56 protein-coding genes (1 of these 56 running past the window's edge) are annotated in these 57,671 nt (G+C 29.0%); 27 read left to right on the top strand and 29 right to left on the bottom strand.

From position 1 onward, the window contains the following. Positions 1 to 2,219, top strand: partial view of a PD-(D/E)XK nuclease family protein gene (locus L8U00_RS04130; protein ID WP_263708604.1) — the 3' portion only. It extends 172 nt beyond the left edge of the window; the window shows 2,219 of its 2,391 coding nt (coding positions 173-2,391); its start codon lies beyond the left edge, outside the window; it ends in the stop codon at positions 2,217 to 2,219. Next, positions 2,216 to 4,963 (top strand): RecB-like helicase, encoded by a 2,748-nt coding sequence (locus tag L8U00_RS04125; protein WP_263708602.1) that lies wholly within the window; start codon positions 2,216 to 2,218, stop codon positions 4,961 to 4,963. The genes L8U00_RS04130 and L8U00_RS04125 overlap by 4 nt, the downstream gene beginning before the upstream one ends. A 19-nt stretch (positions 4,964 to 4,982) precedes the next feature. Here the strand turns inward: L8U00_RS04125 and L8U00_RS04120 are convergent, their stop codons facing one another. The 3 genes from L8U00_RS04120 to L8U00_RS04110 are packed head-to-tail and all read right to left on the bottom strand — an operon-like array spanning position 4,983 to position 7,386. Next, positions 4,983 to 5,504: a WG repeat-containing protein gene (locus L8U00_RS04120; RefSeq protein WP_263708600.1), complete on the bottom strand. Its 522-nt coding sequence runs from the start codon at positions 5,502 to 5,504 to the stop codon at positions 4,983 to 4,985. Positions 5,505 to 5,536: 32 nt separating this feature from the next. Next, positions 5,537 to 6,583 carry a WG repeat-containing protein gene (locus tag L8U00_RS04115; RefSeq protein ID WP_263708599.1) on the bottom strand — a complete coding sequence of 349 codons (1,047 nt, stop codon included), beginning with the start codon at positions 6,581 to 6,583 and terminating at the stop codon, positions 5,537 to 5,539. Continuing rightward, positions 6,583 to 7,386 carry a DnaJ domain-containing protein gene (locus tag L8U00_RS04110; RefSeq protein ID WP_263708598.1) on the bottom strand — a complete coding sequence of 268 codons (804 nt, stop codon included), beginning with the start codon at positions 7,384 to 7,386 and terminating at the stop codon, positions 6,583 to 6,585. The genes L8U00_RS04115 and L8U00_RS04110 overlap by 1 nt, the downstream gene beginning before the upstream one ends. Before the next feature lie 188 nt (positions 7,387 to 7,574). Here L8U00_RS04110 and rplM point away from each other — a divergent pair, with 188 nt between their 5' ends. The 10 genes from rplM to L8U00_RS04060 all read left to right on the top strand — a co-directional run bounded on the left by rplM (position 7,575) and on the right by L8U00_RS04060 (position 18,605). Then, the gene (gene rplM, locus L8U00_RS04105; protein ID WP_039617653.1) at positions 7,575 to 8,000 is read left to right on the top strand and encodes a 50S ribosomal protein L13; all 426 of its coding nucleotides are present in this window, start codon (positions 7,575 to 7,577) and stop codon (positions 7,998 to 8,000) included. 2 nt (positions 8,001 to 8,002) lie between these two features. Then, a complete protein-coding gene (gene rpsI / locus L8U00_RS04100; protein ID WP_263708597.1) occupies positions 8,003 to 8,392 on the top strand; it encodes a 30S ribosomal protein S9 in 390 nt (129 codons plus the stop codon). Positions 8,393 to 8,643: 251 nt separating this feature from the next. Continuing rightward, entirely contained in the window at positions 8,644 to 9,630 is a 987-nt protein-coding gene (locus L8U00_RS04095; RefSeq protein ID WP_263708596.1) for an OmpA family protein, read from the top strand. 3 nt (positions 9,631 to 9,633) lie between these two features. Then, positions 9,634 to 10,278: an HAD family hydrolase gene (locus tag L8U00_RS04090; protein WP_263708595.1), complete on the top strand. Its 645-nt coding sequence runs from the start codon at positions 9,634 to 9,636 to the stop codon at positions 10,276 to 10,278. A gap of 117 nt (positions 10,279 to 10,395) precedes the next feature. Continuing rightward, positions 10,396 to 13,950: a pyruvate:ferredoxin (flavodoxin) oxidoreductase gene (gene nifJ, locus L8U00_RS04085; protein ID WP_263708594.1), complete on the top strand. Its 3,555-nt coding sequence runs from the start codon at positions 10,396 to 10,398 to the stop codon at positions 13,948 to 13,950. Positions 13,951 to 14,016: 66 nt separating this feature from the next. After that, positions 14,017 to 14,277 carry a hypothetical protein gene (locus L8U00_RS04080; RefSeq protein WP_263663819.1) on the top strand — a complete coding sequence of 87 codons (261 nt, stop codon included), beginning with the start codon at positions 14,017 to 14,019 and terminating at the stop codon, positions 14,275 to 14,277. Continuing rightward, the gene (gene mshL, locus L8U00_RS04075; protein ID WP_263708593.1) at positions 14,249 to 15,640 is read left to right on the top strand and encodes a pilus (MSHA type) biogenesis protein MshL; all 1,392 of its coding nucleotides are present in this window, start codon (positions 14,249 to 14,251) and stop codon (positions 15,638 to 15,640) included. Before L8U00_RS04080 ends, mshL begins: the two co-directional genes overlap by 29 nt. Next, positions 15,621 to 15,851: a hypothetical protein gene (locus L8U00_RS04070; protein WP_263708592.1), complete on the top strand. Its 231-nt coding sequence runs from the start codon at positions 15,621 to 15,623 to the stop codon at positions 15,849 to 15,851. The genes mshL and L8U00_RS04070 overlap by 20 nt, the downstream gene beginning before the upstream one ends. 91 nt (positions 15,852 to 15,942) lie before the next feature. Then, on the top strand, positions 15,943 to 17,448 hold the full coding sequence (locus L8U00_RS04065) for a GspE/PulE family protein (RefSeq protein WP_263708591.1): 1,506 nt from the start codon (positions 15,943 to 15,945) through the stop codon (positions 17,446 to 17,448). Then, on the top strand, positions 17,445 to 18,605 hold the full coding sequence (locus L8U00_RS04060) for a type II secretion system F family protein (RefSeq protein WP_263708590.1): 1,161 nt from the start codon (positions 17,445 to 17,447) through the stop codon (positions 18,603 to 18,605). Before L8U00_RS04065 ends, L8U00_RS04060 begins: the two co-directional genes overlap by 4 nt. Here L8U00_RS04060 and L8U00_RS04055 read toward each other — a convergent pair. From L8U00_RS04055 to L8U00_RS04005, 11 genes are read right to left on the bottom strand one after another with little or no spacing between them, the layout of a single operon-like run. After that, on the bottom strand, positions 18,602 to 19,354 hold the full coding sequence (locus L8U00_RS04055) for a TSUP family transporter (RefSeq protein ID WP_263708589.1): 753 nt from the start codon (positions 19,352 to 19,354) through the stop codon (positions 18,602 to 18,604). The genes L8U00_RS04060 and L8U00_RS04055 overlap by 4 nt on opposite strands. Continuing rightward, on the bottom strand, positions 19,339 to 20,088 hold the full coding sequence (locus L8U00_RS04050; RefSeq protein WP_263708588.1) for a TIGR02757 family protein: 750 nt from the start codon (positions 20,086 to 20,088) through the stop codon (positions 19,339 to 19,341). Before L8U00_RS04050 ends, L8U00_RS04055 begins: the two co-directional genes overlap by 16 nt. Further along, positions 20,088 to 21,917, bottom strand: coding sequence for a flagellar hook-associated protein FlgK (gene flgK / locus L8U00_RS04045; protein ID WP_263706630.1), 1,830 nt, complete (start codon positions 21,915 to 21,917; stop codon positions 20,088 to 20,090). Before flgK ends, L8U00_RS04050 begins: the two co-directional genes overlap by 1 nt. Positions 21,918 to 21,927: 10 nt before the next feature. Next, a complete protein-coding gene (locus L8U00_RS04040) occupies positions 21,928 to 22,362 on the bottom strand; it encodes a flagellar protein FlgN (protein ID WP_263663826.1) in 435 nt (144 codons plus the stop codon). Positions 22,363 to 22,404: 42 nt separating this feature from the next. Beyond that, on the bottom strand, positions 22,405 to 22,611 hold the full coding sequence (locus L8U00_RS04035) for a hypothetical protein (protein WP_012661139.1): 207 nt from the start codon (positions 22,609 to 22,611) through the stop codon (positions 22,405 to 22,407). Between the two features lie 60 nt (positions 22,612 to 22,671). Continuing rightward, positions 22,672 to 23,037: a rod-binding protein gene (locus L8U00_RS04030; RefSeq protein ID WP_039617679.1), complete on the bottom strand. Its 366-nt coding sequence runs from the start codon at positions 23,035 to 23,037 to the stop codon at positions 22,672 to 22,674. Further along, positions 23,037 to 24,083, bottom strand: a complete 1,047-nt coding sequence (locus tag L8U00_RS04025; RefSeq protein ID WP_039617681.1) for a flagellar basal body P-ring protein FlgI — start codon at positions 24,081 to 24,083, stop codon at positions 23,037 to 23,039. Before L8U00_RS04025 ends, L8U00_RS04030 begins: the two co-directional genes overlap by 1 nt. 57 nt (positions 24,084 to 24,140) lie before the next feature. Beyond that, positions 24,141 to 24,797, bottom strand: a complete 657-nt coding sequence (locus L8U00_RS04020; RefSeq protein WP_263708587.1) for an RsmD family RNA methyltransferase — start codon at positions 24,795 to 24,797, stop codon at positions 24,141 to 24,143. Next, entirely contained in the window at positions 24,790 to 25,185 is a 396-nt protein-coding gene (locus L8U00_RS04015; protein WP_263663828.1) for a hypothetical protein, read from the bottom strand. Before L8U00_RS04015 ends, L8U00_RS04020 begins: the two co-directional genes overlap by 8 nt. Next, positions 25,169 to 25,873: a hypothetical protein gene (locus L8U00_RS04010; RefSeq protein WP_263678575.1), complete on the bottom strand. Its 705-nt coding sequence runs from the start codon at positions 25,871 to 25,873 to the stop codon at positions 25,169 to 25,171. The genes L8U00_RS04015 and L8U00_RS04010 overlap by 17 nt, the downstream gene beginning before the upstream one ends. Next, complete coding sequence (locus tag L8U00_RS04005; protein WP_263708586.1) at positions 25,873 to 26,523, bottom strand: DUF5644 domain-containing protein; 651 nt, start codon at positions 26,521 to 26,523, stop codon at positions 25,873 to 25,875. The genes L8U00_RS04010 and L8U00_RS04005 overlap by 1 nt, the downstream gene beginning before the upstream one ends. A gap of 97 nt (positions 26,524 to 26,620) precedes the next feature. Here L8U00_RS04005 and L8U00_RS04000 point away from each other — a divergent pair, with 97 nt between their 5' ends. The 5 genes from L8U00_RS04000 to fldA all read left to right on the top strand — a co-directional run bounded on the left by L8U00_RS04000 (position 26,621) and on the right by fldA (position 30,137). After that, the gene (locus tag L8U00_RS04000; RefSeq protein ID WP_263682771.1) at positions 26,621 to 27,442 is read left to right on the top strand and encodes a thiamine-phosphate kinase; all 822 of its coding nucleotides are present in this window, start codon (positions 26,621 to 26,623) and stop codon (positions 27,440 to 27,442) included. Then, entirely contained in the window at positions 27,411 to 28,544 is a 1,134-nt protein-coding gene (gene truD, locus L8U00_RS03995) for a tRNA pseudouridine(13) synthase TruD (RefSeq protein WP_263708643.1), read from the top strand. The genes L8U00_RS04000 and truD overlap by 32 nt, the downstream gene beginning before the upstream one ends. 87 nt (positions 28,545 to 28,631) lie before the next feature. After that, positions 28,632 to 28,949, top strand: coding sequence for a DUF2325 domain-containing protein (locus L8U00_RS03990; RefSeq protein WP_012661148.1), 318 nt, complete (start codon positions 28,632 to 28,634; stop codon positions 28,947 to 28,949). Between the two features lie 3 nt (positions 28,950 to 28,952). Continuing rightward, positions 28,953 to 29,645 carry a hypothetical protein gene (locus L8U00_RS03985; protein ID WP_263708585.1) on the top strand — a complete coding sequence of 231 codons (693 nt, stop codon included), beginning with the start codon at positions 28,953 to 28,955 and terminating at the stop codon, positions 29,643 to 29,645. Beyond that, the gene (gene fldA / locus L8U00_RS03980; protein ID WP_240388293.1) at positions 29,646 to 30,137 is read left to right on the top strand and encodes a flavodoxin FldA; all 492 of its coding nucleotides are present in this window, start codon (positions 29,646 to 29,648) and stop codon (positions 30,135 to 30,137) included. Positions 30,138 to 30,167: 30 nt separating this feature from the next. Here fldA and L8U00_RS07825 read toward each other — a convergent pair whose 3' ends face one another. The 10 genes from L8U00_RS07825 to gap form a co-directional block, all read right to left on the bottom strand. Next, positions 30,168 to 30,692 (bottom strand): methyl-accepting chemotaxis protein, encoded by a 525-nt coding sequence (locus L8U00_RS07825; protein WP_263708642.1) that lies wholly within the window; start codon positions 30,690 to 30,692, stop codon positions 30,168 to 30,170. Positions 30,693 to 31,153: 461 nt separating this feature from the next. After that, complete coding sequence (locus L8U00_RS03970; protein ID WP_263708584.1) at positions 31,154 to 32,032, bottom strand: cache domain-containing protein; 879 nt, start codon at positions 32,030 to 32,032, stop codon at positions 31,154 to 31,156. A gap of 133 nt (positions 32,033 to 32,165) precedes the next feature. Then, positions 32,166 to 32,573 (bottom strand): pyridoxamine 5'-phosphate oxidase family protein, encoded by a 408-nt coding sequence (locus tag L8U00_RS03965; RefSeq protein ID WP_263708582.1) that lies wholly within the window; start codon positions 32,571 to 32,573, stop codon positions 32,166 to 32,168. After that, positions 32,566 to 33,276, bottom strand: a complete 711-nt coding sequence (locus L8U00_RS03960) for an EI24 domain-containing protein (RefSeq protein WP_220524011.1) — start codon at positions 33,274 to 33,276, stop codon at positions 32,566 to 32,568. Before L8U00_RS03960 ends, L8U00_RS03965 begins: the two co-directional genes overlap by 8 nt. Continuing rightward, positions 33,273 to 33,965, bottom strand: coding sequence for a dUTP diphosphatase (locus L8U00_RS03955; protein WP_240390174.1), 693 nt, complete (start codon positions 33,963 to 33,965; stop codon positions 33,273 to 33,275). The genes L8U00_RS03960 and L8U00_RS03955 overlap by 4 nt, the downstream gene beginning before the upstream one ends. A gap of 14 nt (positions 33,966 to 33,979) precedes the next feature. After that, on the bottom strand, positions 33,980 to 34,525 hold the full coding sequence (locus L8U00_RS03950) for an ATP-binding protein (protein ID WP_263708581.1): 546 nt from the start codon (positions 34,523 to 34,525) through the stop codon (positions 33,980 to 33,982). A 127-nt stretch (positions 34,526 to 34,652) separates the two neighbouring features. Continuing rightward, positions 34,653 to 36,287: a hydrogenase small subunit gene (locus L8U00_RS03945; RefSeq protein WP_263708580.1), complete on the bottom strand. Its 1,635-nt coding sequence runs from the start codon at positions 36,285 to 36,287 to the stop codon at positions 34,653 to 34,655. Positions 36,288 to 36,290: 3 nt separating this feature from the next. Continuing rightward, positions 36,291 to 36,971, bottom strand: coding sequence for a triose-phosphate isomerase (locus tag L8U00_RS03940; RefSeq protein WP_263708579.1), 681 nt, complete (start codon positions 36,969 to 36,971; stop codon positions 36,291 to 36,293). Then, positions 36,968 to 38,170, bottom strand: a complete 1,203-nt coding sequence (locus L8U00_RS03935; RefSeq protein WP_263663838.1) for a phosphoglycerate kinase — start codon at positions 38,168 to 38,170, stop codon at positions 36,968 to 36,970. The genes L8U00_RS03940 and L8U00_RS03935 overlap by 4 nt, the downstream gene beginning before the upstream one ends. Before the next feature lies 1 nt (position 38,171). Beyond that, positions 38,172 to 39,167, bottom strand: a complete 996-nt coding sequence (gene gap, locus L8U00_RS03930) for a type I glyceraldehyde-3-phosphate dehydrogenase (RefSeq protein WP_039628046.1) — start codon at positions 39,165 to 39,167, stop codon at positions 38,172 to 38,174. A 59-nt stretch (positions 39,168 to 39,226) separates the two neighbouring features. On the opposite strand from gap, the gene nadD reads away from it, so the two are divergent. Genes nadD through L8U00_RS03915 form a run of 3 tightly spaced genes read left to right on the top strand, consistent with a single transcriptional unit; the run spans position 39,227 to position 42,092 of the window. Beyond that, entirely contained in the window at positions 39,227 to 39,772 is a 546-nt protein-coding gene (nadD, locus tag L8U00_RS03925; RefSeq protein WP_263674810.1) for a nicotinate (nicotinamide) nucleotide adenylyltransferase, read from the top strand. Positions 39,773 to 39,785: 13 nt separating this feature from the next. Then, positions 39,786 to 40,115: a ribosome silencing factor gene (gene rsfS, locus L8U00_RS03920; RefSeq protein WP_012661160.1), complete on the top strand. Its 330-nt coding sequence runs from the start codon at positions 39,786 to 39,788 to the stop codon at positions 40,113 to 40,115. Between the two features lie 9 nt (positions 40,116 to 40,124). Next, positions 40,125 to 42,092: a tetratricopeptide repeat protein gene (locus tag L8U00_RS03915; RefSeq protein WP_263708578.1), complete on the top strand. Its 1,968-nt coding sequence runs from the start codon at positions 40,125 to 40,127 to the stop codon at positions 42,090 to 42,092. 52 nt (positions 42,093 to 42,144) lie between these two features. Here the strand turns inward: L8U00_RS03915 and L8U00_RS03910 are convergent, their stop codons facing one another. From L8U00_RS03910 to L8U00_RS03890, 5 genes are all read right to left on the bottom strand, one after another. After that, the gene (locus tag L8U00_RS03910; protein WP_263708577.1) at positions 42,145 to 43,497 is read right to left on the bottom strand and encodes a hypothetical protein; all 1,353 of its coding nucleotides are present in this window, start codon (positions 43,495 to 43,497) and stop codon (positions 42,145 to 42,147) included. 196 nt (positions 43,498 to 43,693) lie between these two features. Beyond that, the gene (locus L8U00_RS03905) at positions 43,694 to 44,068 is read right to left on the bottom strand and encodes an HIT family protein (RefSeq protein WP_263708576.1); all 375 of its coding nucleotides are present in this window, start codon (positions 44,066 to 44,068) and stop codon (positions 43,694 to 43,696) included. Positions 44,069 to 44,111: 43 nt separating this feature from the next. Continuing rightward, positions 44,112 to 45,503: a class II fumarate hydratase gene (gene fumC / locus L8U00_RS03900; RefSeq protein ID WP_263663843.1), complete on the bottom strand. Its 1,392-nt coding sequence runs from the start codon at positions 45,501 to 45,503 to the stop codon at positions 44,112 to 44,114. 128 nt (positions 45,504 to 45,631) lie between these two features. Beyond that, positions 45,632 to 47,431, bottom strand: coding sequence for a glutamine--fructose-6-phosphate transaminase (isomerizing) (gene glmS / locus L8U00_RS03895; protein WP_263702465.1), 1,800 nt, complete (start codon positions 47,429 to 47,431; stop codon positions 45,632 to 45,634). 3 nt (positions 47,432 to 47,434) lie between these two features. Then, positions 47,435 to 49,789 carry a nucleotidyltransferase gene (locus tag L8U00_RS03890; RefSeq protein ID WP_263708641.1) on the bottom strand — a complete coding sequence of 785 codons (2,355 nt, stop codon included), beginning with the start codon at positions 49,787 to 49,789 and terminating at the stop codon, positions 47,435 to 47,437. A 115-nt stretch (positions 49,790 to 49,904) separates the two neighbouring features. On the opposite strand from L8U00_RS03890, the gene mqnE reads away from it, so the two are divergent. The 7 genes from mqnE (at position 49,905) to L8U00_RS03855 (ending at position 57,644) form a co-directional block, all read left to right on the top strand. After that, positions 49,905 to 50,969 carry an aminofutalosine synthase MqnE gene (mqnE, locus tag L8U00_RS03885; RefSeq protein WP_263708575.1) on the top strand — a complete coding sequence of 355 codons (1,065 nt, stop codon included), beginning with the start codon at positions 49,905 to 49,907 and terminating at the stop codon, positions 50,967 to 50,969. Between the two features lie 8 nt (positions 50,970 to 50,977). After that, positions 50,978 to 52,294, top strand: coding sequence for an NCS2 family permease (locus L8U00_RS03880; protein WP_263708574.1), 1,317 nt, complete (start codon positions 50,978 to 50,980; stop codon positions 52,292 to 52,294). 9 nt (positions 52,295 to 52,303) lie between these two features. Further along, positions 52,304 to 52,744 carry a phosphoribosyltransferase gene (locus L8U00_RS03875; protein WP_263708573.1) on the top strand — a complete coding sequence of 147 codons (441 nt, stop codon included), beginning with the start codon at positions 52,304 to 52,306 and terminating at the stop codon, positions 52,742 to 52,744. A 63-nt stretch (positions 52,745 to 52,807) separates the two neighbouring features. Further along, on the top strand, positions 52,808 to 55,207 hold the full coding sequence (locus L8U00_RS03870; RefSeq protein ID WP_263708572.1) for a molybdopterin-dependent oxidoreductase: 2,400 nt from the start codon (positions 52,808 to 52,810) through the stop codon (positions 55,205 to 55,207). Positions 55,208 to 55,209: 2 nt separating this feature from the next. After that, entirely contained in the window at positions 55,210 to 55,743 is a 534-nt protein-coding gene (locus L8U00_RS03865; protein ID WP_263708571.1) for a hypothetical protein, read from the top strand. A gap of 6 nt (positions 55,744 to 55,749) precedes the next feature. After that, entirely contained in the window at positions 55,750 to 56,907 is a 1,158-nt protein-coding gene (locus L8U00_RS03860) for a hypothetical protein (RefSeq protein ID WP_263708570.1), read from the top strand. Beyond that, the gene (locus L8U00_RS03855; RefSeq protein WP_263706653.1) at positions 56,904 to 57,644 is read left to right on the top strand and encodes a Tfp pilus assembly protein FimT/FimU; all 741 of its coding nucleotides are present in this window, start codon (positions 56,904 to 56,906) and stop codon (positions 57,642 to 57,644) included. Before L8U00_RS03860 ends, L8U00_RS03855 begins: the two co-directional genes overlap by 4 nt. Positions 57,645 to 57,671: the final 27 nt, after the last annotated feature.

Below are 57,671 nucleotides of genomic sequence, written 5' to 3'. Positions count from 1 at the left end.
AGGCTTGTGAACAAACTAAAAATTTAGAACAAAGTTTGAAAATACCGAGTAATTTTTTTGCATTTTTAAAAAACAATGCTTATTTATTTAGTTTTTTTAAAGAACTTAGCTTGGAGAAAAAGGATATTAGTGCTTTAAAAAATTATGACGCTTATGCTCAGTATGATGAACATTTACAAATTTTAGAAGAGCTTTTTAAAAATTATCTTACCCTATTACATGAACAAAATTTATATGATGATATTTCTTTAGCGTTAGATTATGAAATTAATAATGATTTTTTAAAAAATTATGATGAGATTATTTTTGATTTTCAAGGTTTTTTGAATGCTTTTGAAGTAGAGCTTTTGTTAAAAGTTAAGGAAATACTTCCTCTTAAAGTGCAATTTAATTGTACTAAATTTAATAAAGATTTTTTAAGTTCTCTTAGCTTTTTACAAGGGCTTTCTCTTAAGGAAAATCATGCGTATTTATATGATGTAAACCAAGCGCAAATATTACAAGAGTGTCCTTTTGTACAAGAAAATAAAATCACTTATAAAAGTTTTAATTTACGGTCTTTGCAAGCTGCTTTTGTTTTTGAAAAAATTAACAGCTTTTTAAAAGCTGGTATTAGTGCAAAAGATATTGTAGTGATTACCCCTGATGAGAACTTTGTAGATATTTTAAGACTTTATGATAAAAACAATGTATTAAACTATGCCAATGGGGAAAGTATCAAACATACGCTTTTTTATCATAGATTAAAGACTTTATATGAAAGTGCTAAAGATGATGAGTTTGAGTATGAGCTTAGTGAAGATTTTTTTGATAGGCAAAAGTTAAACAAGCACTTATGTAATTTGCATTTTTATCCTTCTGGCATTGATTTTATAGAGTTTAAAAAGCTTTTTGATGAAAATATCTCTTTTGATTTTTTTGAAAACTTCATCCATAATTTGCTAGAAGATATTAACAATCAAGAATTGCAAGATTATATCTATCAAGAGCTTGCTTTTATCAAAGAACTTATAAAAACACATACTTTAAGTTTTAAGCAAATTTTAGAGTTATTTTTCATGCAAATTGACAGTAAAAAACTAAGTAGTGTTGGCGGTGGTGAAGTTACTGTAATGGGTCTTTTAGAAAGTAGGGGGCTCAGCTTTGATGGGGTGGTTATAGTTGATTTTAATGATGAGTTTATCCCTAAAAGAGTTTCAAGTGAGTTATTTTTAAATAATGAAATTCGAAAAAAAGCAGGACTTATTACTCATGCTCAAAGAGAAAATTTACAAAGACATTATTATTACACTTTAATAGCCAAGGCAAAATTAGTAGGAATTTCTTATGTAGAAAATGAAGAAAAAATCAAGTCAAGATTTTTAAGTGAGCTTGATTTTTCACTCATAGAAGATAAAAGATACAGTGACAATGCCTATATCAAATACTTTCAAACACACAAGTGTGATTTTAACCTTGAGCCAATTGCACATATAATGGCTAAGCATGATTATTTTAGTAAAGAGCTTACTTTTACGAGATTTCACCTTTTGATAAATTATGGCTTAGATTATTATTATAAATATGTCTTAGGACTAAAAGAACCAAAAGAATTAGAAGATACTCTTAGAGCGAATGAGCTAGGAAGTTTTATTCATAAAGCTTTGGAAAAATACTATAAACAAAACAAAAAAGCAAAATATTTTGACTATGAAAAATTTATGGATATTGTAAAAAATTTGAAAGATTACAAAATCGATGCTTTAAATTTAGCTTTAATACAAGCAATGTTTAAAGAATTTCAAGTGCTTGAAAATGAGCATTTTAAACAAGGTTTTATGGTAAGAGATTGTGAATTTTCACAAAAAAAAGATTTTATCGCTGAAAATGGAGTTAAAATTACTATTTTTGGACGTTTAGATAGATTAGATGAAAATGAAAATGAAAAATTAGTCATAGATTATAAAACTGGGAAAATAGATGAAAAAACTTACCAGCTTGCTTTTTATAAGTTTTTATTAGAGGGTGTATACCCTTTAGAAAATATAAATGCTTGTTTTTATGATTTAAAAAATATGAAAATCGTTTATGAAAATACTGAAAGTGAAAAGGTGCAAGAGCTTAAAGACATGCTTAATGAGCTTGCAAAAGAGCCTTTAGAAAAAGAATTTACTAATCAAAGAAATGATAATACCTATAGTCCTTATACCATGCTTTATAAAAAGGAGTTTAAGCTTTGAGTTGTAATTTTGAGCCTTTTTTAGCTTTAGAAGCTAGTGCAGGAAGTGGAAAAACCTTTGCATTAAGCGTGCGTTTTGTAGCCTTGGTGTTAATGGGAGCTAAGATTAATGAAATTTTAGCTCTTACTTTTACCAATAAAACCACAAGTGAGATGAAAGAAAGGATTTTTAAAACCTTTTTAGAATTTGATGTGCTTGAAAATGGAGAAAATAAAGCAGAATGCAATGAGCTTATGAGAATGCTGGGCAAAAGCAAAGAAGAGCTTGTAGATTTAAGACAAAAGCGTAAAAACGAATTTTTAAGATCTAAACTCAATATCTATACCTTTGATAGTTTTTTTTCGCAAATCATTCGTTCTTTTGCTTTAAATTTAGGTTTTATGAGTGATTTTGAGATCATAGAAAGTCAAGATAGTTATAAAAATTTCATTGCTAAATTAAACGAAGAAGAGCTAAAAAGTCTAGCGTATTACATTATCCAAACAAAAAGCAAAAGTGATTTTTTAAAAAACCTTGAAAATTTATATATAAAGCATTGTGATGTTAAGCCAAATCCAAAAGCTTACTTTCCAAGTAAGGCTGCTTTAGAAAAAAATATTGATGAGTTTATAGCTTATGCAAAAAATTTAAGCACAAATAAAAATTATCTTTCAAATTTTAATTTTGAAAGAATGGAAGATTTTTTCGCTAAGCCTATTATTAGTAATTTAGATAAAAATTATTTTACTAAAGTCATTGATAATGAATTTTCACAAAAAAGAGCAGAGCTTATACAAAATGCAAAAGAATATTTTAATCAAATGGAAAATTACCGCATAAGTATGCTTGCAAAGCTTTTGGTGCATTTTAAAGAAGCAAGAAATGAAAATAATACCAAGCAAAATGCATTAACTTTTTCAGATATAGCCTTAAAAACTTATGAATTAATTAGTGATGAGGCTAATAAAGATTTGATTTATTTTAGACTTGATGGTTATATTTCTCATTTATTAATCGATGAATTTCAAGATACTAATGTCTTGCAGTATCAAATTTTAAAGCCTATTATCGCTGAGCTTGTTTCAGGTGAGGGTGTGAAAAAAAACAGAAGTTTTTTTTATGTAGGCGATAAAAAACAGAGTATATATGGTTTTAGAGGGGGTAAAAAAGAACTTTTTGATAAGCTTTTAAAAGACTTTCCACAAATTAAGCTAGAGCATTTGGATACTAATTATCGTAGTAAAAAGATCATTGTTGATTATGTCAATGACACCTTTAAAGATAAATTTTTTGATAGCTTTTTAAATCCTAGCTTTACTTTGCAAAAAAGCGTTAAAGAAGGTGGGTATGTAGAAATTTTGCAAAATCACATCCCTAGTAAAGATAGTTCTGTTTATGAAGCAAGTGCTAAAGAAGCTTTAAAAATCATCCATAGACTTTTAGAAAAAGGCATTAAGCTTGATGATATTTGCATTTTAGTATGGGTCAATAAAGACGCCACTTTGATTCAAGAATTTCTTGAAGAAAATGGCGTTAAAGCTTATACGCAAAGCAATGTTCCTTTGTTAGATTGTATTAGCGTAAGAGTGCTTTTTGAGTATGCAAAGGCTTGTGTGCTTAAAGATGAGTTTAGTTTGTATTTTGTAAATGATATTTCAAAAAAAGAACTTAGTTATCTTGAGCTTGATCTAAACCGCAGTGTAGGTGAAATTTTAAAATACTTGATTGATTATTTAAAGCTTGATCTAAGTGATGTTAATCTTATCGCTTATTTAGAGCATGCAAGTACTTTTGATAATTTTTTTGATTTTTTATTTAGTCCTTGTAAATTAAGTTCTTTACAAGCGCAAAATGATGGAGTTAGCATTATGACCGTGCATAAGTCTAAGGGGCTTGAATTTGAAAATTTAATCGTGCTTGATAGACTTAGTAAAAAAGCTCCAGACACTGATACTTTAATGTTTGAGTATGATTTAGAGCAAGGTTGGGAAATAAAATACAGACATAGTGCTAGAGAATACCTTGAAGATGATAGCTATAATACCTTTTTAGACAAAAGAAAAAAACTCCAAACAGAAGATGAGATAAATTGTCTATATGTAGCACTTACTAGAGCTAAAAATTCTCTTTTTGTTATAAAAAATGATGAAAATTATAAGGGTTTTAAAGGATATTTTAAAGATTATGAAGAAAAGCAAATAGGTATTTTAGAAGAACAACTTTCAAAAACAAATGAGCCTTTGGAAAATTTAGAGCAAATAGAAAGCTTTGAAGAATTTCAAAAGGTAAATTTGCAAGAAGTTAAAGTTAAAAACTATTTTACAAGTGAGCAAATACATTTTGGCTTGGCTTTGCATGAATTTTTACAATATTTTGATTTTAACGCTAAAAATAATTTTGAATTTTGTAAGCAAATGGTGTATAAAAAATATCGTTTTTACTTAGATGATGAAGCTTTTGATGAGCTTTTTAAAAGACTTACTATGCTTTTAAAAGATGAGAGTTTTAACGCACTTTTAGTGGGTAAAAAGTTACTTAAAGAGCAAATCATCACTTATAAAGGCGAGCAAAAACAGCTTGATATGCTTGCATTTGATGATAATGAAGCCATCATTATAGATTATAAAACAGGTTTAAATTTAAACGAGCATAAAAAGCAAGTTTTACTTTACAAAGAAGCCATAGAAAAAATCTTAACCAAGACTTCCACTAAGGCTTTTTTGGTGTATGTTTTAAAGGATAGAGTGGAGATAGTGGAGGTTTAATAATCTATTTTATTAAATATTAGGTTCTATTAGAAAAATTTCCATTTCTATCTAAAAGCCCATATTCTCCATTTAGTTTAACTTCAGCTAAACCTTTGTTAAAACTCCAAGCATAATCAAATTTAGGCTCTACTAATCGATTTCCATTTTCATCTATAAAGCCATACTTTTCATTTAGTATGATTATTGCAAGCCCCTCACTAAAGTCATCAATCCAATCATAGATTAATTTTACAACAACTTCATCATTAGTGTTTATTAAACCACATTTGTTATTTAATACAACTCTTGATAAACCTCGATTAAAATTGCTGACTACATCATATTTTGCTTCTATTAATTGATTTCCGTTTTTATCTATAAAACCCCATCTTCCATTTAGTTTAAAACCAGCAAGATTTTCACTAAATTCTAAAACTTCTTCATATATAGGTTTTATTACAATCTCTTCATTTTCATTCATAAAACCATAATTATTTCCCGTTCTAATTATTATCAAACCTTCCTTAAAATCACCTAGCTTAATAATTTCAGGGTTCATTATTTATCCTTTCAATAAATCTATAAAGTTATTTAATCTTTAGATACAATATTACCTTTTTTGTCAATATATACCCATTTTCCGTTTAGCTTAACTCTTGCTTTTCCACCACTAAAATACCATACATCATCAAATTTAGGTTTTATTACAAATTCCCCATTTGTATTTATAAATCCCCAAGTATTATATAGCTTAACAGCTGCCATTTTTTCATAAAAATTTCCGATAAAATCAAATTTAGGCTCTAAAACTATCTCTCCCTCTTTATTTATTAAGCCAACTTTTTCGTTTGATTTGATTATTGCAAAATTTTCTTTAAAATTACCAATATCATCAAGAGTAGGTTTTATTGTGATTTTTCCATTGTTATTGACAAGCCCTAATTTTCTGTTTAAGACAATAAATATTAGATCTTCATTAAAATATATATAGTTAAATTTTGGTTCGATTATAACGCTTCCATTTTTGTCTATTATTCCCCATTTATGATTAAATTTAACCAACGTAAATTCTTTCTTAAAATAAAAATCATCAAATACATTTTCAACTAAAATTTTATTATTTTCATCGACCAAATTCCATTGATCATTATCTTTGATAGCTCTTAGATCCTTATGTTTGTGTATATAAGCACTTATGCAAGCTTTACTATCTCCCTTGTCACATTTTTCTTTGTAGATAGCTTGGAGTATTTTACAACTTGCTTCATCATTGAGGCATTTGCTTTCAAGTTCGCTTATGTAAATTCGGCTATATTTTCCACCGTAAAAATACTGATACACGCTAACTAAAGCTATCAAAAACAAAATCATCACACTAGCTATGATTTTACTTTTGTGTTTTACGATGAATTCTTTTCTATGTTTGAGTTTCTTTTCTCTTTCTTCTTGGGCTGTTTTTATCTCTTCTTCGATTTTTCTTTTTCTTTCTTCTTCTAATCTTTTTAATTCTTCTTGTCTTTGTCTTTCTTTTTCTAGTTTTTCTTTTGCTTGTGGATCGTATAGTTCATTACTTCCACATTCTTTACAAAATTTAGCTACATCTAAATTTTTCATATTGCAACGTTTGCAAATAAGCATCATTCACCCCTTGCTTGTTTTATGATTTCATAGGCTAGATTGATCTTTTTCATCATCTCTTGGGCTATCTTTAAAAGTTCAGGTGGAAGCTCTTTAGAATGAAGATTATCATAGTGGTATTCTTTAGCTAGTTTTCTATAATTTTTCTTAACACTTTCAAAATCATCATTTGGATGAGAATTTAAAATTTCATAGGCTTGTTCTAGGGTGATTTTTATTTCATCTTGGTGTTTTTCTTGTTTTTGCTGAGTGTTTTCATGTGTGAAATTATAAATTTGCTCATATCTTATTTTTATTTCCCTAAAGCTTATGAGGTTTAATCCAAGTCCTATGATGATATTTTCCATTAAGGTGTTTTCATTTATACTCATTTGTTTATCATAATATATTAGATCAAGCAATAAACATATAAGAAAATCTGCTTCTTTCTTGCTTATGCGTATGTTAGAGCAAAGCTCACTAATGCTTCTATCTTGACTTTTCTCATACTCAAAAATACTTGCATAAGTATTTCTAAAGCCACTATACTCTTTAGTATAAAACATTTCTATCTTATCAAGTAAAGAAGATATAAATTTAGATAAATCTTGAGTAATGATTTTATTATCTACTTTGGCAACTTTTGCTAAAAAAGCAACCATGATAGCAGGATTTTTACTATAAATATAATCAAATTTTTGTCTTGCAACATGGTATAATTCTTTTCCGCAAAATATACAAAATTTAGCGTCTTTATCAGGATTAAATTCTGAGCAATGCTTACAAATTCTATATTCTTGAGTTTTAAATTTTAAAGAAAACAAAATAAAACCTTATTTTTAATATAATAAAAAGTTATTTTATAAAGAACTTACTTAAAATGTGCTATTTTACTTTTATCTTCAAAAATTAATCAAAATATTTAAGCTTTAAATATTCTTAAATTAAGTATTAATTAAGCTAAAATAATTATAATCTCATTTTTAAAAAAATTTTTGGCAAAGGTAAGATGATGACAAAGATAACAAAGCCAAACGAAGTAAAACGCGAATGGATCGTTTTAGACGCTGAAGGAAAGCGTTTTGGTCGTCTTTTAACAGAAGTAGCGACTATTTTAAGAGGTAAAAATAAACCTTGCTATACTCCAAATGTTGATTGTGGAGATTATGTAATCATTATCAATGCTTCTAAAGCAGTTTTCACAGGTGCAAATAAAGCAGAAGATAAACTATACCACAGACATTCAGGGTATTTTGGAAGTGTAAAAAGTGAAAAATTTGGTGATTTATTAGAAAAAAATCCAGTTAAATTATATAAATTAGCAGTTCGTGGTATGCTACCTAAAACAAACCTAGGTAGAGCTATGCTAAAAAAATTAAAAATTTATGCAGGTAGCGAACATCCTCATACTGCTCAAATTGCTAATAAAGGAAAATAATCATGGCAACAACATACGCAACAGGTAAAAGAAAAACCGCTGTAGCTAAAGTTTGGGTAAAAGCTGGTAGTGGTAAAATCATCGTTAATGGTATGGATTTAAACACTTGGCTTGGCGGACATGAAGCTATAAAATTAAAAGTAGTTCAGCCTTTATTAGTAACTAAGCAAGAAACTTCTATAGATATTAAAGCAACAACTTTAGGCGGTGGATACAGCGCTCAAGCTGAAGCTTTAAGACATGGTATTTCAAGAGCTTTAGCTGCTATGGATGCAGATTTTAGAGCATTATTAAAACCAAAAGGACTTCTTACTAGAGATAGTAGAACTGTTGAGCGTAAAAAATACGGTCGCAGAAAAGCAAGAAGAAGCCCACAATTCTCTAAACGTTAATCTTTTTTGGATCCATTTTTGGATCCATTTTTTCTTTCATTTTTTTAAAAAAATCATATTTTTTCATATATTTTAGTTTTGTTTAAAATTATAGGATTTTTTATTTATAATAAACTTTTATAATTTCAAAGTCCGATCAGGGAAACCTCCTTTTTGTAGTAAATTTAAGCCCCTTACCCAAAAGGGGCTTATTTTATTTTAATCTTCATTTTATATAATACCCCATTTATTTTCATTTTTAAGGATAGACGATGAAAAAAATCATAGGATTGGTTAGTTTAGTTAGTGCTTTGTTTGCTTTTGATACTAGCAAAATAGAAATCACTCCAACCTTTAACTACACAACTCCAGAAGGAAATTTAGATCTTAAAAATTATGGTGGAGTGGGATTGAGATTTGGTTATCATTATGATGGTTTATGGCTAGATCAGGCTGAACTTGGCTTAGAGTATTATGACAATGCAAAATATAATAATCCAAACGATAATACACATACAGATACTAGTGTTTCAAGATTTTATGTAAATGCTATTAAGGGAATTGATCTGGCTAATCATGTATATTTATATGGTTTGTTGGGAACAGGTTATGAGTATTTGAGTCATGGAGCTTATGAAAATAAAAGTGGTATGTTTGCTCAATATGGTGCAGGTTTTAAATTTGCACTTGGAGAAGATTTGGCTTTAAGACTTGAAGCAAGAGATCAAATTAAATTCAATAATGGTGAACATAATTTGATTTCTAGTGTTGGCTTGAGTTTTTATTTTGGTAATAAAGCTCCAAAAACTCCTCAGCCTACAACTAAGCAAATCGAAGAAAAACCGCAAACAAAACAAATTGATAAATCATGTCCAGAACCAAGAAAAGGTGCTTTACTTGATCATATAGGTTGTGAAAAGACAATAGCACTTGAAGGACATTTTGGTTTTGATCAAATCATTATAAACCCTGAGTTTGCACAAAAAATCCAAGAAGTAGGTAAGGTTTTAGAAGAAAACCCACAATATTATACTATTTTAGAAGGTCACACAGATAGTACAGGAACTAAAGCTTATAATCAAAAATTATCATTAGAGCGTGCTAAGGCAGTTGCGAAAGAACTTGAAAAATCAGGTGTTGCTAAAGAAAAAATTGCAACTAAGGGCTATGGTTTTGATAGGCCAAAAGTAAGCAATGATACTAAAGAAGGCCGTGCGCAAAATAGACGCGTGGAAGCAAAATTTTTCATTAAAGAATAAACTTTGTTAAAAAAGACAATTTTGTTTGACTTAGATGGCACTTTGATAGACTCTACAAGTGCCATTTTAGATGGTTTTGATGCTGCTTTTAAAGCTTTTAGTGTGCCTTTAAGAGATCATGAGGCCATTAAAGCTTTAATAGGCTTTCCTTTAGATGTAGCTTTTGAAAAACTTGGAGTGCCAAAGGAAAAAACAAGTGAGTATATTAATGCTTATAGAAGCGTATATCAAAAAATCTATATAGAGCAAACTTCTTTGCTCTCTTTGGCAAAAGAAAGTGTATATGAGGCTAGTTTGTTTGCTGATTTAGCTGTTGTAACGACTAAAAGTTCTAAATTTTCTAAACCTTTACTTGATCATTTAGGTATAGGAGAATACTTTAAAGTTATCATAGGTAGAGATGATGTAACTCACCCAAAACCAAATGCTGAGCCTATTTTATTAGCTTTAGAAAAATTATCTAAAGGTAAAGAAAATGCATTTATGATTGGAGATACTCATTTAGATATCCAAGCAGCTTGTAATGCTGGCGTTAAACCCATAGCAGTGAGTAGTGGTTATGAAAGCAAGGAAAGTTTAGCTAAATTTAAAATTCCACTTTTTAAAAATACTTATGAGGCAATAGAGTATATAAAAAATATCCGATAATTTCACACTCAAACTCCATACTTATAAATAATAAAAATTTTTTATCATTGTTTAAGACAATTCAAGATAAAGTAGCTATTGATTTTAAGTAATTATTTTAATTATAAGGATAATTAGATGAGTAAAATAATGAAAACAATGGATGGTAATGAAGCAGCAGCTTATGCAGCTTATGCATTTACAGAAGTTGCTGGAATTTATCCTATTACCCCAAGTTCACCAATGGCAGATTATACTGATATATGGGCTTCTCAAGGTAAAAAAAACCTTTTTGGAGTACCGGTTAAAGTTGTAGAGATGCAAAGTGAAGCAGGAGCGGCAGGGACGGTTCATGGTTCTTTGCAAGCTGGCGCTTTAACTACTACTTATACTGCCTCTCAAGGACTTTTGCTAAAAATACCAAATATGTATAAAATCGCAGGTCAGCTTTTACCTGGGGTTATTCATGTGGCAGCTAGAGCTTTGGCTTCTCAAGCACTATCTATCTTTGGCGATCATCAAGATATTTATGCAGCAAGACAAACAGGTTTTGCTATGCTTTGCTCACATTCTGTGCAAGAAAGTATGGATTTAGCAGGTGTTGCGCATCTAGCAGCTATTAAAGGTAGAGTGCCTTTTATGCATTTTTTTGATGGTTTTAGAACAAGCCATGAAATTCAAAAAATCGAAGTGATGGATTATGCACATTTTGATCGTTTGCTTGACCGTGAAGCTTTATTAGAATTTAGAAATTCCTGTCTAAATCCAGAAAATCCAAAAACAAGAGGTACAGCTCAAAATGATGATATTTATTTTCAAACAAGAGAGTTAGCAAATAAATATTATGAAGCTATTCCTGACATTGTTAATGAATATATGCAAGAAATTTCAAAAATTACAGGAAGAGAATACAAACCTTTTGTATATTATGGGGATAAAAACGCAACGCGCATTGTAGTAGCAATGGGTTCAGTGACTGAAGCTTTAAAAGAGGTTGTAGATCATCTAAATAGTAAAGGCGAAAAAGTAGGGGTTTTAAAAGTTCATTTATATAGACCATTTAGTTTAAAATATTTATTTGATGTAATGCCTCAAAGTGTTGAAAAAATTGCTGTATTAGATAGAACTAAAGAGCCAGGAAGTTTAGGCGAGCCACTTTATTTGGATTTAAAAAGTGCATATTATGGAAAAGAAAAAGCACCTTTAATCGTTGGTGGTAGATATGGACTTTCTTCAAAAGATGTTGATCCTGCTCAACTTCTAGCGGTTTTTGAAAACCTAAATCAAGCAAATCCAAAAGATGGTTTTACCATAGGAATTAATGATGATGTGACCTTTACTTCATTGCCTGTGGGAGAAAAAATTTCTTTGGGTGATGAGAGTACTATAGAGTGCCTATTCTATGGACTTGGTGCTGATGGTACTGTAGGGGCAAACAAAAACTCTATTAAAATTATAGGGGATAAAACAGACTTTTATGCACAAGCTTATTTTGCTTATGATTCTAAAAAATCAGGTGGTTATACAAGAAGCCATTTAAGATTTTCTAAAAAACCTATCACTTCAACTTATCTAGTTTCTACACCGCATTTTGTAGCGTGTTCAGTGGCTGCTTATTTAGAAATTTATGATGTTTTAGCAGGCATTAGAAAAGGTGGAACTTTCCTTTTAAATAGTATTTGGAGTGCGCAAGAGACTATTAAGAAGATTCCAAATGCAGTAAAAAGGGTTTTAGCGCAAAAAGAAATTAATTTTTATATTATTAATGCTACAAAACTTGCTAGAGAAATAGGACTAGGTAGTAGAACAAATACAATTATGCAATCAGCGTTTTTCAAGCTTGCTAATATCATTCCTTTTGAAGATGCGCAAAAATATATGAAAGAATTGGCTTATAAATCATATAGTAAAAAAGGTGATGCTATAGTTGAGATGAATTACAAAGCTATTGATGTGGGTGCAGATGGACTTGTAAAAGTTGATATTGATCCTTCTTGGGCAAATTTAGCTGATGAAGTTAAAGAAGAAACTATAGCCTATAAAGGCACTGAGTTTGTTGAAAAAATCGCAAAACCTATGAATGCAGCTAAGGGAGATGATTTACCAGTTTCGGCATTTTTGGGTTATGAAGATGGTAGTTTTGAGCATGGTACTACTGAGTATGAAAAAAGAGGCGTTGGTGTTATGGTGCCAAGATGGATAGAAACTAATTGTATTCAGTGTAATCAATGTGCTTCAGTGTGTCCGCATGCGGTTATTAGACCTTTCTTGATTGATGAAGAAGAATTAAACAATGCTCCAGCAGGTGTAAAAGAACATAGTTTAAATGCAAAAGGCGTAAAAGAGCAAAAATTAAATTTCAAAATTCAAGTTTCGCCACTTGATTGTACAGGTTGTGAGCTTTGTGTGCATGAGTGTCCAACTAAAGAAAAATCTTTAGTAATGGTTCCACTAGGTGAAGAGCTTGATCATGGTGAGCAGGAAAATGCAGATTATTTATTCAAAAAAGTAAGCTATAAAGATAATATCTTAAATAGAGAAAATGCAAAAGGTATTCAATTTGCTCAACCTTTATTTGAATTCCATGGAGCATGCCCAGGGTGTGGAGAAACTCCTTATATCACTTTAATCACTAGATTGTTTGGTGAAAGAATGATTATCGCTAATGCAACGGGTTGTAGTTCTATTTATGGTGGTTCAGCTCCTTCAACTCCATATAGAAAAAGTAATAAAAATGGTCATGGACCAGCTTGGGGTAATTCTTTATTTGAAGATAATGCTGAATTTGGTCTTGGTATGAAAATAGCAACTGAAACAACAAGACATAAAATTGAGCAAATCATGAATGAAAGTATGCAAGAAGTTCCTAATGCGCTTTCTGCATTATATAAAGAATGGATTGCAAATAAAGAAGATTCTAAAGCTTCTTTAGAGCTAAGAGATAAGTTAGTGCCATTGCTAGAAGAAAATAAACAGATTAAAACTGTAAATGCTATTTTAGAACTGAAAAGCTATTTAAGTAAAAAATCACATTGGATTTTTGGTGGTGATGGTTGGGCTTATGATATAGGTTATGGTGGGCTTGATCATGTTTTAGCAAGTGGTGAAAATGTAAATATTTTAGTGCTTGATACTGAAGTGTATTCTAATACTGGAGGTCAAAGCTCAAAATCTTCAAGAACAGGTTCAGTAGCTCAATTTGCTGCAGCAGGTAAGCCAGTGCAGAAAAAAGATCTAGGTCAAATTGCTATGACTTATGGTTATATTTTTGTAGCTCAAGTAAATTCTAATGCAAATTATGCGCAATTGTTAAAAGCAATAATAGCAGCAGAAGCTTATGATGGACCTTCTTTGATTATTGCTTATTCTCCTTGTATAGCTCACGGTATTAAAGGTGGGCTTGGAAATTCAGGAAATCAAGCAGAACTTGCCACAAAATGTGGATATTGGCCAACTTATATTTATGATCCACGTTTAGAAGCAGAAGGTAAAAATCCTTTAACAATTTCTTCTAAAGAGCCTGATTGGGATTTGTATGAAAGCTTTTTAATGAATGAAGTGCGTTATAATTCTTTGAAAAAATCAAATCCTGAGCAAGCAAAAGAATTATTTGAAAAAAATAAAGCAGAAGCACAACGCCGTTATAGACAACTTAAACGTCTAGCAAGTGCTGATTTTAGTAATGAAAATTAAAATTTGCTTCGATTTTTACTTGTGAATTTATGGGTGCTTAGCGCTTTTGGTACTAAGTACCCATTTTTGAATCAAGATTGCAGTAATATTGATTTTTCTTTGATTCAAGATCCTTTTTTTCAAAAGACTACAAATATAAAATCTGATTTTTCTTTGCAAGCTATCATTTCTAATAAAGTTAAGATTAATGATAAATGGTATGCTTTAAATGATGATATTGAAGGTTTTAAGATTGTTGAGATTAAAAATTCTCAAGTTGTATTGATAAAGGAAGAAAAAATCATGGTTTTAAAATTGTATGAAAAAAATAATATTTTTATTTATTAGCATCTTAACTTTTACAAACGTTTTTGCTTCACAGTGTCATCAACGCTTTTTTGATATAAGTGTAGAAAATAAAACTTCTTTGATTGAAATTTTAAATGAACTTGGTAGAGAATGTGGTTTTAGCATTATAATAAAAGATTCATTAGCCAGAGAAAAGTTAAATCATACTCAAAACTATCTGCACATAAGAAAAATGTCTTTAAGGGAAATTTTTAAACTTTTATTGATGGAAAATAATCTTGCTTATGAGTATGAAAAAAATATTTTAAAAATTTATGGAAGACAAGTTAAAACTTTTAAAGTGCATTATATAAGCTCTATTAGAGAAGGGCAAAGTATTACCAAAGCTTCAGTGGATTCAAGACCTAAACAGGGTGATTATGATAGTGCTAAAGAAGCAGATAATTTGGTCATTAGCACGGATAAATTTGATTTTTGGGAAAAAATTTCAGAAGAAATACAAGCTTTATTAGATGAAAATACAACTAAACCTATTATTAATACTAATGCAGGGATTATCACTTTAAATGCTACTTTGTATGAGCTTACAAGGGTTGAAAAATATTTAAAAGATTTAAATAAAAGACTTAAAAAACAAGTTTTAATTGATGTAAGTATAGTTGCAGTACATTTAAATAAAAGTCATTCAAGTGGGATTAACTGGCAAGATCTTGCTTTTAAACTTAATGGAGATGATAATGATTTTATAATCAATAAAGGCGGTGTTAAAAATATTAATCTTAAAGCTAATGTTGAAACTAAGGCTATTTTAAATTTATTACAAGAAAATGGTAAAACTACTGTACTTTCTAATCCAAAACTTATGGCACTTAATAATCAGCAAGCTATTATTTCCATAGGTGATACGATTAATTATCAAGTAAAAGAAAGCTCTAAGGGTACTGAAAATGGTACAACTATTAGTGAAACTTATAATAATTATTCTATTTTTGTAGGAATTTTACTAAATATTTTGCCAGAAATTTCAGATGATCATAAAATCATGCTTAGGATTAATCCTAGTTTGAGTGATTTTAAATATAGTGTTGATAATCATAGACAAAATAAACCAAGAAATATAGCACCAGATACTATACAAAAAAAGCTTTCTACTGTAGTTGAAGTTGATGATGGACAAACTTTAATTTTGGGTGGATTGATTAGTAAAAATACGATTAGTAACCATAATGAAGTAAGTGCTTTATCTAAAATACCACTTTTTGGTGCTTTATTTCAAGGAAAGCAAAATTTAGAAGATATTAGTGAAATAGTTTTTATCATCAAGCCAAGTTTAATAAGAGCTGATAAAAAAGTATTAAGTTTGAAAGAATTAGGTTTTGAACATGAAGATGATATGTTTTAATTTTTTAATTTGTTTATCTTTTTTAAATGCAATGAATATTCAAAATGAAAGTTTTGAGCAAAATGTATTCTATGAAAAATTTATTAATCACCCAAGTTATGAAAATGCTTTAAATTTGGCTAAATATTTTTATCAAATAAAAGATTATCAAAAGGCCGTTTTTTGGGCTATTGAGGCAAATGAATTTGAGTTGTTGGAAAAAGAAGCATGATTAGTTTTTATCAATGCTAAATTAAAACTTGGAAAGCATGAAGATGCTTTAAGAGCTAAAGAAGAGTATGAAAAACTTTTAGGAAATTATTTTGAATGACGCAAAAACAATAAAAGAACTTTCTTTGCAAGAATTAGCCTTAGAGTATAAATTGGAAATTTTAGACTTAAATCAAAATCTTAAAATAGAAAAATATCTCCATGTTTTGCCTTTTTCTTTAATAGAACAATATAATATTTTTTGTTTTTATGAAGATGATGAAAATATTCATATAGCTTCTTTAAAACCTTTAGATGAGAGTATTTTAGAAAAAATACAAAATTTATACCGCTTAAAGGTTATTAAAATTTTTCTTTGTGATTTTACACAATTTAAATTCTTACTAGAAAGGATTAAATTTTTAATTTGCTTTCAAAACTATCTTGATAAATTAGAGCTTAATTTAAAAAGTGATGAAAATAAAGATGAGTTTTTATTAGAGCAGTTTTTGAATTTAATTTTAACTTATGCTTGTTTTTTAAGAGCAAGTGATATTCACTTGGAGCCTTTGGAAAATGAAGTTTTGATAAGATTTAGAATAGATGGAGAATTAAAATATATCCATAGTCTTGATGTGGATTCTTATCAGGCTTTATTAATGCATATAAAAATCATTGCCTTGCTTAATGTAGCCGAACAAAGACAAGCTCAAGATGGGAGTTTTTCTAAGATAATCTTAGAGCAAAAGTATGACTTTAGAATTTCAATTATGCCTTTGTTATTTGGGCAAAGTGTGGTGGTTAGGATTTTAAAACAAGATGAGCATGTTTTAAAACTTGATAGACTTTTTATTAAAGAAGAAAATTTAATCTATTTGAAAAAATACATGAACGCACCTTATGGTTTGATTTTATTTTGCGGGCCAACGGGGAGTGGTAAAAGCACTTTTATGCATGCTATTTTAAACGAGCTTGATCAAAATAAAAAAATCATTACTCTAGAAGATCCTATAGAATATAAACTTAAACATGCTCAGCAAATTTTGTTAAATTCTAAAACTGGTTTTGATTTTCACAAGGCTTTAAGAGCGGTTTTAAGGCAAGATCCTGATGTGATTATGGTGGGTGAAATCAGAGATGAGGAGAGTTTGGATATAGTTTTAAAAGCTTCTTTAAGTGGACATTTAGTTTTAAGCACCTTGCATACTAATGGTGCTATAGAAGCTATTTTTAGAATGAAACACATGGGTGCAAAAGAATATTTAATAGCTTATGCGCTTAATTTGATCATAGCTCAACGTTTGGTAAGAAAATTATGTGAATGTAAAGAACTTAGCGATGAAAAATTTCATTTTCAAAATCAAGTTTTTGAAGGAAAATTTTATAAAGCAAAGGGTTGTGCTAAGTGTATGTATAGTGGATATAAAGGGCGTTTAATGGTGGCTGAGTTTTTATTTTTAGACCATAATTTAAAAAGTATGATAGAAAATAATGCAAATTATGAAAATATTTTAACATATGCTTTAAAAAAAGGCTTTTTAACTTTAGGTATGGATGTTTTGGAAAAAGTTAAGCTTGGTTTAACAAGTGTAGATGAGCTAAGAAAGATTGGTTTTTGAAAAAATTTATTATTTCTTATATCTTAAAACAAGAGCAAAAGCAATGTGCAATTAAAGCTAAAAATCTATATGAAGCTAGAAATATTGCACAAAAATCATTTGAAAATATTATTAGTGTTGAAGAATACTTTGGGACAACAAAACATAAAATTAAAGAAGAAGAGCTTATTTTTATCCTTAAAGATTTAAGTATGGTTTTAAAAGCAGGATTAAGCTTACAAGAAGCTATTTTAGAATTTACAAGATTAAATCATGATATGCATATAGCTACAATATTTAGTGTGATTTATAATAAACTCAAAAATGGAAGCTCTTATAATGAAGCTTTTAGAGGTGTTTTAAATTCTAGAGAATGTGCTGTTTTAAAAATTTGTGATGGTAAGGAGGATTTATATAGGGCTTTTGAGATTATCATTAATCTAAAAGAGAAAAACCTTCATAATTTTAAGCAGTTTAAAAAGTCTATAACTTATCCACTTTTTGTTTTTACATGTATTATTTTAGCTTTTTTTGTACTGATGATTTTGGTTTTGCCTGAATTTAAAACTTTATTTTTGCAACTTGAACTAGATTTGCCAAAAATCACTCAAATTCTTTTTGTTTTAGGAGATTTTTTTAAACATTTTTATGTATTTATTTTATTAGGTATGGGATTTTTTATAATGCTTGCTTACTCTTTTAGAAAGTCTTTGTTTTTTCATAAAATTCTTTTTTATTCTCCCATTTTTGGAAAGATAATATTTTATCAAGATAAATTTTGTTTTTTCTTGATTTTTTCTTATTTATTGAAAGCAGGGGTGGATATAAAAAGAGCTTTTGAGCTTGCTTGTGAAGGTATAGAAAATCAATTTTTTAAAAACAAAATGTTTATTATAAAGACTTCATTTGAATCAGGACTTGATCTAGATCAAGCTTTTTTCAAAATAAAGCTTTTTGAATCTTTTGCGATAAGAATGTTAAATTTAGCTTTAAAAAGTTCTAAACTAGATGAGAGTACTTATGAGCTTGCTTTATTTTATGAACATAAAAAAGAAAATTACACTCAAAGACTTTTAAGTGTTTTAGAGCCTTTGATGACAATTTTTATGGCGAGTTTGATTTTAGTTTTAGCCTTGGGTGTATTTTTACCTATGTGGCAAATTAGTCAAGGAATTTAAACAAGATAATCATAAGCAACCTTAGCTATAGTTAAAGCAACCATAGTTAAAAAGAGTTTTTTGATAAAAGTTCCTTGTGTTTTTAAGACTAGTTTTGAGCCTACAAAGGCACCTAAGACTTGGCCTATACCCATTAAAATACCAACTTTCCAAAGTACTTCATAAGAGTATAAAAACACCCCTAAAGCCACTACATTGCTAGTGAAATTTAAGATTTTAGTATTAATGCTTGCATTTTTCATACTAAAACCAAGAAATATTACACAAGCAAAAATCCAAAAAGACCCAGTTCCAGGCCCTAAAAAGCCATCATAAAAGCCAAGCAATAAACCAAAAGTGACTTGAAAGCTTGTGGTACTCATTTTTGCTTCATTATGAACATTTCCTAAATTAGGCTTAAAAATAGTATAAAGAAAAACTAAAGCTAGGCATATTAGCACAATGATTTTAACAGCGTTTTGATCTATTAGTAAAACTGCATAAGTACCAATAACAGCTCCAATTGCGGTAAATAAAATACCTAAAGCAATTTTTTCTATATTCATATGTTTTCTATAAGATAAAACCGCAGTAAGTGAGCCAAAAGTGCTTTGAAGTTTATTGGTAGCTAGGGCTAAATGAGGAGGGATCCCGCAAGCAAATAAAGCAGGTATAGTAATAAGTCCACCACCACCTACAATCGCATCAACACAGCCTGCAAAAGCAGCAACAAAAAATAAAATCACATAATAAGTTAATTCAAGCTCCATAAGCTTTCCTTGTTTTGTCCGATTCTATATAGAGCAAAATCATATTTTATAGGATCTTGTGGATCAAATTTTTTAAGACTTTGAGTAAGCTCTAAAACACTTTTAAAATCATAAATCTTACGCTTTAAAAGCTTAAGTTTTAATGAAACTTTATGAGTATGGGTGTCTAAGGGTATAAGTAAATCTTTTTTATCGATATTTTTAAACAAACCCAAATCAAGCTCATCTTTTCTTACCATCCACCTAAGATACATATTGTATCTTTTTAAAGGACCTTTTGGAGTTTTAAATTCTTTTGAAAAGAAAAACTCATAACCATAGCTTTTATAAGGATTAAGTTTATAAATTGTTTCTATAAAAGCTTTTATTGCATGTGTGATGTTTTGCTCTTTTTGATAAGTTTTAGTGAAAATATTTTCTATACTATCTTCATTTTTTAAGCGTTTAAGTGTGATAAAAATTTGAGCTATATCTTGAGAGTTTTGAAAGCGGTATTTTAGATCTTTGCATTCTTTTTTAATAATCTCATCATTTCTTTCAAACAAGGAAAAATCAAGTTTTTTTAAAAAATTTACAATATTTTTAGCATTTCCATAAGCAAATAAAGCGCAAAGCAAAGCTATGGTTTCATCTTTATAAACACTTGCAATTTGCAAAGGATCAGGATGAGAGAAAAGCTCTTTTTGGGTATTTTTACTTAAAATAGTCTCATCTAAAAGAGCTTTAATTTGCATTAAGATTTTAAACCAAGTAAGGTTTCAAGCATTTGATCAACAGTAGTTACGATTTTAGCTGCAGCGCCATAACTTGCTTGATATTGTATAAGCGCTGCTAATTCTTCGTTAGTATTTACACCACTTTTTGATTGATATTCTGCATAGGCTGTATTAAATACTGTCATATTAGTTGCATGCGCAAAACCATTGCTTTCAGCATCTGAAGCAATTTGACCTGTAAATTTTCTATAATATCCATCTAAAGACATAGTATCAACTGTACCATCTTTATTATAAAAATTTACTTTTTGATTTTGAAGTTGCAACATAGCATTGGCTACATCATTGTTTCCATCAACTCCATTTGAGCTTGCTTTTAAGCTATTTGGATCATTTCTAATGCTTGAATTTACATTGATATTGCTTGCATCTTGACCATTAAAAAATGAAGATACATTTAAAGCCCCTGGGAAATTTGTACCATTGTCTTTAAAAGCTATTTTATAACCTTCTTTTAAGCCATTGATTTGGAAATTTCCACTATCACTTTTTCCATCATAATGATAAAAGGCTTGAAAATAATCATTTAAATCATTACCAGGTTTTGCATCATGGTTGTCATCTATATCTGCATTGATTTGTTTAATAACATCTTCTATAGTGGTATTAACATCTATTTTTATAGTTCTTTTAGCTGCTTCTTTACCTTCGTTGTCATATATGATGATATCAAAACTACCCGCTTGAATATTTTTATCATAACTCATTAAAGAAGTATCAGGTTTTAAACCTTTTAAATCATCCGAATTTACTTTATCAGTTGCTGCTTGAGCATAGACATTATTAGTTTGAGTTATAAGTGTTTTTGTAAAGGTATTGAGCATATCTTTATACTCTTGCAATTTTCCATCGCTGTAAGTATCGTGATTGCCATCATAGTTTCTACCTCTAAGGTCAAGCTGAGCTCCAAGTTGTCCACCTGAAATTTTACTAGTTAAATCATAGCGGTTTTCATCATTTACTTCATAATAAATTTGATAAAATCCATTAGGATTATTATCATCTAATTTTAAAGGATGAAAGCTAGAGCCATTGACTATGCTAAAACCTTGAATACTTAAATCATAATATCTTCCAGAATCAGTCATAGTAGATTCTAGGGTGCTATCTTGAGAGCTTTTCCCTTTCCAGGCTACTGCATCAACTAATTTTGAAAGTCTAAGTTCAAGTTCATCTCTTCTATCTCTTAATTGATTAGCATTATCAGTTGGTAAAACTTCTTCGTTTTCAAGTTGTTTGTTGATATTTGCAATTTCTTGACCAATATTATTGATCTCATCTACAGTTTGTCTGATTTGCTCGTTGACAGTTTGTTGCATTTTGCTAAGATCTTGTAGGGTTTTTTGTATGTTTTGAGTTAATGTATTTGCACTATTAACAAGATCTATTTTACTTGCTCCATCACTTGGATTAGAAGCAAAATTATTCCATGCATCATAATAATTTTTATAATCTTGTAAAATACCAGTTCCTTGCATATCAGGAAATCTTTGGCTTGCTTCTTGTAAAATTTGTCCTAAATAATTTGTATAATTTTGTTGAGTAGTGGCATTTTTTAACTCATAATAAGAGTGCTCATCGTGCAATCGTTTTATGGTATCAATTTGTGTGCCTGTTCCTAGGTGTAAACCACCTCTATCAAGAGACATACCTGAGCTTTGCACAGCTCTTTGTCTTGTGTAAAATACTGCGTCTGCATTGGCAATATTATTGCCTGTTGTGTTAATTTGAAGCTCAGCAGCTCTTATGCCACTAACTCCGGTATATAAGCTATCAAAAATTCCCATGACTTAGCCTTTAAACATTAATCTTAAATAATGAATCTGGAATTGTTTTATTGTCTCCATAAGCATTATTTGTTCCATTTTGTTCAAACATTGCATTTAAAAGATTGTCGTAAAAATTTTTAATAATAAGAGCTAGTTTGGCATATTCTTTATTTTTTTGGTGTAAGGTATTTAAATTTTGCTTTAAAAGAGCAAGTTTTTCTTTATCTTCATCATCTAAAAGCTCATCTAAGCCTTTATTGTTTCCTTGGTTACTAAGTTCTACCAAAGCCTTGTCAAGATTTTTTTTAGCAATTTGGAAGTCATTTACAAGTTTAGTTTTATCTTCAACACTTTTACTTACATGTTTATGATTAGCAGCTTGAATTTGCGCTATATCTTCTAAAGTAAGATTGATGAGTTTTTCTAAAATAGAATTTGTTTCATCTAAATATTGTTTAACCATTTTTTATCCTTTCTTAGGCACCAACCCAAAAAAGGATAAAAATTATAATAAAGAATCTGCTATTGCTTTAGAAGTGGCTTGTAGATTGATTTTGTACTCGCCATTTTTAATTTGAGAAGCAATTAAAGATGCTTTACTTTCTTCTGCCTTTTGAGTTTCTTTTGCCTTGTTGTTTTCTTTGTTTTCTGTTTTATTTATATCATTAGTAGCAACCTGAGCTACATAACTTTGATGTATAGGGTTTATCATTTTAAGCCTCCAGTTCTATTGAAAAACTCTAAGAACTATATCGACACTTAAAAAAATAACTTAACCCCTTTCTTTTAAATAATCAAATAATAATTTTGAAAAACCTAACCCCCCGCTTAATGCTTTACTCATAGTATCATTATACATAGATGAATAAATTTCATCACTTGCATCTTTTCCAAATAAAGAATTTTCTTGTTTTAAAGAAATATCTAAAACACTTTTGATTAAAAAAGCTTCAAAAGCGTCAGTTTGTTCTTTTAAAGCTTTATCTTCATCATTTAATGCTTGTATATGAGTTAAATCATTTTTAAAAGCACTATCTGCATAGTTTTTAGCAGCCTTGTAGCTATTGTTGTGTTTAGTAATACTTTCATAAAGTTCGCTACTATAGTTTTTGCTCGCTAAATAATTATCAACTCTCATCATATCACCTCTAATTCAGCACTAATTGCACCAGCTCTTTTTAAATTTTGCATAATAGCTATGATATCATTTGGCGCTGCTCCAAGTTTATTTAGCATTCTAGCTATGTTTGCTACTGTTGTTTTATTGTTTGTGATTTTTAAAGTATTAGATACTGGATCTAAAATACCGCCATCTTTCATATCGATTTCATTTTGTCCTAAAGCTACGGTATTGTTTGGATCTATTTTTATAGTGATATCTTTATGGGTAATTAATATAGGTTCAACTTCTATATTTACTCCCGCTACTATAGTTCCTGTTCTTTCATCGATGATCACTTTACTTTCTGGAGTGTAAGCTATATCTTGTTCTAATACTCTTGCCATAAATTCAACATGAGAAAATTCTTCAGGTTTTGTTAATTTTATAGTTCTAGAATCTAAAGCTTTTGCTATATCTGTATCAAAAATAGTATTTAAAACTCTTTCTATATTGTTAGCTGTTTTAAAATCTGCTTCTTTTAAACTTAAAATCAAATCTTCACTTTGGCTAAAGTTTTGTGGAATTTCTCTTTCTACGACTGCACCATTAATAACATTTGCTGAGGTTGAGTGCGTTCCTGCTGCGCCTGGTCTTGGACTAAGTCCACCTATAGCTAAAGAGCCTTGAGCTACTGCATAAATTTCTCCATCAACCCCTTTTAGAGCTGTCATAAGTAAGGTTCCACCTTGTAAAGATTTGGCATCACCTAAAGAAGCTACGCTTACATCAAGTTTATCCCCACTTCTTGCAAAAGCAGGAAGTTTTGCTGTAACCATTACTGCTGCTGTATTTTTTGATTTTATATCACCTGGGCTAACTTTTACATTCATACCTTGAAGCATATTTGAAATAGATTGTAGTGTAAATTCGCTACTTGTACCATCTCCACTTCCATTTAAACCAACAACCAAACCATATCCTATAAGTTGGTTATCTCTAACACCTACTACATTGGTAAGTTCTTTAATGGTAGCTGCAAAAACGCTTAGACTTAGCACTAAGCTCAAAAATAATATTCTCATCGATTCTTCCTTTAATCTATGCTATTTTCATAAATTAAAGCAAAAAAGGTTCCAAATTTATATAAAGGAGTAAAAACTTAGAGTGGTTGAGCCGAATTTTTTTTCTTTTGTTTTTTCGTAATTTTGTATTTTAGTTGGAGTTTTAAAAGTGCTGTGATGTTCTATGATGATGATTTTAACATTTGATTTTTTTATATTTTCTATCAACTTTAAAGTTTTTTCGTAAATATCAAAAAAACCTTTTCTAATATCAAAGGGTGGATCAAGATATAAAATAATATCTTCTTTGGAATTTTGAATAATTTGAGGGGTTTTTTTAAAAGTATCATCATTAAAGCAAATGGTATTTTGATCAATATTGGAAGCATTTTTTAAAGCAATTTCATAAGCTTTTTTATCTTTTTCTATAGCATAACTTTTTAAGCAGCCATTACTTCTTGCCTCTAATGCCATTAAAGCACTTCCTCCAAAGGCCTCTATGAAAATCTTATCTTGTAAAGAAAAACGCAAAACATTAAAAACACAAGATTTTACTATGCTTTTGGTGCTTCTTGTGGTGTCTAGACTAGGAAGTAAAATTTTTTTACCTTTATAGATTCCACTTTCTATGGTGGTGTAAATTTTTTGAGTTTGTTTTTTTGAGTTTGTTTTTTTATCTTCTTTGTAATTTTTTAAAAAATCTTTTACGCTTTGATATTCTTGTATTTTATGCATTATTATTTTCTTCTTTGATAAGATTTTTTAACTCTGTTTTGTAAAGATCGAATATCGCATCGATTTTTTCATGACTTTCTTGACGTAATTGCTCTAAAATGGCTTCACATTTTTGATTCATAAGTTTTTTTTCACGCATGGCTATTTTATAAGCAATACTTTGCAAACTTGCATTGAAATCATTTAAAGCATTAAGTAATTCCTCTATATTAAAAGGATGAGATAAAAAATTTGATTTTTTATTGATGATAAATTGTGGTTTTTGTGTGTTAACTTTTTCATCACAGACTAAAAAATCACAATCTTTTTTTAAAACTAAAAAATCCCTCAAAGCGATTTCTAAAGTTTTTTCTAAAATTAAATCCTTACATTCAAGAGCGATTTTCATTGATTAAACTCACTTTTAATTTGTGTTTTTTTAAAGTGTATGGTACTATACCTAGAGCTAAATTTGCAAGCTCTGCAAAAGTTAAAATATAAAAATCTTCAAAATTTCTATTTGAAATAGCTTGTAATTCTTTATAACATTTATCAAACATATAAAAAGAATAAAAATTTTCAACTACTAAAAAATCACAACCATTATCATAAGCATCTAATACAACAGAAGCTGCACATTTGTATGCTAATTGGGTGTTTAAATTTAAAAAACTATAGCCACAACTTTTGTATTTTCTTTCAAAATCTATTACATTTGCTTTAAGTACTTTGGCAAGCTCTAAAGAGCAACTTGCGTCTGAAAATCCTTGATATACACCTATATTAAATTGTTCAAAAAAATGCTTAATGTGTTCTTGTTTAAGATGATCTAAAAAAATCTTTGGAGCATATTGGATTTTTTCAATTTTACTCATAATTTCATAAGAGCTACATTCGCAAGCTAAAATATTATCCTCATCCATCATTCTAGAATATTCATCTAAGATATCTTTTGGATCATAATCAATAATAAAATAATTTTTACCCAAAGGCTTTTCGCATAATGTGCTTTGAACTCCAACTTTATCTAAAGCATCTTTGATAATATCAAAATAACAAAATAAATCATTATTGCTATTGGTGTAGATTTTGTACATTACTCATTCCTTAAAAAATACTTCTTGCAAGGCCTGATTTTACAAGCATAACTTTTAATTCTTTTAATATAAGATTCATAATCAAGCTCATTTGAAGAAATAAAATTTTTAAATTTTGTGTGATAATAAATTCCTTTTTCTTCATCTGCGACTAATTTTAAAAATTGAGGTGCTTTTTCTGGGTATTTAAGTAGCATTTTATAAGCAAATACAAAAAAGCTATCGCCAAGATATTCAGGTAAAAATTCCCTAACTTCACTTGTATAATATAAAAAATCATATTGTTTATAAAGTTCTATATCGTGTATATCAATAAGTCCTTTAAAAAGCTCTAACTTTTCTAAAAAATCACTTTTGTCCATGATTAAATCTTTGGTTGCTCTTTTGGTATCAAGTGGTTCTATGGTAAGTTCTTTGCCAAATCTTTCTATGATATTATTTAAATCTCTTCTTTGTCTGATTGTAACTTGATTGACTTTAATGCAACTTTCTGGATTTTCTTCAAAATCAAAATATATGTCATCTTTTTTAATTTGACTTAAAACATCATAAACACTTTTAAAATTTTTACTATCATAAACATAAGGTTTATAATAAGCTAAATAATCACTATCTTTATCAAAACGAAAAATTCTTAAAGTTATTTGCATATTTTATCCTTGGTATTATTTTTCATTATATACATTTTAAACTTATAAAAATTTGATTATTATATAAAATTAAAAGCTTTTTGTATAAAATATTCACATGGATAAAGAAAAATTTATTATCAACGCCTTTGCTAATTCTATCAATGGAGACGATGGGGCAATAATCGATGGATATTGTTATTCTAAAGATTTATTTTGTGAAGACGTGCATTTTAAGCGCTCTTGGATGAGTTTAGAACAAATTGGAGCAAAGGCTATGCTTGTTAATATTTCTGATGCAATTGCTATGAATGCTACACCAAAATACGCTCTTTTAGGACTTTCTTTGCCAAAATGTTTAGATATGAAACAAGTTAAAGCCTTGCAAAAAGGCTTACTAGATAGTGCAAAAGAATTTGGAGTACAAATTATAGGCGGAGATACCATAGCGGATAATAAAATCAATATTAGCATAACTATTATTTCTAAGGTAAATAAAAGGGCTATTTTTAGAAAAGGTTTGAAAAAAGGAGATTTGCTTGCTTTTAGTGGGAAATTAGGTGAGAGTTTAAAAGGTTTAAATATATTATTTCGCGGTGGAAAATTGCATTCTAAACATCGTTTTATAAAACCTAGTTTGAGACAAAAATTTTTTTATGATATAGCAAAAAAAGTTAGAGTAAGTATGGATATTTCAGATGGTTTAAATAAAGACTTATCAAGAATATTGTTTCAAAATCAACTTAATGCAAAATTTTTTAAAAAATTAGATAAATTTAGCTTAAATAGTGCAGAAGAATATGAAATTTTATTTGCTTTTGATAAAAAACATAAAGCATTTATACAAAATATGGCAAAAAAGCATAGAATTAAACTAAATATTTTTGCAAAAACAACAACAGGAAGGTATAAATTTTATGGAAGAGAACATCATTTTTAAGCCCTTATATACTTTAAAACACAGCCCGATAAATGTGTATTTTTCAAAAAATAGTAATGATTTTGTAGTAAGAGAAAAGCCTTTGTATGAATTTAGTGGTAAAGGTGAACATTTAATTTTACATATACAAAAAAAAGATCTAAGCACTAGCGAGGCTTTGAGAATTTTAAGTGAGCAAAGCGGTGTTAAAATGAGAGATTTTGGTTATAGTGGTTTAAAAGATAAACAAGGCTTAACTTTTCAATATATTTCTATGCCTAAAAAATTTGAAGAGAGTCTAAAAAATTTTAAACATGATAAGATGAAAATTTTAGAAAGTTTTTATCATGATAATAAACTTAGAATAGGGCATTTAAAAGGAAATTCATTTTTTATAAGATTAAAAAAAGTTTCAAAAGTAGATGCTTTAAAAATAGAACAAGCTTTTAAAAATATCCAAGAACAAGGCTTTGCTAATTATTTTGGATATCAGCGTTTTGGCAAATTTCAAGATAATTTTTCACAAGGACTAGAAATTTTAAAAGGCAAAAAAATCAAAAATAAAAAAATGCAAGAATTTTTAATTTCTGCTTTTCAAAGCGAGCTTTTTAATAGATATTTGAGCAAAAGGGTGGAATTATCACATTTTATTAATGACTTTAGTGAAAAAGAAATAAAACAAATTTATGGTTTAGAAAAAGAAGAAATCAAAAGTTTAAAAAATCAAAAGCAGTTTTTTAAACTTTTAAAGGGTGAAGTTTTAGGACATTATCCTTTTGGTAAATGTTTTATATGTGAAGATTTATCAAGTGAAGTAGAAAGATTTAATCAAAAAGATATTAGCGCGATGGGTCTTTTAACAGGCTCTAAAGCTTATGAAGCAAACGAAGGTTTAGCTAAAAAATTAGAAGATGAGATTTTTTCTTTTGCATATGAGTTTAAAAATAAAATGCAAGGTTCAAGGCGCTTTATGTGGTCTTATTTGCAAGATTGCAAAGGTTATTATGATGAAGAAAAAGCTCATTTTACTTTGGAGTTTTTCTTGCAAAAAGGCTCGTATGCCACAGTGATTTTAGAAGAAATTTTACACACAGATATCTTTGAACAAACTCATAATATATAATTTAAAAAATTGATATTGAGTATCAGTAAAAATTTATCTTTTATAAATTATAATAACAATTATCATTTTTATAAAAAGGAAAACTCAATGTCAGTTTTGGTTATCGGAGCGGATGAAATAACCCCAATAAAAGCAGTTTTGACAAACCTAGGTGCAAAAAGCATAGAGCATTGGGATGCTAGAAATGAAAATAGGGTAAATAGAAAACCCATTCCACAAAATACTGAATGTATAGTTATGCTTACTAGTTTTTTAAATCATAATACTATGAAAAAAATCAAAACAGAGGCAAAAAAACGCAATATACCTTTAGTTTGTGCTAAACGCAGTGTAAGTTGTGTGTATTGTGAATATTGTAAGGTTTTTGGACTTGATCAAACCTATGAGTGCGCAAAGAAGGCTTAGTGTATGTTTGGATTTAATGAAAAAGAGGATTTTATACCTAAAATATTTAGAGATTTAGAACAAAAAAGTATTAATCATATTTTTTTAAATTTATATAATTCTTTAGTTGAAGATGATCTAAAAATACCTTATATCTATGCAAAAAAAGCTGACTGTTTAAGAAATATTTTTGAGTTAAAAATTCAAAATATGAGCATAGAAAGGACTTTGAGATTTAGCAAAATAAAACAATTTTGTCCATATTCTCATAAAATCATCAAAGCTTATAAAGAAGGAAATTTAAATCAAATACAACTTGAAGCAAAGATGCCAAAATATACTTTAGCGAAATTAATACAAAATGTGTTCTTATCACCTAGTTTTACTTTGCCTTTACAAGTTGCTTTTGAGGCTTTTGTATATGATAAAATTTGCAAAAGTAATACCAAATCCAAAGTAAAGATTTATAAAAATATCATTATCATTAATGAAAAAATGGTAGTCATGCCTTTATTTTGTAAAGATAGTGATAAAGATATAGAGCTTGCTTTGCAATTTATAAAAGAAAATTCTTTTGAAAGATTTTATATTGTGTATCCAAGAAATAAAAATTTCACTCAATATGAAGAAATAAGACATTTTTTATGCGAAAATAATAAAACTTTGCTAAAATTAGTTCCCTATACTATTAATAATCAAATTTTAAGGAGATGTTAAATGTCAATAGCAGTAATTTATGGTAGTTCAATGGGTAATACCGAAGGTGCGGCAAACATGATCGCTCAAAAATTAGGAATTTCAGATGTATTAAATATCGCAGATATTGATGCAGAGAAAATTAATTCTTATGATAAATTAATTTGCGGAACTTCTACTTGGGGAAGTGGTGATTTTCAAGATGATTGGGATGGTTTTGATTTTTCAGCTTTAAATCTTAGTGGTAAAACTGTTGCGGTTTTTGGTATGGGAGATAGTGAAAGCTATTCAGATACATATTGCAGTGCTATGGGAAAACTTGCTCAAGCTTTAAAAGCGGCGGGTGCAAATTTGGTAGGTGCTGTTTCTACGGGTGGTTATACTTTTGAATCAAGTGAAGCTGTAGAAGGTGATAAGTTTGTAGGACTAGCATTAGATAATGATAATCATGAGGATTTAACAGAAAGTAGAATTGATGCTTGGTTAGAGCAAATTAAACCTTCTTTTTCTTAAAAATTAGATGCCTTTTAGGCATCTTTATGTTTAAAATTTTCTTTTTTTAGTTTCACTTAGCATATCTTGTGCTAAAGAATCTACTTCATTTGCAATAGCATTAGTCTGCATAGCTGTTTGAGAGTTTTGTTGTGTGAGTTTTTCTATAGTAGCTACTGATTCATTGATTTGACTAATATCATCTGCTTCTTCTTTTATGGCTTCACCCATATCATTTATTGACTGGACTAAGATATTAGTATTAGCTTCTATTTCACCTAAAGACTTTTGAGTTCTTTCAGCTAGATTTCTAACTTCATCAGCAACAACAGCAAAGCCACGTCCATGTTCACCAGCACGTGCTGCTTCAATAGCTGCATTTAATGCAAGTAGGTTAATTTGATCTGCAATATCTGAAATTACTGTAGTTATATTTTTGATATCATTGCTTTGTTTTACTACATCTTGTGTTTTAATGGAAATTTCACTCATAGCCGAGTTCATTTGCTCTAAAGCTCTTGCACTTTCTTGCAGTGATGAGGTTTGATGTGTAGCATCATTTGTAAGTTCTTGCATGCTTTGTTTGAGTGCTTCGGCCTTTTGGTTGAGTAATTCTCCTTGGTGAAGTGATTGTGTAAGCATGTTCTTTATTTCATCTCCAAGAGAATTTATAGCCTTTTCAATATCGCCTTTTGGTGCATTAATAGTTGCTGTGAAATCTAAGCGTTTATAGCTATCAAATACAGCTAAAATTTCGTTTAAATTACTGCCAATTTTTCTTTGTAAAGTTGTAAGCATACTATTTAACACTTTCATTAATTCTTGAATTTGAGGGTTGTTAGCATGAGAGCTAATATGCAAATCAAGCTCACCTGTTTCTATTTTTTTAGCAATATTGACAGATTCTTCAATGGCTTTTGCATCTTTGTTTAGAGCTTCTTTAATGATCTCAATGTTTTCATTAATTTCTTCTGCCATTTTTCCAAATTCATCTTGAGTTTTAAGCTTAATAGGATGAGAGTGAGAATCTTTGTGATTTAAATAATTAAAGAAATTATGTAATCCTGATGAAATGATCGCAAACAGATAACATATTTTGGATTAATTCCACCATTACAAATTAAAGCTCTAGTTTCATTTTCTTTTGTTTGAATTTTAAAAATATCTTTTGAAAGACTTCTATTTGCACCTTCTGGTGTTTTAAGATAATATGCAACAATATCTTTACTTGTATTGGTTGAGGTTAAAATTTTAGAAGGATCAGTGTGAAAAAGATAGGTTCCATCGTGGGCTAAAACAGCAGCATGTGAATAAGGTGTTTTACCTATAGCTAAAACTTCTTCTGAGAATTTTTTTAAATCATAATCAGCCGCAACTACACCTATAACTTCACCATTTTCTATAATAGGATTGGCATAAGAAATAGTAGGTTTTTTCATGCTAGAAGATATGTATGGTTCTGTGACAATTAACTCTTTTTTTTCTTTGGCTTCTTTATACCATCCTCTAGTTCTAGGATCATATCCACTTTCTGGAGTTTGGTTGTTGCCATTTGATCTAAACATAGAGCCATCTTCAAATCCTACATAAGTTAAGTCAAAACCTAAAGAATCTCCTATGGATTTTAACAAGCTAGTGTATTGTTTTGAATTAAGATTATGCTTGTTTTCTTTGATATATTTTGTTAAAGAATTAATTATATTACGTCTATCACTTGCATATAAATCAAATCTTTTGCTTACATCAAAAGCAACTTTTTGTTGAAATTGAACTAACAAAGTATGGCTATTAGATTTTGATTTAATATAATTAAAAACACCTAAAACACATAATAAAACTATAACAAAAATACAAACCAAAAAGGCAATTTTGTTGGAAAAATTACCTAGTAAATATTTTTTGGTAGATGAGAACATTTTTTCTCCTTGAAAAGTTAAAAATTTAAAGTTTTACTACTATGGTAAATTATATGATTTTATTAAAAAAATATTTAAAAATTTATAAATAATATTAGGTTTTATTAAAAATACAATATATTTTAAAAGTATTTTAAAGAGAAAATTCTAATTTTTTGGAAAGTAAAATTTTATTATCAGTGTATTTTACCCATTGTATATTTAAAGCGAAAATACAAGCTTGTGCAAGTTTTGCAAAGGGAAATTTTTTATAGTATATTCTTTCTTGCTCTTTGGTGGTTTTTTGAAAAAGAGCTTTGATTTGCACTCCTTTAATAAGATTAATAATATCTGTATCTAGCGCTATATTAACTGCTACTTTAGGGGATTTATAGGCAAGTTGAATATGTTTAGTATGTTCTTCACTAGCAAAAATTAAAGCTAAATTTTTATCATCAAAAGCATAATAACAGCTTGCGCAATATACTCCACCATCCTCATCAAGCATACTTAAATTTAAAAGTTTTTGTGAATGGATAAATTTTTTAATTCTTTCATCCATTGTTATTGGCTTTAAGTTTTAAAATTTTTTGATAACTTAAGTGAGTTAAGAAGATTACATAAAATACTTGTAAAAATAAACCAAGCAAAGGTATGCTTGATAAAGCAAAAAAGACTAAAGTGATAATTTTAAAGTATAATGGTGATGAATTTTTATAAAAATCATCAAAATTGTTTTTATCTAAGACATTGCTTAATACATCTAGCAATAAAAGTTTGTGAAATAAATAATAAAATACTCCATAATAAATCACAATGCTAACAAAAGGTATAATTAACAAGAAAGTAGCTACTACAAATAATACGCATGAGATGAGTAAAAATTTGAATGTTTTAAGTAAAATTTCTAAAGAATTTACTTCTCTTTGTATGAAATGGTTATAGTATTTTTGGTTGATTTTTTTGACTATATAAGGAGTTAAAAAGGAAATTATAAACATAGTAAAAAATACAGAGGCAAATACTACTATAAAAAATCCTCCTATAGCGCTTAAAAATGCAAGTGAAAATTGCACTATAGAAAAACTAAAAAACCAAGCCATAAAAGAGCCACTGACTACATCTTCAATATAAGAAAAAAATATATCATAACTATAATACACTAGCAGGGCAAAAATAACCAAGCTGATTAAAAAAGGCAAAGTTGAGAATTTTAAAAAAGGCTTGCTAAGAAAATCTTGCAAGCTTAGATATAGTATATTCATTTAATTTGCTTATAAGCATCTTGAAGTTTTTGATAGATTTCTTTATAATCTAGTGTTTCTTTTAAAATTTGATTTAAAACTTCGTTATCTTCTGTACCATTCCAAGTTTTTTTATAAGTGCCTTCTTTGTAGCCGTTTTCTTGTCTGAATTGATTTAATATATTTTTTCCAATATAGGTTTTATAGAGCTCAAAGAAATTTAAACCACATTTTCTAGCTAAAACAAAATATGCACTCAAGAGTTCACCTAAATCATAATCAAAACCACTACATTTGTGGATAATAAGCTCAATATCATTTAAAATTCCATAGATATCTGCTTCATTTGGATTAGAAGTTTCTTTGCAAAAGTCATCAAAAAAAGTTACAGAAGAAACTTCCTCTGCTATGAAATTTTTATCATCTATTTGTTTTTCTTTGTATTCTTCTAAAATCAAACTTAAAATAAAATGCCATATATCCACTATTTCAATACGCACATTGTCCCAGTTTGCAGGAGTGTGTATGCTTTTCCAATGTTTCCAAGCAAAAGAATCAATAAGCTCAGCACACTCCATATAAATACATCTTCTAAAACTAATCAATTTACCTTCTTTGGTATAGCCATTTTCCCATCCTATACCATTGGTATCATCATTTAGTTTTTGCTGGAGTTCTAGCATGCTTTTTAAAATATCTTTTACTTCCATGTTATTTCCTTTTTTTAAGCATAAAATCCAAATTCTTTATTGTCTTCTTCTTTTTGTTCTTTTTGTTTGTTGTATTGTTCCCAAATTTCTTCTAGTAATTTAGTGCTATCTTGGAAAATTTGCTTTTTAATATCTTCAAGATCAGTTTTATTCATTTCTTTGTTTAAACTCTTATCCATGGTATTAAATAACTCATGTAAAGTAGCCTTTTTATGTTCTTCATTTTTTGGTTCAGGTAAGGCATCGCCAATTTTCATTGCAGTGGTAATGAGCTCTTTTGGTTTTAAAGTTCCAACTCTTGAGTTTTTCATAAATTCATCAATTTGAGGTTGTACTTTGGCTACTGCTTCTTTTATTTCTTCAATTTCTTCTTGTGAAAGTTTAGTTCCACTATATGAAAATGAAAAACCAAATTGATTTCTTAAACTCAAAGATGCTGAATTTTCATCTTTATCTAATTTTGCTTCTTTTTTATCATACATAGAAAAAGAAAGATGATTGCCATTTTTTGTTTTAATATCCATAGAAAAATTTTGAGAATTGTAGCTAGAAATTTGCATAGCTTTTCCTTTCAAGTAAAGATAAGGTTATATCGTCAAAATAACCAAATCTTGAATAAATTTGCAAAGTTTTCGCACTTTGCAAATTTCAAATATTTAGGGAGATAAATATTTTAGCATTAAGTCTTTAAATGCTCGTTAAATCCCAAAATAATTTTAATAATTTTTCGTTTTTTGCACATATTAAAATTTGCTCTTTGTTATGTGTCTTTTTGCATGCTTTTAGAGCTTGTTTTAAATGTTCTTTTAAAGAAAAAATCAATCCAAAAGCAATACCTTCTTTATCTAAGCCGCCTAGAATATAAATTAAAGGCATGCGCATTGATTTAGAAACATCAAGTTTTGCTTGTTCATTAATTGTGATTTTAAAATCAAATTTGCTAGGATGTTTAAACTTATAAGCTAAAGCAAGATCTAAAAACTCATTTAAATGGTTTAATTTTTTTCCACTAATAAATGGATATATAAAATAAAATAAATCTAAGATATTATTACTAATTTTGCTTTCATCATCGTAATTTTCTTGTATAAAATCATAATATGTTTTAAATTGCTCTTGATAATTTTGCACTAAAGTCATAGCCATTTTGGTTTTTGCGAAATTATTTAAAAAAACTTTAGGATTGGCTTCAAAACTAAAATCTAAAAAATTAATCTTTGTATCATTTTGATAAAAAATCCCACTAGTGTCACTTTCTAAATCTAGTAAAATATTATTTGAATTAAGCTCATTGATGGAACTATTATGGACTATTTTATCATCTAATATAATAGAAAAATCATTATAAGCAAATTCATTACTCATAGGTTTTTCATAAAAACCAAAATCATCCCAAAAATTTTCTTCACTACAAGCAATGCATCCATGTCCTGCAGCTACCGGCCAAGAGGTTTTGGAGTTAAATTTAACCTTAGGACAATTATTATAAGCATAAGGTCCTTTGCAACCTACTTTAAAAAGACAATAACCTTGTTTTATATTTTCATCATCAAAACTTTGAGCAAAATTTCCTGCTTCAAATTTAGCTTTTCTTTCGCATAAATCATGTAAGCATTTACCATAAAAGGCTAAAGGTCTATTTTGCTCATCTAAGGCCATATCTTGCTCAAATAATATGTAAAAACAAAGTGCTGCGATGATATTTACATCACTTGGGGGACAACCTGGTATATTGATTACTTTTTCTTCTAAGACTTTAGAAATTCCTATGCTTTTGGTAGGATTTGGATGTGCAGCTTGAATTCCTCCATAGCTTGAGCAAGTTCCCATAGCAAAGATTGTTTTGGCATTTTTAGCACATTTTTGTAAAATTTCATATCCATTTTCACCATGTGCTCCTATGGTTAGATAAAAAGGATCTATAGCACAAACTCCACCTTCAACAGCTAAAAGAAAATCTTTTTTTTCTAAAACTTCCTCTAAATGTGATTCTGCTTGATGTCCGCTAGCACTCATAAAGGTTTCATGATACTCTAAGGAAATAAAATCAAAAATTAAATCCAAAAAATCTGGCAATGAAGTTCTAAGTAAGCTCTCGCTACACCCTGTGCATTCACTTAAATGAAGCCATATGAGACTAGGTGGGGTGTGAAGTTGAAAATATCTATGCGCCAAAGGGCTAAATTCATTTGGTAAGCCTAAAATTTTAATGATAGAATTTACAGCCTCTAATGAGATATTTTTTTCTTCTTTGCGAGAGTTTTCTAATAGAGTGATTTTATGCTCTAATATGCTTTTTAATTCTTCATTACCCAAAGACATTTTTTAACCTTTAGCTATTTGTATCATATTTAAAAAATCATTTGCATTTAATGCAGCTGAACCTATCAATACTCCATCGCAATTTTTTAAAGCGCAAATTTCTTTAATATTGCTTTGATTAACACTTCCGCCATATAAAAGCTTAGCATTAGTAAATTCTCTTAAGAAATTAAGTATAGTGTTGATATCATCAAGATTAGCACTAACTCCTGTGCCTATAGAATAAATAGGCTCATAAGCTATGATAAGTTTTTTATAAGATAAATCAATATTTTCAATTTGTTTTTTTAAAAAATCCAAGCTTTTGTTGGCATTTTTAGTTTCTAAGCTTTCGCCTATGCAATAAATGATATTAAAATCAAGATTTTTTGCAAAGTCAAATTTAGCCTTTAAAAAGCTTTCATCTTCCTTTAAAGCTCTTCTTTCAGAATGGCCTATTAAAACGCTTTTGATATTAAATTCTTCTAAGTGAATTTTACCTATTTCTCCAGTATATGCTCCATTTTCGCAAGGGTAGAAATTTTGCGCGCCTTGTTGAAATGAAAAATTGTCTTTTAAGAAAGCTATGCTAGGAGGGAAGATGAAAACTTCATCTTCTTTGTTTAAATTTTGATTTAATTCTTGAGCGTAAAGTTCAAAGCTTGATCTTGTATGATTACACTTTAAATTTGCTGCAAAAATCATTCATTATCCTTTATAGTCAAAGGTTTTACACCAGGAAGTTCTTTTCCTTCTATAAGCTCTAATGATGCTCCACCACCGGTTGAAATGAAAGTCATCTCATCAGCATCACCTGCTCTTGCTACGACATCAGCAGTATCGCCACCACCTATTACAGTTGTTGCATGAGATTCGCTAATATAATGACTCATTTTAATGCTACCTTTTGAGAATTTATCGATTTCAAAAACCCCCATAGGTCCATTCCACCATATAGTTTGAGCATCAGAAAGTGCTTCTTTAAACAACCTTACACTAGCAGGACCTATATCAAGCCCCATCCAACCCGCAGGAATTTCTTGCACAGGAGTGTATTTCATCACCGCTTCTTGAGAGCAAGTTTGTGCTGCTGTAACATCCACAGGAAGATAAATTTTCACCCCTAGATTTTTACCTTTGAGCAAGATTTTATTTGCTTCTTCAATTAAATCTTCTTCTAAGAGAGAATTTCCTATATCATAACCTTGAGCTTTTAAGAAAGTAAAGGCCATACCACCACCTATGATGAGCTTATCTACTTTTGGAAGTAAGTTAGTTAAAGCTTGCAATTTCCCACTTACTTTAGAACCACCTACTACTGCCACAAAAGGTCGTGCAGGGTGTTTGATGAGATTGCTTGCAAATTCGATTTCTTTTTGGAGTAAAAATCCTGCACCCTTATTTGCATTATCAAAGTATTTTGTAATAGCTTCAACGCTAGCATGAGCTCTATGGCAAACCCCAAAAGCATCATTAATATAAACATCAGCCATAGAAGCAAGTTCTTTGGCTAAGTTTTCATCATTCTTGGTTTCACCCTTTTCAAAGCGTAAATTTTCTAAAAGCAAAATTTCACTTGATTTTAATTCGCTAGCTTTTTTCTTTGCATCTTCACCTATAACATCTTTAGCCATAATGACTTCTTTAGACATTAAACGCGCAAGTCTTTTTGCAACTGGCTCTAAAGAGTATTTTGAAGCTATTTCTTTTGGACGCCCTAAATGTGAAGCTAAAATAACTGCACAGCCATTGTCTAAACAATATCTTATAGTAGGGATAGCCGAGCGAATACGACGATCATCAGTGATATTTAAAAACTCATCTTGAGGAACATTAAAATCACATCTAATAAATACTTTTTTCTTTGCAAGATCAATATCTTTAATCGATAAAATACTACTCATCTTAAGCCTTTGCTACAAATACTGCCATATCTACTAAACGAGAAGAATATCCCCATTCATTATCATACCAAGCAACCACTTTAACAAAATCATCACAAATAACTTGAGTTAAATCACTTGCTACAATCGCACCATAAGAGCAAGTTATAAAATCACTTGAAACTCTTTCTTCATCATCAACCAATAATATACCTTTTAAATTGCTAGCAGCTGCTTTTCTAAAGGCTTCATTGATTTCTTCTTTACTTACTTTTTTCTTTAAAGTTGCAGTTAAATCCACAGTTGATACATCAGCTACAGGTACACGCATGCTTTGACCGTGTAATTTTCCATCAAGTTCAGGCATAACAAGCTTCATAGCTTTTGCTGCACCAGTTGAGGTAGGAATGATATTTTGCGCAGCAGCGCGTGATCTTCTTTTATCTCTTGCTTTTGCATCAATAATGCTTTGTCCGTTTGTGTAGGCATGTATAGTAGTCATTAAGCCTTTTTCTATGCCAAAATTATCTTGTAAAACTCTACAAATTGGACCTAAGCAGTTAGTAGTACAACTTGCATTTGAGATGATGTTTTCGCCTTTATATTCGTGAGCATTTACCCCTAAAACATAAGTTGGAGTTTTATCTTTTGCAGGTGCACTCATGATAACTTTTTGCACCCCATGATCTAAAAATCCTTGACATTTTTCCATAGTTAAGTGTGCGCCAGTACACTCTAAAACAATTTGTGCACCATATTTTGCAAAGTCTAAATCCGCTACATTTCTGCTTTTTAAAACTTTTATTTTTTTATTATCAATTATTAAATCATCACCATCATTTTCAACACTACCATCGTATACCCCATGAACGGTGTCATATTTAAAAAGATATTTAGTAAGCTCTATATCAGTAGTATCATTAATCGCTACAAGTTCGATATCATCGCGCTTCATAATAATTCTTGCAACACATCTTCCAATGCGTCCAAAACCATTTATTGCAACTTTTACAGCCATTTTCATTTCCTTTTTATGATTAAGTAGGTAAAATTCTACTAAAAAAAGGTTAAATTTTAATGAAAATCGCACTTTTTGGTGGCAGTTTTGATCCACCCCATTTAGGGCATAATGCTATAGTCTTTAATGCACTAGCAAATTTAGAGCTTGATAAACTCATTATTATGCCAACTTTTATTAGCCCCTTTAAGCAAGAATTTACAGCAAATGAGCAAAGACGCTTAAAATGGTGTGAAATGATTTGGGGAGGTTTGGAAAAAGTTGAAATTTGTGATTTTGAAATAAAAAAACAAAGGCCTGTGCCTAGTATAGAAAGTGTTGATTTTTTGTATAAGCAATATGAAATTTCTAAATTTTATCTTATTTTGGGAGCTGATCATTTACAAAGTCTTGAAAAATGGCATGAATTTGAAAGATTGCAAAATTTGGTAGAATTTGTTGTAGCTAAAAGAGATGGTATTTTTATACCAAAACATTTTAAAACTTTAGATACTAAAGTAAATATCTCTTCTTCTTTTATAAGAGAAACCTTGCAAACATCGCAAGTTTGTGAGCAAATCAAAGAAGAAGTTAAGCTTTATTATTCTAAATTTAAAAATATTTAACAAAAGGAAAATAATGCAAGAAAGAATTAATAATATAGTACAGATTTTAGATGATAAAAAAGCAGATTTAATAGAAACTTTTGATATGCAAGATAAAGATTATTTTGTTAAATTTGTAGTGATTGCTACTACTATGGGGGAAAGACATGCGCTTTCTTTGATTGATGATTTAAAAACCAATCTTAAAAGCAAGGGTGAAGAGTTTTTAAATATAGAAAGTAGTGAAGAATGGACTGTACTTGATTTAGGTGATATTTTAATTCATTTAATGAGTGAAACTTATAGAGCAAAATATAATATAGAAGAATTTTTAAAAAGTCTAAATAAAGAAAATCAAAACTAGGATTAATATTTGGATAATCTAATCACTGAATTATCAGATTTAGCTAAAGAATATTTTGAAAATTCAGAATTTGAAAAATGCGATGAGGTTTTAAGTGAACTTATAGCTTTTTGCAAAGGCGAGGTTACGCTTGCTCAAGATGGTAAAATGATTTTTATAGATGATGAAGATAAACATCGTTTGCTTTTAGAAGCTTACCATAATAGAGCGCTTTGTAGATTTAATTGTTTGAAATTTCAAGAAGCACTTAAAGATGCAACCATAGCTGTAGAATTTGATCCTAGTAATGTATTTTTATTTAATCTTTTGGGTCTATGTAATTTTAAATTAGATTTATTACAAGAAGCACTTTTGGCTTTTAATAAAACTATAGCGCTAGATAATGCATATTATTTAGCATATTTTAATAGGGCTAGAGTTTATATACTTTTAGATGAGTACACAAAAGCTTTAAAAGATTTGCAAACTTGTATTGATTTGGCTCCAGAATATTATATGGCTTATTATACTAGAGCTATTACTTTGCTTAGTGTTGATCCAAAACAGGCTTTGATTGATTTTAAAAAGTCTCAAGATTTAGGTTTTGAATCCTCGCAGATTTTTTATTATCAAGGTGTAGCTTGTGAGAATTTGGAAGATTATCAAAAAGCTATAGAATTTTTTACTAAGATGATTAAGCAAGATGAGAGTTTTGCTGATGCGTATTATAAAAGGGCTAATAATAAACGTAAAGCTGATGATTTAGAAGGAGCTTTGCAAGATTGTTTAAAATCTATTGAATTAGACAATGAAAACGCAATGGCATATTTGATTTTGGGGCATATTTATAAAGATCTAGAAAAGATAGAATTATCAATAGATGCTTTTAAAAAATCAATCGAATTAGATGAAAATTTGCAATATCCATGTTTTGCATTGGCTAGGGTTTTGTATGATTTAAAAGATTATGAACAAGCTTTGAAATATTATGATAAAACAATTGAGCTTTATGAAGAATACGCTCAAGCATATATTAATAGAGGCAATACTAAAATTAACCTAAAAATGATTGAAGAGGCTATAGAGGATTTTGATTTAGCAGCTAAATATTATCAAGAAAGAGCAAGAAAGCATGATTTTACTCCATCAGAATTGGCAGAACTTGAACAAGCAGTTCCTTATGGTTTTTATCATTTGGGTAATAGTTTATATGAAATAGACAAATATGATGAAGCTTTGATAAGTTATGAAAAAGCTTTGAAATATCAAAAAGAATATCCCGATGTGTTTTTTAATAGGGCTTATTTAAAATCTGATCTTGAAAAATATGAGGAAGCTTTAGAAGATAGCGAATTAGCTGTTAAATATTATAAAAAGCAAAATAATACCCAAGATTATGTTAATTCTCTTTCTCAAAGAGCTTGGATTAAAAGTAGACTTGAAAGATTTCAAGAAGCTATGGATGAATACAATGAGCTTATAAAAACATATAAAGATTATATTGATTTAAAAGATGTATTACTTGAAAGAGCATATTGTGCAAAAGAGCTTGAATCTTATGAGGAATTAATAGCTTATTGTAATGCAGCACACAAGGTGGATAAAAATAATTTTAAACTTTATTTTTGGCGAGGAATTGCTAAATATAATTTAAGCTTAGAAGAAGAAGCTATAGAAGATTTAAACAAGGCTTTAAAAATTGATAAAAACCATAATGGAGCAAAGTATTATAAGGCAGAGTGTTTAAGAAATTTAGGTGATTTTCATGATGCATTGCAATGTTATGAAGATTGCTTAAAGATAACAAAAGAAAATACTGATGCTTTGGTGGGAAAAATTCAGTGTTTAGAAGAGCTAAAAGAATACGAGCAAGCTTTAGAGTGCACTAAAGAATTATTAAAACTTGATGAAGAAAATGAATTTGCATTAAAAAATCAAAATATTTTAATGCAAAAATTAAAACAGCAAAATAAAAAATGGTGGCAAATTTGGAATTAGGCTTTGTGTGATTTATTATTTGTGCAGATTTGAAAATTTGCATAAATAAAGTCTATTTGGTATTTTTAATGAAAATATGAGTTTTGAAAAAAGTTATTTGACCTTTTATATTAATGTTAAACTCCAAAGGGATAAAAATCAAAGATGAGTTATTGTTAAGTTTGTAGCTTAATTGTGAATTTTTCTGATAATTTTTTAAGATTTTGTCAAAATTTTCAAGCTTTAAAAGTTCTTTTTCCTGAAGTAAAAAATATAAGGTATTATCATCAATCTTCATAAAATATTTAAAGTCGCTTGAATTAGCAACAAAATCAAATAATACTTCATCGTAATTTTCTTTTAATTTAGAGTATTTTGGATGAAATTTTTTGGACATATTGTGAAATTCTATCTTTTGTGGTTTTAAATGAGTTAAATTATAAGTTTTTAAAAAATCATCAAAACTATAATTGTTGTTATAATTTTTATTAAGATTATGTAAGGTGTTTTTGACGCTTTTAATTTGATTATAATATTGCCTGCTTTGAATATAGTCAAGATTTAAAGAATGTATAGAGATTTCTAATTTTTGCAATTGATATTTTTGTGAAGAAAAGCTTATGTAATTTGCAAAAAATCCTAAAAATAGCGTCATAAGTGCAAGTAGATAAAAAGAAAATTTTAATGCTATTTTTTGTTTAAACACGCTTAGATAATTTGCAATCAAAAGCCATAAATTTAAAGCTAATACTGCTAAGCGTTCTGGCGTAAAGCCATATTGTGTAATTCTAATTATAATAGCATAAAATACGAAAATATTTAGTGATAGTGCCACAATAAAAAAGGCATAAAGTAATGATTTTTTGATTTTATAAAAAGATAAATTTATCCAAAGATTAATTAATAAAAAACTACCAAACCAAAGACATAAATGAACTATACTAAGATTTTCTAAAAGATTAAATAATGCTCCTAAACCATAGGTAAAAAGCATGATTATATATAAAATACTAAAAGTATTTAGTATAAAAACAAAAATTTTATGAAAATTGTATGAAGTAAAATTGCCAAGTAAAAATAAAGAAAAAATTCCAGCACTACAAAGCCATAATGATAAAACACAAGAATCTAACATGCTTGAAGAAATATCAAATAAAAAATCAAATGAACCATAAAATATAGCCAAAAATATACCAAAAATGAACCAAAAGCTTATACTAAAAGAAATGGCAGCTAAAAAATGATGAAAATAATTAAAATCATATAATTTTCTTGCACATACTAAAGCTATAAGAGCTGTTGTTAAGGAAATATACAAAGAATTATTAGTAAAAAATATTAAATAATTTTCTATACCATCTTTAAAAATAAAATTTAAAAATATATAAAAAATTAGCCCAAAAAATCCAACCCATAAATTTTTCACACTTTTATAATTTTGTATTAAATTGCTTTTTGATTCAGTGAATGTTTCACAAAAAATTATAAATAGGGTTAAAAGTAAAAAAATACTAGTTTGATATGAATTATAAAAAAATGCTACGAAAAACCAAAAACATAAATAAAAAATAACTCCAAGTGGATGATTCAATAAAGCTATATAGCTAGAATTAATAAATTTTTTAAACATGAATATTTTTTATTTTTTTAAGTAATACCGATACAAATCCATCAAAATCAGGTAAATTTAAATCCTTAATTTCTCTTTGCTGTTTTCCCCACATACATTCAGGAAAAAAACCATCTTCTTTAAAACGTGCCATAACATGAAAATGCACTCTTGGTACATAGTTTGCAAAGGAAGCTATGTTGATTTTTTCTGGGTTATAGTACTCTCTAAGGCTTAATTCACAAGCTAAAACATATTGAAAAAGCATATTTTGCAAAAAGGCTGGGCAATCACTTAATTCTCTGTAATTTTCTTTAGTAAAAATTTTCACCCAAGGAATTTGAGAATTTTCTTTTTCTATAAATAAATAATCATTTTCATAAATCATACTAACCCTTAAGAAAAGACTAGGATTATTCCTAGTCTTTTGATTATTTTTTTGGTCCTATCATTTTTGTAGGATCTACAAATTTGGCAAAGTCTTCTTCACTTACCAAGCCAAGCTCCATAGCACTTTCTTTTAAAGAAATACCTTTTTTGTGAGCATTTTTAGCTACTTTAGCTGCGTTTTCATAGCCAATGTGTGGGTTTAATGCAGTCACTAGCATTAAAGAATTATGTAAATTATGATCTATTTTTTCTTTATTTGGCTCTATGCCAACAGCACAGTGGATATTAAATGAATGCATAGCATCAGCTAATAAATCAAGGCTTTGTAAAAAATTATAAATAATCACAGGTTTAAAAACATTAAGTTCGAAATTTCCTTGACTTGCTGCAAAACCAATAGCTGCGTCATTTCCCATAACTTGCACTGCAACCATAGTCAAGGCTTCGCATTGAGTAGGATTAACCTTACCTGGCATGATAGAACTTCCTGGTTCGTTCTCAGGTATGTTTAACTCTCCAAGACCACATCTAGGGCCACTTGCTAGCCATCTAATATCATTTGCTATTTTCATTAAATTTGCAGCTAAGCCTTTCATAGCTCCATGGGTAAAATTAATAGCATCATGGCTTGTTAGTGCATGGAATTTATTTGGACTTGAAACAAATTTAGTGCCTAAAAGCTTGCTTAATTCCTCGCTTACTTTTTCACTAAGTTCTGGATGTGCATTTAATCCTGTGCCAACAGCTGTCCCACCTATTGCAAGCTCTCTTAATGTAGGCAAAGAAGCGATGATTTGCTCTTTTGAGTGAAGTAACATAGAAAGGTATCCACTAAATTCTTGAGCTAGGGTAAGTGGTGTAGCATCTTGAAGGTGAGTTCTTCCTATTTTAATAATCCCTTCAAATTCTTTTACTTTCTTTTCAAAAGTCGCAATAAGTTCATCTAAAGCAGGGATAAGTTTTTTTTCTACTTGTTCTACTGAAACTATGCTCATAGCAGTTGGAAAGGTATCGTTTGAGCTTTGGCTCATATTTACATGATCATTTGGATGAACAAGTTTTTCTTTTCTAAAATCACCACCCATAATTTCAGTAGCACGATTTGCTATAACTTCGTTCATATTCATATTACTTTGAGTGCCTGAACCTGTTTGCCATATTGCTAGTGGGAAATTATCGTCAAATTTTCCTGCTACAATTTCATCGCAAGCTTGCACAATAGCATTTTTTTTAGCATCATCTAATTTGCCAAGTTTGTTATTTACTAAAGCCAAAGATTTTTTAAGATTTGCAAAAGCATAAATTAAAACTTTTGGCATTTTTTCACAACCAATTTTAAAATTTTCAAAACTTCTTTCAGTTTGTGCACCCCAATATTTATCATTAGGAACTTTAATCTCTCCCATAGTATCGTGTTCGATTCTATATTCCATGGCTTTTCCTTGTAATAAAATAAGATATGATATTTAAACCAAATAAACCCTAAAGTTTGCTTATAATTTAAGAAGTATTTATAAAATTTTTTAAAAAAGTGTAGTTTTTTCAAAACTACACAAAATATTTATTCTACGGTAACACTTTTTGCTAAATTTCTTGGCATATCTACATCATTACCAAGTCTTATAGAAACTTCTAAGGCAAGAAGCTGTAAGATCACCATCATTTCAAAAAATTCACACATATAGTGTTCTTGTTTTGAAGTTCTTATAAAATCATCGCTTAAATCAAAATCAAGTGGAGAAATAGCAAGTAGGGTAGAATCCCTTGCAGCTAATTCTTCTACATTTGATTTGGTTTTTTCATAAAGGCAATTTTGCGGCATTAGTGCAACGGTAAAAAGCTCGCTATCTGCTAGAGCAATAGGCCCATGTTTCATTTCACCTGCTGGATATCCTTCAGCGTGTAAGTATGAAATTTCTTTTAATTTTAAAGCTCCTTCTAATGCTAGTGGATAAAATACATCTCTTCCTATAAAGAAAAAGCCATGGCCATGTAGGTATCTTTTTGAAATTCTGTGTACTTTTTCATGCAAGTTTTGTTCAACTTTAACTATACTTGGCAAGCTTCTTAGAGCTTTGATTTCTTTACCCATATCTAAATTTGCTTTTTGTGCAAGATAGATTGCAAGCATCCATAAAGTTGCTACTTGAGTGGCAAAAGCTTTAGTTGAAGCCACACCTTTTTCAATGCCCGCTCTAGTAAGTAATGATATATCAGCTAAACGCACGATATTAGAATTATCCACATTACATATTGCTAAAGTTTTAACTCCTTGTGCTTTTGCTATTTTTAAAGCTTCAAGTGTATCAGCCGTTTCACCGCTTTGAGAGATTACTATAAAAAGAGTATTTTTGCCTATAATGGCTTCTCTGTATCTAAATTCACTTGCTACTTCAACTTTAGTTTTAATCTTTGCAAGTCTTTCAAGCAAATAAGCCCCGCTTAATGCTGCATGATAGCTTGTGCCACAAGCACAAAGTGTGATTTCATCTATGTTTTGTAAAAGAGTTTCATCTATATCTTCAAAAACAATCTGCTCACCTTGTAAGCGTCCCATTAAAACTTCACCTAAAACTCTACTTTGCTCATAAATTTCTTTTTCCATAAAAAATCTATAACCATCTTTTTGAGCATAACTTTTATCTTGGCTTAAAGCCACAAAAGCAGGTTGTATGCAAGCTTGATCATGACAAATTTTACATTCGTTTAAATTCACATATCCATAATCTCCATCTTCAAGATAAGCTACTTTATCCACTAAAGAAACTAAAGGTGCATCACTTGATGCAAAATAATATTCATTTTCATCGCCATTTTTTCCGATGATGAGTGGCACAGCATTTTTAGCAAAATAAATTGTATTAGGATCTTTTTTACTTACAAGCAAGATTGCAAAAGCACCTTTTAATTCAGCTATAGTCTTTTTGAAAGCTTCAAATGGTTCTAAATTACTTGCATAGTATTCAAATAAATGTACAATAACTTCAGTGTCAGTTTGACTTAGAAAATTAATACCTTCTTGTGTGAGTTTTGTTTTTAATTCTTGGTAGTTTTCTATGATTCCATTATGTATTACGCAAGAGTATTGTCCTAAATGTGGATGAGCATTTATTTCAGTTGGTTTTCCATGAGTTGCCCAACGCGTATGACCTATAGCAAGCCCAAAGCCATCACTATTAAAATTAGCAGTTTTATTAGCTAAATTTTCTAATTTTCCAACCGCTTTAAAAAAGTCTAACTCTCCATCTTTCATTACTGCTATGCCAGCGCTATCATAACCTCTATACTCAAGCTCTTTTAAGCCTTCTAATATGATTTTTTTCTTTTCTTTGGTTCCTATATATCCTACTATTCCACACATCTTTTACTCGCTTATTAGTGATTTAAGAATTTGATCTTTATGATCTTGCAAACTTTCATTTTTATGCAAAATCAAAACATTTCGCGTTCTTTCTTTTATGGTTTGAATTTTTGCTGCGCTTAAGATAATATCATATCTTGCAAGCACATCCATCACATAAGCCATTAAACCTTTTTGATCTTTTGTGTTTAAGGTTATTTTGGCATAGCTTTTGGAATAATTCATATCTAATTTTAATTCATCTTTTTTAATGTTTGGTTTTTTTGCCTTTTTTTGTACTTTTAAATGTAATTTAGAATTTAGTAAATTTTCTAAACTTTGTTTTTGAGTATCGCTTACTATATCTGAATATTCAAATTTCAAATAAACTTTTTCATCAAATAATTCAAAGAAACTCATAAAGATTAAATTTAAAGAACTTAAAGTATTGAGTATATTTTCAAGATTGTTTTTTCTATTCATTATAAGCTCTAGGGTAAAATTATCTTGATTATCAAGCCAAAAAGTAAAATTTTCTTTTTGTGCAATTTGCGTTATTTTGATAATTTTTTCAAAACTATTTTTTATAAAAAATAGATTGGATTTAATATGAGTAATATTATTTTGAGTTTGTTTATCAAGATCTAAAAAAGCCTTACTTCTTTTTAGGGTTTGTTCTTTTTTTACTCTTCTTTGGCTCTCATCAATTAAATTCTCATCCTCAAAGCCTTCTAATGCATTTTGGAATAATCTTTCTAAACTTTTATAATAAAAATGATTTTCTATACCCAAAGCCTTAGCATTGCAAAAAGATAAAAGATGTAAGGTTTTTAAGGTATTTATATCATTTAATTTGGAAATAAAATTTAAAACAATAGTAGAATTATAAATATCTTCTTTTTCTATAATGTCTTTAAAAGCATTAAAATTTTTATATAATCTTAAGCCAAAATCTAAAAGCTCATTATCAACTTGGAATTTTCCTACATAAGCTCTGTAAATATTTGCTAAAGAAATTTCATTTTCTTCATGAATAGCACTTAAAAGTATGGTGAGTTTTATTATTAAAAGTGTATTTTCATCAAAGCTATAATCTTTTTCTTCAAAGTATTTTAAGCAAAGTAATGCTCTATCTAATGCACTATAAGCACCTTCTTCTTCAAGTAAGAATTTGCTTTGAGTAAGAGGTTTGCAAAAATCTTTTAAAATATTAGCATCAGCAAGAAGTTTTAAAAGAGCAAAAGAATGCTTTCTTTCTAAAATTTTCTTGAATAATTCTAAATTTTCATCTTTGTTTTCTGCTCTTTTTAATGCAAAAATGAGTTTGATATCAAAATTATAATCTTTATCATCTAATTTTAAAAGTTGATTTAATATCAAGTTTAGGTTTTCACTTTTGTTAGAATAAGTAAAAAAGCTATCTTGTGTTTCATAAAGTTCATTATCTTTATAGTGTTTTTCTTGGATGCACCTTGCTAAAAATTGTGTATAAATTCCACAAGTTTGCATACATTGCATAGCTTTTTGAATAAGTATGGATTTAAGATCTAAATTTTTCTTTTCTTTTTTTTGCATTAAGTTAGCAAGTTCTTGTGAATTTTGTATTAAAAATAAATTAGTGTTTTTACCTTCTAAAAGATTCATTGCACATTTAAGTGAAAATAAAAAATCACTTGCAAGTTTAAATTCGCTTAATTCTTTTTCGTTGATAAAATTAAGCATATAATTTTTAGGAGAATCTTTAAATAATATACTTAAATTTTCTATATCAAGCTGCTCATCTAAACCACCAAAATTTTTATTAATATCAAATTCTTGCTTGATTAAAGGTTGATGATAAGGGTTAAATTCTTGTAAGATTTTTAAAGCAAATTCTTCTTTTAATTCATCTTGAGCTTGAGAAATTTTTTCTTTGATTTGTTTGAATAAAATTTTAGATCCGCAAATATAACGATATTGTAAAATATTTTGTTTTAGTTCATTTTTAGCTATATTATAAAGTCCATTTATTTCACAAATTTGATAATTGATATTTAAATTAATATCATTTAATGAAGTAATAAATGCTTTCATTAAAGGCTTGATATTATAAGCTTTTATATCTTTATAAATAAGTAATAAATCAACATTTTCTTTTATACTTAAATTCATTTTAGCATATTGTTTAATAGCGATAATACAAAAAGGGAATTTATCATTATGTGGAAAATAATCATCAAAAAAATCATTCAAAACAAGCTCGTAAACATCTTCTATAAAACGATCAATTTCTTTAGAATGGTAAAAACTAAACGAGCCTTGTTTTAAAAAAAGTCTAGAGCAATAAGCTTCATAATCTTTTAAAGAATTTTTTAATTTTTGAATTTTTTGTATATCCATAACTTGATAATAATCCTTATTTAATTTTACTAGTATCATACCAAAAATACTTTGTATTAAATTTTAAGTAAGTTAAAATTATAATTGTAATTTAAATTTAAAAAATGGTAAGAATATGCAAACAATTATAGAAAAACTAGAAAATCAAGAAAGATTAAATGAAGAAGAAGCTAACAAGCTTTGGGATTTAGAGCTTTTTACTTTAGGCAAATACGCACAAAGAATTCGAACTAATTTGCATGGTAAAAAGGTTTATTTTAATATCAATCGCCATATTAATCCTACAAATATATGTGCAGATACTTGTAAATTTTGTGCTTTTTCAGCACACAGGAAAAATCCTAATCCTTATACTATGTCGCACGAAGAGATAATGAAAATAGTCGATGAAACAGTTTTAAGAGATACAAAAGAAATTCATATCGTTTCAGCACATAATAAAAACACTTCATGGCAGTGGTATTTGGAAATTTTTAAAATGATTAAAGAAAAATATCCATTTTTACATATTAAAGCCTTAACTGCTGCTGAGATTGATTTTTTAAGCAGGGCTTTTAATATGAGCTATGAAGAAGTGATAGAAAAAATGCTTGAATACGGCGTTGATTCTATGCCAGGTGGTGGGGCTGAAATTTTTGATGAGGAAGTTAGAAAAAAAATTTGTCATGGTAAAGTAAGTAGTGAAAATTGGTTAAAAATTCATAAACTTTGGCATGAAAAAGGCAGACAAAGTAACGCCACAATGCTTTTTGGGCATATAGAAAGTAGAGAAAATAGAATTAATCATATGATAAGATTGAGAAATCTTCAAGATCAAACCGGTGGTTTTAATGCTTTTATTCCTTTGGTTTGGCAACAAGATAATAGTTTTATTACAGGTAAAAAACCACTTGGCTCAGTAGAAATTTTAAAAACCTTAGCTATTGCGAGGATAGTGCTTGATAATATTAAAAACATTAAAGCTTATTGGGCAACCATGGGTATAAATTTAGCTATGGTAGCTCAAGATTTTGGTGCAAATGATTTAGATGGTACTATAGAAAAAGAAAGCATACAAAGTGCAGGTGGGGCAAAAAGTTCAAATGGCTTGAATTTAAAAACTTTTATAGAAATGATTCAAAGCTCAGGCTATATAGCAATAGAACGAGATAGTTTGTATAATGAATTAAAAACTTATTAAGGATAAAAATGGATTTTTTTAAACTTAAAGAACATAATAGTGATGTAAAAACTGAAATTTATGCAGGTATTGCTACTTTTTTAGCAATGATTTATATTATACCAGTTAATGCAAATATTATGAGTAATTCAGGTATGCCACTAGAAGCTTTAATTGTTGCAACTGCTTTAGTAACTATTATAGCTACTACTTTTAGCGCTTTTTTCTCTAATACTCCTGTGGCTATGAGTGTGGGTATGGGTCTAAATGCGTATTTTACTTTTAGCGTGTGTAATACCTATCAAATTCCTTGGCAAAGTGCTTTGGGAGCTGTGTTTTTATCGGGTATTGTTTTTACTTTATTATCTTTTACTAATTTTAGAATTTGGGTGATAAAAAGCATACCAAATGATTTAAGAAAAGCCATATCAGCAGGTATTGGAACCTTTATAGCCTTTATGGGACTTGTGCAAATGGGGATTATCACCAAAAGCGAAGCAACTTTAGTGGGTTTGGGCGATTTTTCAAGCACTAAAGTGCTTTTTGGATTGTTTGGTTTGTTTTTAGTTTTTGTTTTTTGGGCTTGGAGGATTAAAGCTGCGTTTATTTTAGCTGTTTTTGTAAGTGCTTTGTGTGCTTGGATTTTTGGTATCGATGGAGCTAAATTTCCTGAGCAACTTTTATCTTTACCAGTTATTAGTGGAGATAATGGTTTAAGTGCTATATTTGGTAAGCTTGATATTAAAGGAGCTTTAGAGCTTAGTATGATTCCTATAGTACTTACTTTTTTTGTTACTCAGCTTTTTGATAGTGTGGGCACAATCACAGGTGTAGGCTCAAGAGGAAAAATATTTGATGATCCAAAGCAAGATGAGAAAAAATTAGGTAAAACCTTAGGTGCTGATGCAGCAAGTTCGGCTATGGGAGCAGTTGTTGGAACTTCTACTGTAACTGCTTTTGTAGAAAGCTCAGCAGGGGTAGAAGCAGGAGGTAGGACAGGACTTACAGCTTTAGTTACTGCTATATGTTTTGTTTTTACCTTATTTTTACTGCCGGTATTTAAAGCCATTCCTGCAAATTCTATTTATCCTATTTTAGTGCTTGTTGGAGTTTTAATGTTTATGGAAGTTGCAAATATTAATTTTAAAGATAAAGCTATAGCAGTGAGTGCATTTTTTATTATCATTATGATGCCACTAACTTATTCTATTACTACAGGTTTTGCTTTTGGATTTATTGCATATTTATTTATGCGTATTATGCAAAAAGAATTTGATAAAATTAACCTTGGTATTATTGTATTAAGTGCGATTTCATTATTAGTATTTTTATTACAATTTTTATAGGAAGTGATTATGTATTATTATGCTTATGAAGAATTTCAAAAAGAAATTATTCCTTTTACGCGCAAAATTAAGGAAGAATTTAATCCTGATGTGTTACTTGCCATTGCAAGAGGTGGTATGACTTTGGGTCATTTTTTAGCAGAAGGTATGGGTAATAGAAACTTGTTTTCTTTAAATTCCATTCACTATGAAGATACCCAAAAGTTAGATACGATTAAAATTTTTAATATCCCTGATCTTAGTTCATACAAAAAAGTTCTTTTGGTAGATGATATTATAGATAGTGGTGAAACTATGATAGAAATCAAAAGAGTTTTAATGGACAAATATCCTCATTTAGAACTCAAAGTGGCAAGTGTTTTTTATAAACCTTCAGCATTATTAATCCCTGAGTTTTATATAAAAGAGGCTAAAGAGTGGATTGACTTTTTTTGGAGTATTAAAATTTAGCTTTAAATCAAATACAAATGCTATAATATATATTGACTTTATTTTGTTAAGAAAGGATGTCTTATGAGTTTAACAAGAAGAAAATTTCTAAAAGGACTTGCTGCTACTTCAGCGATTGCTTCGGTTAATCCTTTAATAGCCGCAAGTGAGGGAACTAAATTTTATGATACTAAAAAAATTCCTCACGCTACTCACTTTGGTGCTTTTTGGGCTGAAGTAAATTCAGAAGGAAAACTTGTAAAAGTTACACCACAACAATCTGACAAACATCCTTCTATTATCACTGATGCTATCATTGATAGAACTTATTCAGATACTAGGGTAAAATATCCTTGTGTTAGAAAAAGTTTCTTAGAAGGTAAAAAAAGACCTAAATTAAGAGGTAAAGAACCTTTTGTAAGAGTAAGCTGGGAAAAAGCTTTAGAGCTTGTATTGCAAAAATTAAAAGAAACTCCTATTGAAAATTTATTTAATGCAAGTTATGGTGCTTGGGGGCATGTAGGTTTATTGCACAATTGTAACTCAGTAGCAGGAAGATTTTTTAATACAGCTTTAGGTGGTCACATCGGCACTGATGGAGAGTATAGTAATGGAGCTGCTGGTAAGGTTAATGCTAGTATAGTAGGGGATTTAGAAGTTTATTCTTTACAAACTTCTCATGAGGTTATTTTAGAAAATACCCAAGTTTATGTTTTATGGGGAGCTGATCTTTATAAATGTAATCAAATTGACTTTAAAGTTGCAAATCGTGGTAATGATGAGTATTATAAAAAATACAGCAAATCAAATATCAAATTTATTAGTATTGATCCTCAATACACTCAAACAGCAGAGATTTTAAATGCTCAGTGGATTAAAATTCGTCCAAATACCGATGTAGCTTTAATGCTTGGTATGATGAATTATTTATATAAAAGTGGAAAATATGATAAAAAATTTATTGAAAAATACACTGATGGTTTTGACAAATTCTTACCTTATTTACTTGGAAAAACTGATGGTATTGATAAAACTCCAGCTTGGGCCGCAAATATTACCGGTGTTGAAGAAAAAGTTATTACCGCATTAAGCAGATCTTTTGTAAAAAATAGAACTTTCTTAGCAGGTAACTGGGCTATGCAAAGAGCACACCATGGTGAACAAGCTGATTGGACTTTAATGGTTTTAGCTTCAATGATAGGTCAAGTGGGTTTACCTGGTGGTGGATTTGGTTTTTCAATGCACTATTCAGGTGGCGGACAAGCATTTTCAGGTGTAAGATTACCAGTAGGTTTACCGCAAGGTAAAAATAATCTTGATACTAATATTCCTGCAAGTAGAATTTCAGAAGCAATATTAAATCCAGGCAAAACAGTTAAGTTTAAAGGTAAAGAGATTACCTATCCAAAAATCAAACTTATGTATGTAGTAGGTGCTTCTGTATTGGGTCATCATCCGGACACAAATGAGCTTATCAAAGCTTTAAGAACTCTTGATACGCTAATTGTACATGAGCCTTGGTGGACGCCTATGGCAAAAATGGCTGATATTGTATTGCCTTCAACTACAACTTTAGAAAGAGATGATATTAGTTTTGGTGGTTCTTATTCTCAAGATTATGTTTATGCTATGAAAAAAGTAATTGAGCCTTATTTTGAAAGTAGAAATGATTATGATATTTTTGAAGAATTAGCAAAAAGAATAGGTGAAAGAGAGCATAAAAAATTCACCGGAAATAAAACAAAAGAGCAGTGGCTTGAAGGTTTTTATGGCAGAAGTGATTGTCCTTATTATATGGAATTTGCTGATTTTTGGAAACAAGGATTTATTCATTTTGAAGCTCCAAAAGAAGCTTATAATTTCGTAAGACACTCTGAATTTAGAGCTGATCCTGTGGCAAATAAACTTGCAACAGAAAGTGGAAAAATTCAAATTTATTCACCAAAATTTGAAAAATATAATTTAGAAGATTTTAAAGCACATCCAACTTGGTTTGAACCAGCTGAGTGGTTAGGTAATGAAAAATTAGTTAAAAAATATCCTTTCCATTTGTTAAGCCCGCATCCAAGATATAGAGTGCATTCTCAGCTTGATAATACTTGGGTAAGAGATTTGTATAAAATTCAAGGTAGAGAGCCTGTGGTGATTAATACAAATGATGCTAAAAAACTTGGTATTACACACGGAGAAGTTGTAGAAGTATATAATGATCGTGGATCGCTTTTAGCAGGGGCTTTTGTAACAGATAATATCATGGAAGGGGTTATTAGTATCCAAGAGGGTGCTTGGTATGACCCTGAAGATGCAAGCGATAGTAAGCCAAGATGTAATGCAGGTCATGTAAATGTTTTAACAAGCTCAAGACCAACTTCAACTATGGCTCAAACAACTAGCGTTAATACTTGTCTAGTGGGTATTAAAAAGCTAAAAGAAGTTATAAAACCTTATAACTCAACTACACCACCAGAAATTATAGGAGCTTAATAATGAAGAAGATTATATTAGCATTGACTTTTTTAGCTAGTGCTTTATTTGCTAAAGATATGTTTATTTTTAATGAAAAAGTAGATCTTTTAGATAGTGCTAGTAAAAAAGTGGTAGGGCAAATTTATGAAGGCTCTAAAGTAGAGCTTATAAAAGAAGAGGGTGAATATTCTTTGATTAAAGTTAAAGGCGAGGTTGTGGAGACAAATCCAAAAAGCCTTGCTTATACTAAAGATGGAATTTATCTTTTACTTACTTTAAATGCTAAAAATGCAAGCAATGAAATGGAATTTTTAGTTAAAAGTAAAGATTTAACCGATCAAGAAATTCTTGCTTGGGATGAGATAGAATTAACTTATTATGATACTTGTACAAGTTGTCACGCAGCGCATAAACCAAAAGAACATTTAATGGAAGAATGGGATGCATACTTATCTGCTATGCAAGGTTTTGCAAAAATTACTGATGCAGAAAAAGATAGAATTTTAAGATTTTTACAATCTCATGCAAGTAATGGTCCTGTAAAACTTGACTAATCAAAAATGAAAAGGTATTTGTTAGCCGTTTTATTTTTTGATTTTTGTGCTTTATTGTATGGCATAAGCACTTTATCTATAAGTTACAATGAAGCACAAATTTATTTTTATGATCATAGCTTAATTGCTATGATTGCTAGATTTGGTACTACTCTTTTTGGTCAAAATGACTTTGGGCTAAGATTACCTTTTGTTTTATTACATTCTTTAAGCTGTATTTTATTATACATTTTAGCTTTAAAATACACCAAAACTTCTTTTGATGCCTTTGTTTCTATGGTGCTTTTTATATTACTCCCTGGTAGTGTAGCTAGTGCTTTACTTATTAATGAATCAAGTATTGTGATATTTTTTACACTTTTGATTTTAGTATTATTTGAATATAAGAAAATATTTTTATTTTATATTTTATTGGTTTTAGTTCTTTTTGTAGATGGAAATTTTGCAATTTTATACTTATCTTTTTTCTTTTTTGCTATTTATAAAAAAGATAAATTGCTTATTATATGTTCTTTGATTTTATTTGCTATCGCAATGAGTGTTTATGGGTTTGATGCAAGTGGAAAGCCTAAGGGGTATTTTTTGGATACTTTGGGTATTTTTGCAGCTTGTTTTTCGCCTTTGATTTTTCTTTATTTTTTTTATGTTGTTTATAGAATTCTTTTACAAGATGATAAGCCACTTTTATGGTTTATTAGTGCAAGTACTTTTGTTTTTTGTTTAATTTTTTCTATAAGACAAAGACTTTTTTTAGAAGATTTTTTACCTTTTTGTGTGGTTTGTACGCCTTTGTTGATTCGTTATTTAATGTCTTCTTATCGTTCAAGAATGCCACAATTGCGCCTAAAACATAAAATTTTTATAGAATGTTCTTTGGTATTTTTATTATTTTTTTATCTTGGTATTGTTTTTAATCAAAGTTTTTATTATTTATTAAAAGATCCCAAAAGACATTTTGCCTATGATTATCACATAGCTAAAGAATTAGCTCTAAATTTAAAACAACACAATCTCACACATATTGCTACACAAGATAAAGAACTAGCCTTAAGACTTAAATTTTATGGTATTTCTAAGGGTAAACTAGAGCTTCATTCTAGTAAAAAAGCTAGTAAAATCTATGTTAGTTTAGGTAAGCATAAAATATATTATTCTATAAAATGAAACAAGCTTTTACTTTAATAGAACTGGTTTTTGTTTGTATAATATTATCCTTATTATTTTCTATGGCTTATGTTTATTATAAACCTGATTATTTGCGTTTGGGAGCTGAGCAAGTTTTAAATGATATTAAATACACAAGACATTTAGCTTTAATGCAAAATGATTTTAGGGTTAAAGAATTTAACATTGCTAAACGAGAGTGGTTTAAGGCTAAATGGCAGCTGTATTTTATACGCTCAAAATCTGCCACTAATAATGAACAAACCTATACCATTTTTTTAGATAAAAACGGCGATGGCAATGCAAACATAGGTAAAAATATGATCAATAAAGACAGAGAAATAGCTGTTGATCTTATCAATCCAGATATATTAATGAACTCAGGTCAAAGTGGAGTGATAAATCAAAATGATTTCAAAGCAAATTTAAAATATAATATAGAAAAAACTTATGGTATATCTAAAGTTTTGTTTGAAGGTGCTTGTAAAGGAAGTACGCGTTTAGTTTTTGATGGTTATGGTCGTTTATATACACCTTTAAAAAATGCTACACGTGCTTATGATAAACTTGCTTCTTTTAATAATGATTGCATTATAAGATTATCTAATAATCAAAATGAGCATATATGCATTATTATAAATCCCATTAGTGGCTATGCTTATATCCCTAAATTTTCTTCAAATAAATCACAAAATATTATACTTAATAATAAAAACACCTACTGTCATGCCTTATAAGATATATTGATGTTATATCACCCTGCC

The organism is Campylobacter sp. IFREMER_LSEM_CL2256, assembly GCF_025771645.1.
GTDB lineage: Bacteria > Campylobacterota > Campylobacteria > Campylobacterales > Campylobacteraceae > Campylobacter_D.
This window is presented reverse-complemented; position numbering and strand designations above follow the sequence as displayed.

Excerpts from the sequence above, each read along its gene's own strand:
- L8U00_RS04120 (WP_263708600.1), bottom strand. The coding sequence starts at position 5,504 with ATGAACCCTGAAATTATTAAGCTAGGTGATTTTAAGGAAGGTTTGATA.
- L8U00_RS04115 (WP_263708599.1), bottom strand. The coding sequence starts at position 6,583 with ATGCTTATTTGCAAACGTTGCAATATGAAAAATTTAGATGTAGCTAAA.
- rplM (WP_039617653.1), top strand. The coding sequence starts at position 7,575 with ATGACAAAGATAACAAAGCCAAACGAAGTAAAACGCGAATGGATCGTT.
- rpsI (WP_263708597.1), top strand. The coding sequence starts at position 8,003 with ATGGCAACAACATACGCAACAGGTAAAAGAAAAACCGCTGTAGCTAAA.
- L8U00_RS04095 (WP_263708596.1), top strand. The coding sequence starts at position 8,644 with ATGAAAAAAATCATAGGATTGGTTAGTTTAGTTAGTGCTTTGTTTGCT.
- nifJ (WP_263708594.1), top strand. The coding sequence starts at position 10,396 with ATGAGTAAAATAATGAAAACAATGGATGGTAATGAAGCAGCAGCTTAT.
- mshL (WP_263708593.1), top strand. The coding sequence starts at position 14,249 with ATGAAAAAAATAATATTTTTATTTATTAGCATCTTAACTTTTACAAAC.
- L8U00_RS04070 (WP_263708592.1), top strand. The coding sequence starts at position 15,621 with ATGAAGATGATATGTTTTAATTTTTTAATTTGTTTATCTTTTTTAAAT.
- L8U00_RS04055 (WP_263708589.1), bottom strand. The coding sequence starts at position 19,354 with ATGGAGCTTGAATTAACTTATTATGTGATTTTATTTTTTGTTGCTGCT.
- L8U00_RS04050 (WP_263708588.1), bottom strand. The coding sequence starts at position 20,088 with ATGCAAATTAAAGCTCTTTTAGATGAGACTATTTTAAGTAAAAATACC.
- flgK (WP_263706630.1), bottom strand. The coding sequence starts at position 21,917 with ATGGGAATTTTTGATAGCTTATATACCGGAGTTAGTGGCATAAGAGCT.
- L8U00_RS04040 (WP_263663826.1), bottom strand. The coding sequence starts at position 22,362 with ATGGTTAAACAATATTTAGATGAAACAAATTCTATTTTAGAAAAACTC.
- L8U00_RS04035 (WP_012661139.1), bottom strand. The coding sequence starts at position 22,611 with ATGATAAACCCTATACATCAAAGTTATGTAGCTCAGGTTGCTACTAAT.
- L8U00_RS04030 (WP_039617679.1), bottom strand. The coding sequence starts at position 23,037 with ATGAGAGTTGATAATTATTTAGCGAGCAAAAACTATAGTAGCGAACTT.
- L8U00_RS04025 (WP_039617681.1), bottom strand. The coding sequence starts at position 24,083 with ATGAGAATATTATTTTTGAGCTTAGTGCTAAGTCTAAGCGTTTTTGCA.
- L8U00_RS04020 (WP_263708587.1), bottom strand. The coding sequence starts at position 24,797 with ATGCATAAAATACAAGAATATCAAAGCGTAAAAGATTTTTTAAAAAAT.
- L8U00_RS04015 (WP_263663828.1), bottom strand. The coding sequence starts at position 25,185 with ATGAAAATCGCTCTTGAATGTAAGGATTTAATTTTAGAAAAAACTTTA.
- L8U00_RS04010 (WP_263678575.1), bottom strand. The coding sequence starts at position 25,873 with ATGTACAAAATCTACACCAATAGCAATAATGATTTATTTTGTTATTTT.
- L8U00_RS04005 (WP_263708586.1), bottom strand. The coding sequence starts at position 26,523 with ATGCAAATAACTTTAAGAATTTTTCGTTTTGATAAAGATAGTGATTAT.
- L8U00_RS04000 (WP_263682771.1), top strand. The coding sequence starts at position 26,621 with ATGGATAAAGAAAAATTTATTATCAACGCCTTTGCTAATTCTATCAAT.
- L8U00_RS03990 (WP_012661148.1), top strand. The coding sequence starts at position 28,632 with ATGTCAGTTTTGGTTATCGGAGCGGATGAAATAACCCCAATAAAAGCA.
- L8U00_RS03985 (WP_263708585.1), top strand. The coding sequence starts at position 28,953 with ATGTTTGGATTTAATGAAAAAGAGGATTTTATACCTAAAATATTTAGA.
- fldA (WP_240388293.1), top strand. The coding sequence starts at position 29,646 with ATGTCAATAGCAGTAATTTATGGTAGTTCAATGGGTAATACCGAAGGT.
- L8U00_RS07825 (WP_263708642.1), bottom strand. The coding sequence starts at position 30,692 with ATGCAAGAACTTACAAATGATGCTACACATCAAACCTCATCACTGCAA.
- L8U00_RS03970 (WP_263708584.1), bottom strand. The coding sequence starts at position 32,032 with ATGTTCTCATCTACCAAAAAATATTTACTAGGTAATTTTTCCAACAAA.
- L8U00_RS03965 (WP_263708582.1), bottom strand. The coding sequence starts at position 32,573 with ATGGATGAAAGAATTAAAAAATTTATCCATTCACAAAAACTTTTAAAT.
- L8U00_RS03960 (WP_220524011.1), bottom strand. The coding sequence starts at position 33,276 with ATGAATATACTATATCTAAGCTTGCAAGATTTTCTTAGCAAGCCTTTT.
- L8U00_RS03955 (WP_240390174.1), bottom strand. The coding sequence starts at position 33,965 with ATGGAAGTAAAAGATATTTTAAAAAGCATGCTAGAACTCCAGCAAAAA.
- L8U00_RS03950 (WP_263708581.1), bottom strand. The coding sequence starts at position 34,525 with ATGCAAATTTCTAGCTACAATTCTCAAAATTTTTCTATGGATATTAAA.
- L8U00_RS03945 (WP_263708580.1), bottom strand. The coding sequence starts at position 36,287 with ATGTCTTTGGGTAATGAAGAATTAAAAAGCATATTAGAGCATAAAATC.
- L8U00_RS03940 (WP_263708579.1), bottom strand. The coding sequence starts at position 36,971 with ATGATTTTTGCAGCAAATTTAAAGTGTAATCATACAAGATCAAGCTTT.
- L8U00_RS03935 (WP_263663838.1), bottom strand. The coding sequence starts at position 38,170 with ATGAGTAGTATTTTATCGATTAAAGATATTGATCTTGCAAAGAAAAAA.
- gap (WP_039628046.1), bottom strand. The coding sequence starts at position 39,167 with ATGGCTGTAAAAGTTGCAATAAATGGTTTTGGACGCATTGGAAGATGT.
- nadD (WP_263674810.1), top strand. The coding sequence starts at position 39,227 with ATGAAAATCGCACTTTTTGGTGGCAGTTTTGATCCACCCCATTTAGGG.
- rsfS (WP_012661160.1), top strand. The coding sequence starts at position 39,786 with ATGCAAGAAAGAATTAATAATATAGTACAGATTTTAGATGATAAAAAA.
- L8U00_RS03905 (WP_263708576.1), bottom strand. The coding sequence starts at position 44,068 with ATGATTTATGAAAATGATTATTTATTTATAGAAAAAGAAAATTCTCAA.
- fumC (WP_263663843.1), bottom strand. The coding sequence starts at position 45,503 with ATGGAATATAGAATCGAACACGATACTATGGGAGAGATTAAAGTTCCT.
- glmS (WP_263702465.1), bottom strand. The coding sequence starts at position 47,431 with ATGTGTGGAATAGTAGGATATATAGGAACCAAAGAAAAGAAAAAAATC.
- L8U00_RS03890 (WP_263708641.1), bottom strand. The coding sequence starts at position 49,789 with ATGGATATACAAAAAATTCAAAAATTAAAAAATTCTTTAAAAGATTAT.
- mqnE (WP_263708575.1), top strand. The coding sequence starts at position 49,905 with ATGCAAACAATTATAGAAAAACTAGAAAATCAAGAAAGATTAAATGAA.
- L8U00_RS03880 (WP_263708574.1), top strand. The coding sequence starts at position 50,978 with ATGGATTTTTTTAAACTTAAAGAACATAATAGTGATGTAAAAACTGAA.
- L8U00_RS03875 (WP_263708573.1), top strand. The coding sequence starts at position 52,304 with ATGTATTATTATGCTTATGAAGAATTTCAAAAAGAAATTATTCCTTTT.
- L8U00_RS03870 (WP_263708572.1), top strand. The coding sequence starts at position 52,808 with ATGAGTTTAACAAGAAGAAAATTTCTAAAAGGACTTGCTGCTACTTCA.
- L8U00_RS03865 (WP_263708571.1), top strand. The coding sequence starts at position 55,210 with ATGAAGAAGATTATATTAGCATTGACTTTTTTAGCTAGTGCTTTATTT.
- L8U00_RS03860 (WP_263708570.1), top strand. The coding sequence starts at position 55,750 with ATGAAAAGGTATTTGTTAGCCGTTTTATTTTTTGATTTTTGTGCTTTA.
- L8U00_RS03855 (WP_263706653.1), top strand. The coding sequence starts at position 56,904 with ATGAAACAAGCTTTTACTTTAATAGAACTGGTTTTTGTTTGTATAATA.